Annotated in this window: 50 protein-coding genes and 2 tRNA genes (2 of these 52 cut by a window edge); 3 read left to right on the top strand and 49 right to left on the bottom strand. The window is 66.2% G+C overall.

All coding sequences use genetic code 11. The features are described 5' to 3' along the window. Window positions 1–334, top strand: partial view of a prenyltransferase gene (locus tag NFR41_RS03505; protein WP_251230727.1) — the 3' end only. 617 nt of this gene lie to the left of the window's left edge; only the last 334 of its 951 coding nucleotides appear in the window; its start codon lies beyond the left edge, outside the window; its stop codon occupies window positions 332–334. Between the two features lie 21 nt (window positions 335–355). On the opposite strand, the gene gluQRS is transcribed toward NFR41_RS03505, so the two are convergent. The 47 genes from gluQRS to NFR41_RS03270 form a co-directional block, all read right to left on the bottom strand. Beyond that, on the bottom strand, window positions 356–1,273 hold the full coding sequence (gene gluQRS / locus NFR41_RS03500; protein ID WP_251230726.1) for a tRNA glutamyl-Q(34) synthetase GluQRS: 918 nt from the start codon (window positions 1,271–1,273) through the stop codon (window positions 356–358). Window positions 1,274–1,300: 27 nt separating this feature from the next. Continuing rightward, window positions 1,301–2,665, bottom strand: coding sequence for a phenylacetate--CoA ligase family protein (locus tag NFR41_RS03495; RefSeq protein ID WP_160212476.1), 1,365 nt, complete (start codon window positions 2,663–2,665; stop codon window positions 1,301–1,303). 2 nt (window positions 2,666–2,667) lie between these two features. Further along, entirely contained in the window at window positions 2,668–3,114 is a 447-nt protein-coding gene (locus NFR41_RS03490; protein WP_160212475.1) for an amino acid-binding protein, read from the bottom strand. 66 nt (window positions 3,115–3,180) lie between these two features. Beyond that, the gene (locus tag NFR41_RS03485) at window positions 3,181–3,771 is read right to left on the bottom strand and encodes an indolepyruvate oxidoreductase subunit beta (RefSeq protein WP_160212474.1); all 591 of its coding nucleotides are present in this window, start codon (window positions 3,769–3,771) and stop codon (window positions 3,181–3,183) included. 3 nt (window positions 3,772–3,774) lie between these two features. Continuing rightward, the gene (locus tag NFR41_RS03480) at window positions 3,775–5,508 is read right to left on the bottom strand and encodes a thiamine pyrophosphate-dependent enzyme (RefSeq protein ID WP_251230725.1); all 1,734 of its coding nucleotides are present in this window, start codon (window positions 5,506–5,508) and stop codon (window positions 3,775–3,777) included. 37 nt (window positions 5,509–5,545) lie between these two features. After that, a complete protein-coding gene (locus NFR41_RS03475; protein ID WP_160212472.1) occupies window positions 5,546–5,995 on the bottom strand; it encodes an FHA domain-containing protein in 450 nt (149 codons plus the stop codon). A gap of 24 nt (window positions 5,996–6,019) precedes the next feature. Next, window positions 6,020–7,501 (bottom strand): D-alanyl-D-alanine carboxypeptidase family protein, encoded by a 1,482-nt coding sequence (locus NFR41_RS03470; protein WP_251230724.1) that lies wholly within the window; start codon window positions 7,499–7,501, stop codon window positions 6,020–6,022. Beyond that, window positions 7,494–7,922: an ACT domain-containing protein gene (locus NFR41_RS03465; RefSeq protein WP_285833848.1), complete on the bottom strand. Its 429-nt coding sequence runs from the start codon at window positions 7,920–7,922 to the stop codon at window positions 7,494–7,496. The genes NFR41_RS03470 and NFR41_RS03465 overlap by 8 nt, the downstream gene beginning before the upstream one ends. Beyond that, on the bottom strand, window positions 7,919–9,229 hold the full coding sequence (locus NFR41_RS03460; RefSeq protein ID WP_160212470.1) for a phenylacetate--CoA ligase family protein: 1,311 nt from the start codon (window positions 9,227–9,229) through the stop codon (window positions 7,919–7,921). The genes NFR41_RS03465 and NFR41_RS03460 overlap by 4 nt, the downstream gene beginning before the upstream one ends. Before the next feature lie 9 nt (window positions 9,230–9,238). Continuing rightward, on the bottom strand, window positions 9,239–11,416 hold the full coding sequence (locus NFR41_RS03455) for a VanW family protein (RefSeq protein WP_251230722.1): 2,178 nt from the start codon (window positions 11,414–11,416) through the stop codon (window positions 9,239–9,241). Then, the gene (locus NFR41_RS03450) at window positions 11,409–12,074 is read right to left on the bottom strand and encodes a CDP-alcohol phosphatidyltransferase family protein (RefSeq protein WP_251230721.1); all 666 of its coding nucleotides are present in this window, start codon (window positions 12,072–12,074) and stop codon (window positions 11,409–11,411) included. The genes NFR41_RS03455 and NFR41_RS03450 overlap by 8 nt, the downstream gene beginning before the upstream one ends. Window positions 12,075–12,198: 124 nt before the next feature. Further along, complete coding sequence (locus tag NFR41_RS03445; RefSeq protein ID WP_160212467.1) at window positions 12,199–12,585, bottom strand: 4Fe-4S dicluster domain-containing protein; 387 nt, start codon at window positions 12,583–12,585, stop codon at window positions 12,199–12,201. A gap of 6 nt (window positions 12,586–12,591) precedes the next feature. After that, window positions 12,592–13,680 (bottom strand): hydrogenase large subunit, encoded by a 1,089-nt coding sequence (locus tag NFR41_RS03440; RefSeq protein ID WP_160212466.1) that lies wholly within the window; start codon window positions 13,678–13,680, stop codon window positions 12,592–12,594. A 5-nt stretch (window positions 13,681–13,685) separates the two neighbouring features. Beyond that, a complete protein-coding gene (locus NFR41_RS03435) occupies window positions 13,686–14,252 on the bottom strand; it encodes an NADH-quinone oxidoreductase subunit C (RefSeq protein WP_251230720.1) in 567 nt (188 codons plus the stop codon). After that, a complete protein-coding gene (locus tag NFR41_RS03430) occupies window positions 14,249–14,698 on the bottom strand; it encodes an NADH-quinone oxidoreductase subunit B family protein (protein WP_160212464.1) in 450 nt (149 codons plus the stop codon). Before NFR41_RS03430 ends, NFR41_RS03435 begins: the two co-directional genes overlap by 4 nt. Before the next feature lie 11 nt (window positions 14,699–14,709). Next, the gene (locus NFR41_RS03425) at window positions 14,710–15,597 is read right to left on the bottom strand and encodes an NADH-quinone oxidoreductase subunit H (protein ID WP_160212463.1); all 888 of its coding nucleotides are present in this window, start codon (window positions 15,595–15,597) and stop codon (window positions 14,710–14,712) included. A 16-nt stretch (window positions 15,598–15,613) separates the two neighbouring features. Then, window positions 15,614–17,536 (bottom strand): NADH-quinone oxidoreductase subunit 5 family protein, encoded by a 1,923-nt coding sequence (locus NFR41_RS03420; RefSeq protein WP_251230719.1) that lies wholly within the window; start codon window positions 17,534–17,536, stop codon window positions 15,614–15,616. A gap of 162 nt (window positions 17,537–17,698) precedes the next feature. Continuing rightward, window positions 17,699–19,258: an MATE family efflux transporter gene (locus NFR41_RS03415; RefSeq protein ID WP_251230718.1), complete on the bottom strand. Its 1,560-nt coding sequence runs from the start codon at window positions 19,256–19,258 to the stop codon at window positions 17,699–17,701. Between the two features lie 120 nt (window positions 19,259–19,378). Beyond that, the gene (locus tag NFR41_RS03410; protein ID WP_251230717.1) at window positions 19,379–20,659 is read right to left on the bottom strand and encodes a baeRF3 domain-containing protein; all 1,281 of its coding nucleotides are present in this window, start codon (window positions 20,657–20,659) and stop codon (window positions 19,379–19,381) included. Between the two features lie 235 nt (window positions 20,660–20,894). Beyond that, window positions 20,895–20,971 (bottom strand) — tRNA-Pro (locus tag NFR41_RS03405). 156 nt (window positions 20,972–21,127) lie between these two features. After that, the gene (ribF, locus tag NFR41_RS03400; RefSeq protein ID WP_251230716.1) at window positions 21,128–22,051 is read right to left on the bottom strand and encodes a riboflavin biosynthesis protein RibF; all 924 of its coding nucleotides are present in this window, start codon (window positions 22,049–22,051) and stop codon (window positions 21,128–21,130) included. After that, window positions 22,029–23,057, bottom strand: a complete 1,029-nt coding sequence (gene truB, locus NFR41_RS03395) for a tRNA pseudouridine(55) synthase TruB (RefSeq protein ID WP_251230715.1) — start codon at window positions 23,055–23,057, stop codon at window positions 22,029–22,031. Before truB ends, ribF begins: the two co-directional genes overlap by 23 nt. A gap of 10 nt (window positions 23,058–23,067) precedes the next feature. Continuing rightward, window positions 23,068–24,084 (bottom strand): DHH family phosphoesterase, encoded by a 1,017-nt coding sequence (locus tag NFR41_RS03390; RefSeq protein WP_251230714.1) that lies wholly within the window; start codon window positions 24,082–24,084, stop codon window positions 23,068–23,070. A 60-nt stretch (window positions 24,085–24,144) separates the two neighbouring features. Next, window positions 24,145–24,585 (bottom strand): 30S ribosome-binding factor RbfA, encoded by a 441-nt coding sequence (gene rbfA / locus NFR41_RS03385; RefSeq protein WP_251230713.1) that lies wholly within the window; start codon window positions 24,583–24,585, stop codon window positions 24,145–24,147. Window positions 24,586–24,734: 149 nt separating this feature from the next. Beyond that, the gene (gene infB, locus NFR41_RS03380; RefSeq protein ID WP_251230712.1) at window positions 24,735–27,506 is read right to left on the bottom strand and encodes a translation initiation factor IF-2; all 2,772 of its coding nucleotides are present in this window, start codon (window positions 27,504–27,506) and stop codon (window positions 24,735–24,737) included. Between the two features lie 11 nt (window positions 27,507–27,517). Further along, window positions 27,518–27,826, bottom strand: coding sequence for a YlxR family protein (locus NFR41_RS03375; protein ID WP_160212454.1), 309 nt, complete (start codon window positions 27,824–27,826; stop codon window positions 27,518–27,520). Window positions 27,827–27,828: 2 nt separating this feature from the next. Beyond that, a complete protein-coding gene (gene nusA / locus NFR41_RS03370; protein ID WP_160212453.1) occupies window positions 27,829–29,034 on the bottom strand; it encodes a transcription termination factor NusA in 1,206 nt (401 codons plus the stop codon). Between the two features lie 78 nt (window positions 29,035–29,112). Next, window positions 29,113–29,583, bottom strand: coding sequence for a ribosome maturation factor RimP (rimP, locus tag NFR41_RS03365; RefSeq protein ID WP_160212452.1), 471 nt, complete (start codon window positions 29,581–29,583; stop codon window positions 29,113–29,115). 258 nt (window positions 29,584–29,841) lie between these two features. Next, window positions 29,842–29,915, bottom strand: a tRNA-Gly gene (locus NFR41_RS03360). 105 nt (window positions 29,916–30,020) lie between these two features. Then, a complete protein-coding gene (locus tag NFR41_RS03355) occupies window positions 30,021–30,470 on the bottom strand; it encodes a hypothetical protein (RefSeq protein ID WP_160307534.1) in 450 nt (149 codons plus the stop codon). A 503-nt stretch (window positions 30,471–30,973) separates the two neighbouring features. Next, window positions 30,974–31,969: an NAD(P)H-dependent glycerol-3-phosphate dehydrogenase gene (locus NFR41_RS03350; RefSeq protein ID WP_251230711.1), complete on the bottom strand. Its 996-nt coding sequence runs from the start codon at window positions 31,967–31,969 to the stop codon at window positions 30,974–30,976. A 45-nt stretch (window positions 31,970–32,014) separates the two neighbouring features. Further along, window positions 32,015–32,686: a glycerol-3-phosphate acyltransferase gene (locus tag NFR41_RS03345; protein WP_251230710.1), complete on the bottom strand. Its 672-nt coding sequence runs from the start codon at window positions 32,684–32,686 to the stop codon at window positions 32,015–32,017. Between the two features lie 12 nt (window positions 32,687–32,698). Then, window positions 32,699–34,015 carry a ribosome biogenesis GTPase Der gene (gene der, locus NFR41_RS03340; RefSeq protein ID WP_160212447.1) on the bottom strand — a complete coding sequence of 439 codons (1,317 nt, stop codon included), beginning with the start codon at window positions 34,013–34,015 and terminating at the stop codon, window positions 32,699–32,701. Window positions 34,016–34,028: 13 nt separating this feature from the next. Then, window positions 34,029–35,516 carry a DUF512 domain-containing protein gene (locus tag NFR41_RS03335; protein WP_160212446.1) on the bottom strand — a complete coding sequence of 496 codons (1,488 nt, stop codon included), beginning with the start codon at window positions 35,514–35,516 and terminating at the stop codon, window positions 34,029–34,031. Window positions 35,517–35,519: 3 nt separating this feature from the next. Then, window positions 35,520–36,362 (bottom strand): 4-hydroxy-3-methylbut-2-enyl diphosphate reductase, encoded by an 843-nt coding sequence (gene ispH, locus NFR41_RS03330; protein WP_160212445.1) that lies wholly within the window; start codon window positions 36,360–36,362, stop codon window positions 35,520–35,522. Between the two features lie 14 nt (window positions 36,363–36,376). Then, window positions 36,377–37,213, bottom strand: a complete 837-nt coding sequence (locus tag NFR41_RS03325) for a lysophospholipid acyltransferase family protein (RefSeq protein ID WP_251230709.1) — start codon at window positions 37,211–37,213, stop codon at window positions 36,377–36,379. 1 nt (window position 37,214) lies between these two features. Then, on the bottom strand, window positions 37,215–37,913 hold the full coding sequence (cmk, locus tag NFR41_RS03320) for a (d)CMP kinase (RefSeq protein ID WP_251230708.1): 699 nt from the start codon (window positions 37,911–37,913) through the stop codon (window positions 37,215–37,217). Then, window positions 37,910–39,271, bottom strand: a complete 1,362-nt coding sequence (gene aroA, locus NFR41_RS03315; protein ID WP_160212442.1) for a 3-phosphoshikimate 1-carboxyvinyltransferase — start codon at window positions 39,269–39,271, stop codon at window positions 37,910–37,912. The genes cmk and aroA overlap by 4 nt, the downstream gene beginning before the upstream one ends. Beyond that, window positions 39,261–40,436 (bottom strand): prephenate dehydrogenase/arogenate dehydrogenase family protein, encoded by a 1,176-nt coding sequence (locus NFR41_RS03310; RefSeq protein ID WP_251230707.1) that lies wholly within the window; start codon window positions 40,434–40,436, stop codon window positions 39,261–39,263. Before NFR41_RS03310 ends, aroA begins: the two co-directional genes overlap by 11 nt. Before the next feature lie 69 nt (window positions 40,437–40,505). Continuing rightward, window positions 40,506–41,408, bottom strand: coding sequence for a pseudouridine synthase (locus tag NFR41_RS03305; protein ID WP_251230706.1), 903 nt, complete (start codon window positions 41,406–41,408; stop codon window positions 40,506–40,508). Then, complete coding sequence (scpB, locus tag NFR41_RS03300) at window positions 41,401–42,447, bottom strand: SMC-Scp complex subunit ScpB (RefSeq protein ID WP_251230705.1); 1,047 nt, start codon at window positions 42,445–42,447, stop codon at window positions 41,401–41,403. The genes NFR41_RS03305 and scpB overlap by 8 nt, the downstream gene beginning before the upstream one ends. Next, window positions 42,447–43,241: a segregation and condensation protein A gene (locus NFR41_RS03295; RefSeq protein ID WP_251230704.1), complete on the bottom strand. Its 795-nt coding sequence runs from the start codon at window positions 43,239–43,241 to the stop codon at window positions 42,447–42,449. The genes scpB and NFR41_RS03295 overlap by 1 nt, the downstream gene beginning before the upstream one ends. A gap of 13 nt (window positions 43,242–43,254) precedes the next feature. Next, entirely contained in the window at window positions 43,255–43,938 is a 684-nt protein-coding gene (locus NFR41_RS03290; protein ID WP_251230703.1) for a site-2 protease family protein, read from the bottom strand. Between the two features lie 100 nt (window positions 43,939–44,038). Further along, window positions 44,039–46,627, bottom strand: a complete 2,589-nt coding sequence (locus NFR41_RS03285; protein WP_251230702.1) for an AfsR/SARP family transcriptional regulator — start codon at window positions 46,625–46,627, stop codon at window positions 44,039–44,041. A 136-nt stretch (window positions 46,628–46,763) separates the two neighbouring features. Then, complete coding sequence (locus NFR41_RS03280; protein WP_251230701.1) at window positions 46,764–48,098, bottom strand: lipopolysaccharide biosynthesis protein; 1,335 nt, start codon at window positions 48,096–48,098, stop codon at window positions 46,764–46,766. Beyond that, complete coding sequence (locus NFR41_RS03275) at window positions 48,095–51,016, bottom strand: YfhO family protein (protein WP_285833851.1); 2,922 nt, start codon at window positions 51,014–51,016, stop codon at window positions 48,095–48,097. The genes NFR41_RS03280 and NFR41_RS03275 overlap by 4 nt, the downstream gene beginning before the upstream one ends. Window positions 51,017–51,145: 129 nt before the next feature. Then, a complete protein-coding gene (locus tag NFR41_RS03270) occupies window positions 51,146–51,985 on the bottom strand; it encodes a formate/nitrite transporter family protein (protein ID WP_160212435.1) in 840 nt (279 codons plus the stop codon). Window positions 51,986–52,302: 317 nt separating this feature from the next. On the opposite strand from NFR41_RS03270, the gene pta reads away from it, so the two are divergent. Then, a complete protein-coding gene (gene pta, locus NFR41_RS03265; RefSeq protein WP_251230699.1) occupies window positions 52,303–53,313 on the top strand; it encodes a phosphate acetyltransferase in 1,011 nt (336 codons plus the stop codon). Between the two features lie 23 nt (window positions 53,314–53,336). Here the strand turns inward: pta and NFR41_RS03260 are convergent, their stop codons facing one another. Further along, a complete protein-coding gene (locus NFR41_RS03260) occupies window positions 53,337–54,083 on the bottom strand; it encodes a C40 family peptidase (RefSeq protein WP_251230698.1) in 747 nt (248 codons plus the stop codon). 288 nt (window positions 54,084–54,371) lie between these two features. Beyond that, the gene (locus NFR41_RS03255) at window positions 54,372–56,657 is read right to left on the bottom strand and encodes an oxidoreductase (RefSeq protein ID WP_251230697.1); all 2,286 of its coding nucleotides are present in this window, start codon (window positions 56,655–56,657) and stop codon (window positions 54,372–54,374) included. Window positions 56,658–56,909: 252 nt separating this feature from the next. Between NFR41_RS03255 and NFR41_RS03250 the strand changes: the two genes are divergently transcribed. Next, a protein-coding gene (locus NFR41_RS03250; RefSeq protein ID WP_160212432.1) for a response regulator transcription factor crosses the window boundary here: on the top strand, window positions 56,910–57,671 show its 5' portion. 711 nt of this gene lie beyond the right edge of the window; only the first 762 of its 1,473 coding nucleotides appear in the window; its start codon is at window positions 56,910–56,912; its stop codon lies beyond the right edge, outside the window.

The following is a 57,671-nucleotide window of genomic DNA, read 5'->3' as shown; positions in this document are numbered from 1 at the left end:
CAACACCTGCGACATCGAGAAGGACGTCGAAGCCGGTCGGCGCACGCTTCCCGTAAAGCTCGGGCGCAACCGAGCTCGCACGGCTTACCATGCCGCAGCCCTAGTTTGGACCGCCTCCATCGCCGCAATCGTCGCCGTCTTCTTCACTGGCGGCATACTGGTGCTCCCCTTCATGCTGCTAGCGGTATATCCCCAGATGAAAGCGCTTTTCGGAAATCCCCTTGCGCCGCAGTCTCGTATAGCGGCCATGGGGCAGATCGCCGGTGTCAACATCACGTTGGGCACATTCTACGCCGCGGGGATCTTCGCAAGCGCCCTCCCCTTCTGCTGGTAACCCTCCCCTGCCGCAGCACGCCTACCGAAACGGTATCTGCACCTTGTCGGGAAAGCGCGCAGGCAAATCCTCAACGGAAAAGCCCTTCAGCAGCTGCTCGGGCAAGGCAGGCTCGTCGGCAGGCTGCAGACCCGCAACGTAGGCGATATGCCCCAGCACCGCCTGGGGGCTGCCGTACTTGGCAAGCAGCTCGTCAAGCGACGCGTCTCTGTCGCGCTTGGACAGCCGCCGGTCGCGCTGGGCCACCAGCAAGGGGATATGGGCGTAGCGCGGCTGCGCGAAGCCGAGAAGCCGCTGCAGGTAGACCTGCTGGGGCGTGGAGCAGAGCAGGTCCATCCCCCGCACCACCGAGGTGACGCCGCCGCTCGCATCGTCGACGACCACGGCCAACTGGTAGGCGAAGGCGCCGTCGGAGCGTTTGATAAGGAAATCGCCGCAATCGCGGTCGAGCCGCTGCTCGTAAGGGCCCTGCACCGCGTCGTCGAAACGAATCGTCTCGGACGGAACGGCAACGCGGTACGCAGGCCGCCTGCCCTCCGCCTCGCGAAGCCGCACCTGCGCATCGCTCAAGCCCCTGCACGTGCCGGCGTACACCAGCTTCTCGCCCCGATGGGGAGCGCTAGCGGCATGAAGGTCCGCCCGCGAGCAGAAACAGGGGTACACGAGCCCTTTGCCGCGAAGCGCCTCGAACGCCTGGCGGTAAGCCTCTTCCCTGTCGTGCTGGTAGACGGGCCCCTCGTCCCAAGCAAGCCCCAGCATCTCGTAATCGCGCATAATCTGGTCCGCGAAGGCGGGCTTGGAGCGTTCCCGGTCCAGGTCCTCGATGCGAAGCAGCATGGTCCCGCCCTGGGATTTGGCCACAAGCCACGCCATGAGAGACGCGTAGATGTTGCCCGCATGCATGCGCCCGGTGGGGCTGGGGGCGAACCTGCCCTTCACCGGACCCTTTGCGCAGACGTCGGCCACCTACTTGCGCCGATCGTCCACGTGCTTCGCCTTGCCTGCGGTGCGCTGGATCCCGCCAGGCTCCACCAGCTTCACCTGCACGCCCACAAGAAGCACGCCCTTGAGCTTGTCGGCTATGGCGCGGCGGAAGGCGTCCATCTCGGCGAAGGAATCGCTCATGGCCTCGGGCTTCAGCTCCACCTCCACCGTCATGACGTCGAGCCCCGTAGCGTTGTCCACCACGATGCGGTAATGCGGCGTCACGCCCTCTATGCCTGCCAGCACGTCCTCCACCTGGGAGGGGAACACGTTGGTGCCGCGGATGATGAGCATGTCGTCACTGCGGCTGCGCACCTTCTGCATGCGCGCCGTGGTGCGGCCGCACTCGCACGGCTCGGTGATGACGCGGGTGAGGTCGTGGGTGCGGTAGCGGAGCACGGGGATGGCCTGCTTGCCCAAGGGGGTGAGCACCAGCTCGCCCGGCTGGCCGTCGGGCACCGGCTCGCCGGTTTCGGGGTCGACCACCTCCCACAGGAAATGGTCCTCGGCGATATGCTGCATGTCGCGGCTGGCCAGGCACTCGCCCGAAACGCCAGGACCCATCACCTCGGTCAGACCGTAGTTGTCGGTGCAGATGATGTGCATGCGCGATTCGATCTCGGCCTTCAAGCCGGGAGGGCACGGCTCACCGCCGAAGAGCCCCACGCGCAAGGGGGACTTCTCCCAATCGAATCCCAGCTTCTCCCCCACCTCGCACACGTGCAGCGCGTAGGACGGGGTGGCGATGAGCACCGTGGTGCCGTAATCCTCGATCATGGCGATATGGCGCTCGGTGTTGCCCGAACCTGCGGGGATCATCATGCAGCCGAGCTTCTGAAGCCCGTAATGCAGCCCGAAGCCGCCGGTGAACATGCCGTAGCCGAAGGCCATCTGGGCGCGGTCCGAGGGCACCACGCCGGCCATCTGGACCAGGCGCATGATGCAATCTGCCCACATGTCCATATCGGATCGGTTGTAGCCCACCACGATGGGCTTGCCCGTGGTACCGCTGGACGCATGAAGCTCCACCACCTCGTCGAGCGGCACGGCGAACAGCCCGTAGGGAAACGTCTCCCGCAGGGCGCCCTTGTCAGTGAAGGGAAGCTTGCGCACGTCTTCGAGCGTCCTGATGTCGCCAGGGGCCACGCCGGCGACATCCATCTTCTCGCGGTACCACACAACGCGCTCGTAGGTCCATTTCACCTGTTGGATGAGCTTCTCCAGCTGAATGGCCCGTATCCGCTCGCGGGAAGCGCACTCGATATCGGGGTTGTGGATGGGAAACCTCTCGTAGTCCTTGTTGCGAAGGGCTTCCAGGGCCTCCTGCTTGGTCAACTGAGACGCCATGGCTACTCGGCTCCCTTCGTCCGCAGCTCGCGGACCGGTCTCGCCAAAACCGCCTGGTCCACCAAAACGACCGGCTGCTTCGACAGCAGGCACTCCGCTTCGTCCAAATCCTTCACCGACAGCGCGATGAACGTCGAAATGAGCGAATAGCTGTACAGCACGTTGATGCCTACGTCCGAGACGATGCCCATGACCCGGGCGAGCTCGCCGGGCTTGTCCTCCAGCGCGACGCACAGCACGTCGGTAGCCTTCCAGGCGGTGCCCATGTCGGACAGAACAGCGGCGGCGCGGTCGGGGTCGTCCACGATGAAGCGAACGATTCCGTAATCGCCCGTATCGGAGGCGCTGTAGCCGCGGACCGACACGTGGGCCGATTCGAAGGCATCCAGCACCCGCTTCATATGACCCGGCTTGCTTTCAAGAAACACGCTCATCTGGCGGACGCTCATGGCAACTCCTAAGCAGAAACGACGGAAACGGCGCGGGAAGCGGCGCGCGGAAACGCAGGCGGGACGCTAGCCCACCGCCTGCTGGGCGAACCGGTAGCCCTCGTGGAAGGCGGCGAGGTTGGCATCGACGGTCTTCGCAGGCACGCGCTCCCGGATGACCCGTTCCCATGCGTCGAGCGGGAACTCCAAGCGGGTGGCGAGAGCGCCCAACAGCACCACGTTCACCGACTTGGGGCTTCCGACCCGCTTCGCAAGGGCGTCGGCGTCGATCACGACCGCTCCCGCATCCCGCAGCCGCCCCGACACGTCGCGTGGCATGGCGGCCTTGCCCGTGAGCACCGGCAACGGAGCGATGGAGGTGTCGGACACCAGCAGATAGCCGTCCCGGCTGACGAAGGGAAGGTTGCGCAGTGCCTCGGTCGTCTCGAAGGAGACCACGGCATCGGCCGTGCCGGGGTCGCACACCATGGACGACACGCCGTCCTTGCCAAAGCGCACCACGGTGGTCACGGAGCCGCCGCGCTGGGACATGCCGTGAATCTCGGAGACCTTCGCTTGGAACCCCGAGGCCAGCGCTGCGCGGGCGAGCAGGTCAGCGGCAAGGATGGTTCCCTGCCCGCCAACGCCGCAGAGCAGCACGGTAACGACGCTTCCCATAGCCTACTCCCCTTCCCTCTCGATCGCCTTGAAGGCGCAGTACTGGGTGCACTGGCCGCATCCGATGCATTGATCCTGGTCTATGGACGCCTGGCCCGTCTCCGGAACCTTCTCGATGGCGGGGCATCCCAGCGTCGGGCAGACGCCGCAACCGGTGCACGATGCGCTCACGTAGTAGGGGGCACGGCGAACGCGGCCGATGAGCACGCAGGGGCTGCGGAAGATGACGACGGACACCGAGGGGTTCGCCACGGCCTCCTTCAGCGAACGGCGAACCGCCAGCATGTCGTTGGGGTCGACCACGGCCACATCCTCAATGCCGAGGGCGCGCAGAACGGCTTCCAGGTCGAGCTCGCGGCTCTCGCGGCCCTGCAGCGTCTCCCCGTTGAAGGGGTTGCCCTGCCGGCCGGTCATGGCCGTGGTGCGGTTGTCCAGGATGCACACGGTGGAGCATCCCTGGTTGTACACGGTGGACACCAAGGACGAAAGCCCCGAATGGGCGAAGGTGGAATCGCCGATGACCGCCACCACGGGCTTGTGCTCGCTGCCGGCCAAAGCCAGCTCCATCCCGTGGGCCATGGAGACGGAAGCGCCCATGTCCACGCAGGTGCTCATAGCCGAAAGCGGCGGCAGCGCGCCCAAGGTGTAGCAGCCGATATCCCCGGTGACGATGGCCCGCATGCGGGAGAGCTCCTTGAAGACGAGCCTGTGGGGGCATCCGGCGCAGAGTGCGGGCGGGCGGGCGGGCAGGTCGGCGGGCAGGTCGCGATGGACGGGCTCATCGATCCCGAACGCCGCACGCACCAGCCCCGGCGTCAGCTCGCCGTCGGCGGGAAGAGGCCGGGGCGTATCGCTCACATCGACGCCGCAGGCGCTCACGCCGTCGCGCAGGTAGACGGAGGCTTCCTCGATCACGTACAAACGGTCGACCGACTCCGCGAACCGCCGGAGCTTTCGGGCCGGAAGGGGCCAGGTGCAGCCGAGCTTGAGCACGGAGGCGTCGGGCAGCGCCTCGCGCACGTGCTGGTAGACGGCGCCGGCGCACACGACCCCTACCGACCCGTCTCCCTCCTCCACGCGGTTGCAGGAGCACTCCTCCGCCCACTGCTCCAAGTCGGCGATGCGCTGCAGCTGCGCCTTGCGCCGCGGCTTCGCGAACGCCGGCATCATAACCCACTTCCGCGGATCGTCGAGGGCCGGGCGAAGCTCGCGCTCGGTGCGCTGCCCCACCTCAACGGGGGTCTTGGTATGGGACACGCGCACGGTCGAGCGGATGAAGAACGGCACGTCGAAGCGCTCGGAAAGCTCGAACGCGTTGCGCGTGAAGGCGAGCGCCTCGGCGGAGTCGGACGGGTCCAGCATGGGGATGCACGCGGCTTTGGCGTACCAGTGGGAGTCCTGCTCGTTCTGGGACGAGTACATCCCCGGATCGTCGGCCGCCAGCACCACCATGCCGCCGCCCACGCCCGTATAGGCGGCGGTGAACAGCGGGTCGGCCGCAACGTTCACGCCCACGTGCTTCATTGTGGTCAGCACGCGCGCGCCCGCGGCGGACGCCCCCAGGCACACCTCCGCGGCCACCTTCTCGTTGACCGCCCACTCGGCGTAGACGCCGTCCTTCTTCGCGAAGGCCTCCATGGTCTCCGTCGAAGGCGTGCCCGGGTAAGCAGCTCCTACGTGGGCGCCAGCCTCCCAGGCCCCCTGCGCGACGGCCTCGTTGCCAGACAAAAGCTGCACCGGCAGCTCCTTTCCATCTCTCTCGGCCGAGGGGCGGCTAGCGCGCCGCTTCCTCCTTGAACAGCAGGCAGAACACGCCTACCTGGATGATATCCCCGTCCCGCAGGTGATGGTGCTCGACGGTTTCGTTGTTCACCCACACCCCGTTGAAGGAATGGCTGTCGGTGATGGCGAAACCGTCCCCGTCGGGAGCGACCACCGCATGCTCGCGGGAGACGGTCATGTCGTTGAGGAAGATGGGGCACTTGGGGCTGCGGCCTACGAGCAGCGGCTCGGTGCCCAGCTGGTAGCTCACCCCGGTCTGGGGGCCGCGCACCACGTGAAGCGACGCCGTCGCCGGCGGCGCGGCCACGAACGAGCGCGACTGCTCGGAGATCTCGATGGGGCTGAAGCGCTGGGTGGCCTCGAGCAGCTTGAAGCCGCAGCTGGGGCACACCCTCACCCCCGCTTCGATGGGGTTGTTGCATACGGGGCAGAAGCTGTTCATCTGCTCCCTCCTTTCGCACGCCGCCTAGGAGGCGGTTTTGTCGACGATGAGCGTCGTGGTGTTGAGCACGACGGAGCGCGCATGCTGCTCGGCCCCGGTGAAATTGCGCACCAGCCGGTCGAAGAAGATGCCCACGCGCTCGAAGATGCCCGGCGCGGCGACGCTCTCGCACGCCACCAGGTCTTGGCTGGCGACGATGGTGTTGCGCTGCGTGAAGGTGATATGCCCCACCACGTCCCCGGTTCTCACTTCGCCGGTAGGCTCGTAGAACTCCACGGTCTGGGAGATGTTGCCGTTCAGGTCGAACAGCTCCACGGTAGCCGACGGATCCTCCATGGTGGCAGGCACCGTCTTGTCTATCCAGTCCAAGCATGCGACCTCTGCGACGACCGGCACCTGTGCGCCGTCCATGGCCACCCGGTCGGGACTGTTCGCCAGCGGATAGGTGACCAGATGGTCGTACACCCATTCGGCCAGCGTCGCCGCATCCTGGAAGCGCGTGGACTCGTCTTCGCAGCCGAGCACGACGGAGTACAGCTCCAGCCCGTCCTTGTTGGTGGCCCCGGCAAAGCAAGCGCCCGCCAAGCTGGTGAAACCGGTCTTCACGCCCACGGCGTACTCGGTGTACTGGGGGAACTGGTCGGTAGCCACCAAATGAATGGTGGCGTCGGAGCCGGCGCGGGAGACGGTGATGTCGGTGTCCCCCAGAGCCACGGCATCGCGGAACTGCTGGTAGCCCATGGCCTCCCTGACCACCAGGGCCACGTCGCGGGCGGTGCTGTGCAGGTTGCCCTCGAAGCCGTCGTCGTCGAGCCCGTGAGGGTTCTCGTAGACCGTGTCGGCGCAGCCAAGAGCCAAGGCCTCCTCGTTCATGGCGTCGACGAAGGCCTGCTCGGGATCGGCGGAGCTTGCCGTGCCGGCGTCAATCATGGCCTGCCCCACTGTTTGGGCGATGGCCACCGCGGCATCGTTGCCGGAGGGAACGAGCAGCGCCGCAAGCGCCGTCTGCAGGGGCATGACGTCGCCGTAGAGCAGCCCGGCCGACGACTCGCCCACCGAGGCTGCCTCGGCGGAAACCTCCACGGGCGTATCGAGCGACACGATGCCGTCATCAACCGCCTTGAGCGCCACCAGCCCCGTCATAACCTTCGTAACGGAGGCTATCTGGGATGGCGAGTCGGCATCGCGCTCGTAGTAGACGGTCCCGTCGGAGCCCATGCAGATAGCGTACTTCGCCTCGATGCTGGGGCTCTGGGCGACGGAAAGCCCCCGGGAATCCACCGATGAACCCAGGATGACGTCGCTCTTGCGCACCTCGGCATGGGCGACCGGAACGCCGGCGCCCGCGCCGGAAGGCAGCAGGTCGAAGGCCGCGCCACATACGGGAACGAGGGAAAGCGCCAGCGCCAGCGCGCCGGCAACCACGATGGGCAGCGAGCTGCCGCGCCGAAGCGGCAGACGGCGGCTGCGCAGGAAGGATGAGGGCATGTTCGCTCGCTTAGTCAATGTCGTAGATTTCCTCGGGTCGCGCGATGGCGAAGCCCGCCTCGGCGAGCACGGCCTCAAGAGCCTTGTCCCCATCGGTTTTCAAGATGTTCACGGCGCTGCCGTCCTCCAGGGACACGCAGTAGCCGTATTCCACGTTCACGCCGCGCTCGTCCAGAAACGTGAGGAGCGCCGCCAGCCCGCCTGGCACGTCGTCGACGCGCACGCCGATAACGGGCGTGACCGTGGCGCGCCAACCGGCCTGCTGCATGCGCTCGGCGGCCGTGGCGGGCGTGTCGCACAGGGCGCGCAGAACGCCGAACTGCTCGGTATCGGCCACGAAGAGCGCGTGGATGTCGATGCCGGCGTCGGCTATGGTGCGGCAGGCTTCGGCCATGCGACCCCGCTCGTTCTGCATGAAAACGGATAGCTGCAAGATCATCGGTTGCCTGCCTCTCGGTTGTCTACGACCCGCTTCGCCTTGCCCTCGGAGCGGGCGATGGTCTTCGGCTCGACGATCTTGACGTCCACGGCGATCTGCAGGTTGCCCTTCAGTTCGGCCGCCAGGCGCTTGCGAAGGTCCTCGAGCTTGCGAACCTCGTCGAAGGGGAATTCGGGAACGGTCTCCACCTGCACCTCGATGTGGTCGAGGGGGCCGCGGGTGCTGAGCACAATCTGGTAATGCGGCACGACCTCTTCGAAGGAGGTGATCACCTGCTCTATCTGCGAGGGGAACACGTTCACGCCGCGCAGGATGAGCATGTCGTCGGTGCGGCCGCGCAGCTTGTCGATCTTGCGGTGGGTACGCCCGCACGCGCACGGCTCGCTGATGATGCGCGTGACGTCGCGGGTGCGGTAGCGCACGAGCGGGCAGCACTCGCGGGTCAGCGTGGTGATTACGAGCTCGCCCCATTCCCCGTCGGGCACTGGCGCAAGGGTGTCGGGGTCGAGGATCTCGCAGTAGAAGTGGTCCTCGGCAATATGCAGCCCGTTTCGCTCGGCGCATTCCATGGCCACGCCCGGCCCCATCACCTCGGAGAGCCCGTAGACGTCGCAGTACTGGATCCCCAGCTTCTCGGAGATCTCGTCGCGCATGTTCTGGGAGCAGGGCTCGGCGCCGAAGATGCCGGCCGAGATCTTGAAGTCCTTGGCCGGATCGTAACCCATCTCGATGGCGGTGTCGGCGATGAACAGGGCGTAGGAGGGCGTGCAGGCCAAGATGTCCGTGCCCAGGTCGCGCATCATCTGCACCTGGCGCTTGGTGTTACCCGACGAGGTGGGGATGACCGTGCAGCCCATGGCCTCGCCGCCGGCGTGGGCGCCCAGGCCGCCGGTGAACAGGCCGTAGCCGTAGGACACCTGCAGCGTGGAGTCGGCGCTGCCCCCTACCATGGCGATGCCGCGCGCGAAGCAGTCGCCCCAGTTCCTCAGGTCGGCAGCGGTATGCCCCACTACCGTGGCCTGGCCAGTGGTACCCGACGAGGCATGGATGCGGGCCACGTCCTTGTTGGGCCGCGCGAACAGGCCGTACGGGTAGGCGTCGCGCATGTCCTGCTTCACTAGGAAAGGGAAGCGCTGCAGGTCCTCGAAGGAGCGGAAATCCTCCGGCCTCACCCCCGCCTCGTCGAACTGCTGCCGGTAGAACGGCACGTTCTCGTAGGCGTTGCGAAGCGTCTCGCCGATGCGCTCGAGCTGGAGCTGGAACAGCTCCTCGCGCGGCATGGTCTCTATCTCCGGCTGAAAGTACACCCGTCCTCCTTACCCTGAAACGTTCTGCGCGTCGTCTGGCTGGCTCTGGCCGTCGGACGAAGACGACGAAGGCTGCGCGCCCGAAGCATCGCCGTTCTGGGCGGCTCCCTCGCCCGAGCTCCCGGCGTCCTTCGGCTCGTCGGGAGCGTCGGGGCCCTCGACAACGACCTCGGTAATCGGAGCGTAGCTTGAAACGAAATTGTCCTGCCGGACCATGGAGCCGTCGGCAGCGTAGACGGTCCGAATCACCGACACGCGGCTGCCGTCGCTGCCGTAGGTCTTCACGTAGCTCGTCCCCGGGGCCAGAGTGTCGTCCCGCTCGCGGCGGGTCTCGTGCTTCTGGCCCTCCTGCCAGTCCCCCGTCTCGGTGGACACGCTGTAGCGGGGGCTCACGCCGTAGAGCGACACGGTCAGGTAGCCCGTTCCCGACTCCGCCCGCAGCAGCACGTCGCTGTCGGTATCGTTTGCCCAGACGAAATCAAGATCGGGCCAGCTTACGGCCGCATCGCGCCCAATGGGGTAGCTGGCGATGTAGAGCGAGTGGTTAGAGCGGCTCACCACGGGGTAGCCCGCTTCGTACACCGCGTTGAACACCGTGGTGGCAACCTGGCATATGCCGCCGCCCACTTCGGCGACGTACTCGTTGTCCACGATGGCCCCGGCGTCCAAAAACCCGCGCTCGGCGTTGCAGTTGCCCGCGGTTTCGTTGAACGACCAGCGCCCGCCGTCGGCCTTGGCGACGGAATTGTTCAGAAGCTCGCAGGCCAACGCGATGTTGTGGTTGCGGTTCTCGGTGCCGGGCACAGTGCTGAACTCGGTGGTAAACGTGGAGATGCGCTGCACCAGGCCGGCTGCCACCGCCTCGTCGAACGTGAGGTTCTCGGGGGCGTCCTGCGCTTCGACCTCGACCTGCGCCGGGTCCTCCGCCTGCTGGGACCCGTCGGCGCTGTACGCCTTGCCGTTCTGGCCGAACAGCGTCTCCTGCAAGAGCTCGGCGGCGTGCTGGGCGTTGGGGTAATGGGTGGCTCCCCGCACGGAAACCCCCACCGATCCGTCGTCGGCCACCGAGAAGCTCACCGCGGCCGCCTCGCTTCCGGGAGCCAGGTTCGCGATGAGCGCGGGCGCCATGGCCTCTTCGTCCACGACGGGGCGAAGGTACGCCTTACCCGACGAGTCGGCCGCGAGAACCACGTCGACCCAATCCCCCAGCTGGGATGCGCCGGCCTTCCACGAAGCCCCTTCGCAGGTGAAGACGGCTCCCCCGTGAAGCGCCCGGGTGACCTCGTCGGCAACCTGCTGCGCATCGGCAAGGGAGACGCTCGGCGAAGCGTCCTCGACGGAGACCACGAAGGCGTTGGTTCCGTAGATGTCCAGGAAGGCGAAGCTGAGCTCGAGGGAAAGCATACCGCGGTCGACGCGGGTGCCCGGCGCTCCCTCCACCGCGCGGGCGCCGCCGTCGCTGACCACGACGGAGGTCTCGACGCACCCGGTGCCCAGGCTTTCGTCCAGCGATTCGGCGAACTCTTCCAGCAGCTCGGGATCGAAGGCGCAGTAGGGCTGTAAGACCACCTTGCCGCGGTCGCCGGCATTGGCCACGGCGCTGCTACCCTGCCACGTCCCGGTCGCCTCGTCGGCCGTGTACCCGGACGCGACGAGAGCGTCGCGGGCTAGGGACGCCGCATCGACGCAACCGCCCAGGTCGGCCGGCGTCACCGTCCACGTCAGGTCATCCGGGCTGCCGGAAGACGACGCCTCCATCTGCTCGGCGGCGATGCTCCCCTGGGCAGGCTGGCCTTCGCCGGAAGCGGGCAGCACAGCGTCGAGGGCTTCCTCGCTGCCGCAGACAACGGCGCTCGCCGACTTCAGCGACGGACCGTAGGCGGCCTCGATGGCCGACACGGCCTCCGCCTCGCTCTTCCCGGAAAGGTCGACGCTTCCAACGAACACGCCTTGGGCGATGCGCGGCTGCCCGCTGATGGAGGCAGCCGGCGAATCGGCTCCGTTCGACAGGAGCACCGCAGCCACCGCTACGAGCAGAAGGCAGGCCGCCGCGCCGGCAAGCGCGAACCACCTGCCGCGATGGGCAGGCGACAAGGCCGAACCGCTGCGCGACCGCGGGGTCGCCTGCTTGCGGACCGTCGGACGCGACCGGGGGGCCTGGGGGGTCTTTCCCGAAGCGTCAGCCATGGCGCTCCTCCGAAGGACGCGACTTCGCCTGCGCTATCGCGCGAAGCATGGCCCGAACGTAATAGGCAGTGGTCGCCACCCCCAAAACCAGGCCCGCGTAGATGAACCAGATGCCCCATGACACGCTCTGGACGCCGAATCCGGGGAGCCAGGATGCGTCGACAAGGCCGAGCCCCGGAAGCAGGGGCATGTTGAGCAGCAGGCCTGCGAAGCCGACGAACAGAAGCGTCGTGCACACCTTGCCGGCGAAGATGACGTCGACCCGCGCGCCCCAGCGCCGCAGGCAGTAGGCGGCGCCCACGAGCAGGGCCAGATCGCGCCCCAGAACCAGCAGGACGATCCACAGCGGCAAGCGCCCGACGATAAGCAGCCCCACCACGCCCGCGATCATGAGCAGCCGGTCCACGGCGGGGTCGAGCAGGCGGCCCAAACGCGAAACGGTATGGGTCCTGCGGGCCACCTGACCGTCGAGGAAGTCCGTGGAGGCGGCCAGGGCGAACACGACCGTAGCCGCGATGCCGTGGCCCTGGAGCAGCAGAACGAGAAAAAGGGGTACCATGCACAGACGAACGAACGAGATGACGTTGGCAGCGGTGAAAACGCGGTCCACCACCTCGTTCCCGTCCGTCGTATCTTCGGTCTGCCCTTGGAGTTCCATGAAAAAAGAAGCCTTCCGCTCGTATGATTGCGATGAGCCATTGTACCAGCTCCACCGCCCTCACCGCCGCAAGGAAGGCTCCTTCACGCCATTTTCGTCAAAGGGAAAGCATTCTGAACCGCGGTCAGGACTGCGCGCTCTCCTTCGCCGCCGATGCCTTCGTCTTCTGCCGCTCGGGCACCTCGAAGCTGTCGAGATGCTTCTTGGCCGCCACAGCAGGTCGGGCGGGATCCATGGTCAGGCAATGCTTCGGACACTCCCGCACGCAGCTTCCGCATTGGACGCAGCGGAAGCGGTCTATGGTCCAGCTGCGGGATGCCTTGTCCACCGCGATGGCGCCGCAGGGGCAGCGCTTCTGGCAGATGCCGCACAGGATGCACTGGGCGACGTCTACGGTCACCCGACCCTTATGCCCCGGGATCGCAGGCTTCTCCTCGGCCGGGTACTGGATGGTCTCGGGCTGCTTTACAAGCCCGGCAAGCGTCATGCCGGCCAGCTTCATAACTCCCATCGGTGCCTACCTTTCCGTGCAGCTGATGCACGGGTCGATGGTCAGAATGATCGTGTTCACGTCGGCCAAATCGCAGCCGGCCAGGGCCACGGTCATGCCGGCCAGGTTCTGCGACGTGGGCGTGCGCATGCGCATGCGGTCCAGGTACTTCGTGCCGTTGCCCCGCGCGTAGTAGTAGCACTCGCCGCGCGGCTGCTCCACCACCATGGAGGACTCGGCGCCATCGGCCGGGGCGCCCTTCACGTCCACGGCGATGGGGCCCTGGGGCATGCGAAGGATCATCTCCTTGATGATCTCGATGGACTGAACCACCTCGCGGGTGCGCACCTCCATGCGCGCGTAGCAGTCGCCGTCGGACGAGACGATGGGCTGGAAGTCGGAGAGCTGCCCGTAGGCACCGATGCCGAGGCTGCGCACGTCGTAGTCGACGTTGCTCGCTCGGGCGAAGGGACCCACCATGGACAGGCCGAGCGCATCCTCGGTGCTGATGTAGCCCACGCCCACGGTGCGGTTCTTGACCGAGGTATCCTTCAGGAAAGCGCGGCAGATTTGCTCGTACTCCGCGCGCAGGCCCTCGAGCACGTCCAGGATGTGCTTGAGCTGCGCCACGTCGATGTCGCGCACCACGCCGCCCACCTTCACGACGGACAGGATGACGCGCCCGCCGCAGGTCTTCTGGAAGATGTCGAGCACCCGCTCGCGCAGACGCCAGCAGTGCATGAACAGGCTCTCGTAGCCGAAGGCGTCGGCCGCCAAGCCCAGCCACAGGATATGGCTGTGGATACGGGAGAGCTCGTGCCAGATGACGCGCAGGTACTGGGCGCGCTCGGGCACCTCGACGCCCATGAGCCGCTCCACCGTCTCGGCGTAGCCCATGGAGTGCCCGAAGGCGCAGATGCCGCAGATGCGCTCGGCCACGTAGACGAACTGCTGGTAGTCGCGGGTCTCCACCAGCTTCTCCAGGCCGCGGTGCACGAACCCGATCTGCGGGATGGCTTCGATGACCTTCTCGTCCTCAACCACCAGGTCCAGGTGGAGCGGCTCGGGCAGCACGGGATGCTGCGGGCCGAAGGGGATGATAGTCTGCTTGCCCATGTCGCTTAGGCCTCCTTCCCTTCCGCCTTCGCGGCCTTGGCGGCCATGGCCGCGCGCACTTTCGCCGCCTTCTCGGGGTCCATGGCCGCTAGCTTGGCCTCCAGCTCGGCATCCTCCCCGTCCTGAGCCTTGGCCTCGCTGCCTTCCTTCGCCGCCTTGGCCTCCTTGGCCGCCTTGGCGGGGGGAAGCTTCCTCGCCTTCTCCCGCGCCTCTTTCTGAGCGGGGCTTATCACCGTCATGGGCGAGGTTTGGGACACGGCGTAGAAATGGCCGCCGAAATCGATGGCGATGTTGTCGATCTGAACGCCGAACAGGTCGTGGGCCTCGTTCTCGAACACGAAGGCGGCAAGGAACGTATCGGTGATGCTGGGCACGTGGTCTTCCGGTTTGACAGAGGCGATCTCGTGGTTGACCAGGACTCCGTCCTTCATGAAGGAGTAGACCAGGTTCACGCCGTCCTCCACCGCCACTGCCAGCATCTGCACGAAGCGCCATCCGTCGTCTTTGCAGCGGACGGCCAGCGCGGGCAGCTCCTCGATGCTCAGCGGTACGAACTGGCTCTGAAACGTCATAGCGCCGCCTCCTTCCTCTTCTTCTTGAGTGCCTTGGACTTCTCGTCCAGCACGGCCACGCCCTGCACCACCGCATCGATGATGGTCTCGGGGCGGACCGCGCATCCCGGCGCGTACACGTCTACGGGGATGACGGAGTCGACGCCGCCCAGCACGTTGTAGCAATCGTGGAAGATGCCGCCGGTGCAGGCGCAGATGCCGCAGGCCACAACCACCTTGGGCTCCACCATCTGGTCGTAGATCTCCCTGATGACCGCCTTGTTCTGCTCGTTGACGCTACCGGTCACCAGGAAGATGTCGGCATGCTTGGGGTTGCCCGTGTTGATGATGCCAAAGCGCTCCACGTCGTAGCCCGGGCACAGAGCGGCGAGCACCTCGATGTCGCAGCCGTTGCAGCTCGAGCCGTCGTAGTGGATCACCCACGGTGATTTCGATGCGAATGCCATTGCCACGCTCCTTACAGAACCACGAACGCGCCGATATTGACCACGCCGGCAACCAAGGCGACCACCCATGCCCCCTTGAGCATGGCCTGCCACTTCACGCGGGCGAAGTTGTTGTCAATCCAGATCTCCAGAAAGTACACCGCCGCAACCACGGCCAGGGCGAGCAGGATGGACGCTGCGCTGTTCCAGATGAAGAACAGGCCCACCCAGCCCAAGAACAGGACGTTCTCGCACCAGTGCATGATCTCGACCATGGCCAGGGTGCGCCCGCTCATCTCGGTGGTGACGCCCTTCACCAGCTCCTGGTGGGCGTGGTGGGAGTAGGACAGGTCGAAGGGGGACTTGCGCAGCTTGATGGTGAGCACGAACAGCAGCCCGGCGAAGACAAGCACGTTGCTCAAGATCACGGGGGCCGGCATGTAGAATGCGGCCCTCACGTCGAAGGAGAGGAATCCCGTCATGGAGGCAATGCCCAAGGCGTAGCCGATGGCCATGAACAGCACCATGGGCTCGTAGGCCATCACCTGCAGCGTCTCGCGGGATGCGCCCACCTCGGCGTAGGGGCTTCGCGTGCACCAAGCGGCCACGATGAAGAACAGCGCAGACAGCGTGACGACGAAGACGCACAGCAGCAGGTTGCCGCCGCTGAAGAAGATGCCGCCGGCGAGAAGCGTGAACACGAGCGCCGTCGCCACGTAGACCTCCTCGGAGGAGTTCACGGCCACGCGGTCCTTCTCCAGCAGCTTGCGAACGTCGTAGTACGGCTGCAGAAGGGACGGGCCCACCCTGCCCTGCATGCGGGCGGTGACCTTGCGGTCTATGCCGGCGAGCAGGCAGCCGAGCACCGGGCCGCCCACGGCGAAAACGACGGTGCCGACGAGTACGTAGAACAGATCCATGGAGCACACGTCCTTTCTAGAACAGGATGGGCATGCCGGCAAGGCACCCGACGAAGGCGACGCAGATCAGAAGCGCGCATACCGCCTCGCCCACCCGGCGTATGCGGCCCTCGCCGAACAGCTCGTCCAGGTAGAGGTTGCGCGAGGCGGCCTCGGTCTGGCCGGACAGCGAGTTTCTGAAAACGCGCTGCCCGTTGTCCGCGGAAACGCCGGCCAAATACACCGGCGCCTGCTTCGCGGTTCCCTTGCGGCCGACCCCGGCGAACAGCACCACGATGACGGCAATCGAGCACAGCGACGCCAGCCACAGGTTCGTCTCGGCTATGTCCTGGCCGAAGGCGCCGTAAACGCCCAAAAGGTAGGGCTCCACGTAGAACGTCGAGATGGCCGGCATGGCCACGCAGGCGGCCACGCCCAGCGCCACCATGAGCCACAGCGCGAACCACTCGCTGCGGTGCACCGTGCGCTCCACGTTCTGCGGCGACCCGGCGATGCCGGAGAGCTTGCCCAGCCACTTGGCCCAGAACATGAAGGTTGCCGCCGAGCCGAAGGCCAGCAGCACGATGAGCGCGATCTGCCCCGCGTAGATGAACGACACGAGGGTGGCCCACTTGGCCATCAGCATGCCGAAGGGGGCGATGAACATGACCATGATGCCGAACATCATGAAGCGCGCCAGTCGGGGCATCCGCTGGAACAGCAGGTCCATATCCTCGATGTCACGGCTGCCGATATGGTGCTCGGCGGTGCCCACGCACAGGAACAGCAGGCTCTTGGCGATGGCGTGGAACAGGATGAGGAACACCGCGGCCCACACCGCCTGGGGCGTCCCCACCCCGGCGCAGGCCACGATGAGCCCCAGGTTGGCGATGGTGGAATAGGCGAGCACGCGCTTGGCGTTGCTCTGGGAGATGGCCATGAACGAGCACAGCACGAAGGTAAACCCGCCCACCAGCACCGTCATGATGGAGGGAACCGGGCACACGGCGAACAAGGGCGCCAGCTTCACCAGCAGAAACACGCCCGCCTTCACCATGGTGGACGAGTGGAGCAGAGCGCTTGTGGGCGTGGGAGCCACCATGGCTCCCAGAAGCCAGGTATGGAAGGGCATCTGCGCGGCCTTGGTGATGCCGGCGATGGCTAGGGCGCATACCGGCAGGCTGACCAGGGCCGGATAGGCCTGACCCACGGCGATGAGCTCGTTTAAGGACAGCGTTCCGAAGGTGATGGCCATGGCGTAGAGCGCCACCAGGAACGCGATGCCGCCGATGAGGTTCATGATTATCTGGCGAAACGCATTCCTGATCGCCTCGTCGGTACGGGTGTAGCCGATGAGCAGAAACGAGCACAGCGTGGTGATCTCCCAGCCGGTGAAGAACCACAGCATGTTGTTGGAGAACACGATGAGGTACATCGCCGAGAGGAACGCGAACATGAGCGCGAAGAACAGCGGCCGGCGGTCGGGCGCCCCTTCGGGCTCGTGGGCCTGGAAGTCGTCCATGTACCCGAGGGCGTACACGCAGATACCCGTGCCGATGACGCCGATGATGAACGTCATGACCAGGGACAGCGAGTCGACGTACAGACACTCGGTGATCACGATGCTGTGGGCGAAGGCGATCTCGAACACGAGCGAGCCGATCACCTGCACAAGCGCCAGCACGATGGCCGCCACGTTCTTGTAGCGGAAGCCGAACACCAGGATGCAGACGGCGATGAGCACGCTCAAGGCCATGCAGACGTAGTCCACCACAGGCGAGTAGAACGTGAACATGATTCCGCGCGTTCCCGTGCCCAAGCACACCAGCACCAGCGAACCTGCGGCAACGAGCGCGGCCCCGGCGCACACGATAACCTTGCGGGCCTTGTTGTTTCGCACCGCCAGGAGAAGCGCGGCGAAGACAAGCGGGGCCAGAATGAGAAACCCGATGAGTACCACGAAGGCTCCCTTCCTGCGAGTCGATAGCCTAAAAAGCGAAGGGGCCGAGCGGCTCCTTTTCTTCAGGCTACTTTACTAAAGAGAGCGCTTCGTTCGCAGGAAAGCCGTGATTCAAGGGGCCATTGCTCGGTAAAAGGGAGCCGGGCATCCCTTTCGCCGCCCCTAGACGCCCGCTTGCCGCTCGAGCTTGCGCAGGCGCCTAAACTCCACGAGAAGGAACGCGCCTACGACGATCGTGGACGTGAGGTCGGATATGGAGGGCGCGAACCACACGGATTCGACCGGGGTGAGCGGCGTGAAGGAGGGAAGCACCTGCGGGCAGACGATCAGAAGCGGTATGAGGAAGAGGATCTGGCGCGTCAGCGTGAGGACGGTGGCCTTCACCGCCTGGCCCGTCGCGTCGAAGTAGTTCGACCCGATGATGGGAATGGCTAGCACCGGCGTGAACATCAGGTACAGGATGAGCGCCCACCCCGTCTCGGCCATGTACTCCTGGGGCAGCCCGAACAGACCTGCATAGGCGTTCGGGAAGAAAATGACGGATAGCCACAGGGGCGTGGAGATGGCCGCCCCCAGACCGATGGCCTGGAAGAGAGCCCGCTTCATGCGGGCGTAGTTCTTCGCCCCGTAGTTGTAGCCGATAAGCGGCTGCACGCCGGTGGCGATGCCCATGGAGGGCATGAAGGTGATCATGCCCACGGAGGCGAGCACGCGCATGACCGCCAAGGCGCCGTCCACGCCCAGAGGGTCGGCGGCTCCGTAAAAGGACAGCAAGTTGTTCTCCAGGGCGGCGGACACGGCGAAACCCAGCTCGGTGACAGCCGGCGCGATGCCCAGCACCACGACCTTGAGCCCTATGCGCCAGGAAACGGCGAGGTTGCGGCGACGCAAGGGCATGGGAGACCCCTTGCGCAGGAAGAACTCCATGACGAACACCGCCGACACCAGCCACGACAGCGCCGTAGCAAGGCCCGCTCCGCGCATGCCCCACTGGAACACGACGATGAACAGGTAGCCCAGCACCACGTTGCAGGCGGTACCGATGAGCATGCTGCCCAGCGCCCGGTTGGGATGCCCCGCCGTGCGGATGAAGTTGTTCATGCCGAAGGCGATGCTCTGCAGCGGGCAGGCCGCCACTAGCACCACCACGAAATCCACCGCATAGGGCATGATGACGTCATCGGCTCCGGTCAGGCGCAGAATAGGCTCCAGCGCAAGGGCGGTGATGGCCCAGATGAGAAACGATGCGGCGAGCAGCAGGGTGAAGGAGTTGCCCATAACACGCTCCGCCTCGCCCTTGCGGGCCTCCCCCAAGCGAATGGCGCACAGCGCGTTGCCGCCCACGCCCACCAGCATGGCGATGGCCACCATGGCCATCATGAACGGGTTTGCCACCGTGGTTGCCGCCAAGCCGTTGGCGCCCACGGCATGCCCCACGAACACCGCGTCGATGATGTTGTAGAGCATCTGCACGGCCACGCCGGCCAAAGCGGGGATGGAGAACTCCAGCAGCAGCTTGAAGGTGTTCTCGGTGCCCATGCGGGCGATCTTCGCCTCAGCCGCGTCGCGCGCCGCGTCGGCTTCGGGCGCCAGCGGTCCGGCCGGGTTCGCTTCGTCGATGGCGTCGACGATGGCCGCCTGCTCGGCTTGGTCGCATGACGAGGCGTCCACGGCGGCGACGGGCGCTTCGGCATGCGGTTTCGTATGTTCGATGCGTTTCATGATTCCCCAGCATAGAGATGCGCCCGAAAGCAGTCAACAGGCTTTCGGGCGCATCGTCATCGGTTCGGCGAGCCTCCACAACCGGGCGACGCTCGTCCGGCCGCGCATGGCCGCGACAGCCTAGTAGCGGTAGATCGCCGCCACCGAGGACTCGGCCGGCATCTGATCGGGCGGCAGCACGACCACTTCCCCGCCCTGCTTGAGCACGGCCTGGGCCAGGGAGTCGGCAACGTCGGGGGCGGCGGTGTCGTAGAGCTTGTCGTCGGCGACGTCGGGGTCGGCATCGAAGCGCACCGATCCGTCGGCGAAATCGTAGGAGCCGGGCAGCGACTTGCCGCGCGCCACCATGAGCACTGCCACCTTCTTGTCGAAGACGGCCTGAGCCACCGACACCGGGTCGGCCGACGCCTTGCCCTTGGACTCCTCGTAGTCGAAGCGCTCCTTCATCTGCGAGAGCCTCTGATCGCGAAGCCCTTCCATGATTCCCACGGCGTCGGCCAGCAGCGTCGGGTAGTCCAGTCCCGCCGGATCCTTCTCGATGCCCTGCTCCACCACGTCGTGGATGGTGCAGATACGCCGGAACTCGGACTGCTGCTTGGGAAGGCCCGCGATGATGACCGGCGTAGGGTCGTGCAGCTTGAAGGAGTTGCTCACCGCCCAGTTCACGTAGCGGAAGAACTTCTCGCCCTCTTCCTGCTTCACCTCGTTGCTGGAGAGCCATCCATGGTAGGCGCTCATATGGCCTTCCAACGTGGCGTAGTCCAGCGCCCCGGCTTCCGCATGCGGGTCGTCGGCCTTCTCCTCGGAATTGGCGAAGGGCTCGGAGAAGTCGGCCTCCACCTGGTGGGGTATGCCGTTCTCGTCGATGACGGGCATGGGCAGCCGGCGCAGGGAGTCCTTGCTGCCCTCCACGAAGCCGAAGCGGTCGTTGGAGAGCATGAGCACGTAGTAGTGAAGGTCGTGCTCGTAGCGACGAACCAGCGGCTTGATGTAGTACTCGTCGCCCACCACCACCAGCGGCTTGTCGGTTTGGATGCTGAGCATGTATACGTACACGTCGGTGTTGCTCACCAGAAACGCGATGGTCCCCTGGGTGTTCTCCCAGGTGAAATAGTTGGGATGATGCTCCAGGTAGTCCAAGCGCGCCGCAATGCCCTTGTACTGCTCGCGGGCGTAATCGCGCCCAAGGTCGGCCATCGCCAGCTTGACGGCATCCTTGTAGGCTATCTCGTCCCACCAGGTACGCCCCCCGGCGCGGGTATCATGATGCACGGGCAGGTAGATGGACACGTAGGGCGGTTCGGCCGCCTCGTACAGATCCTTGCCGATTCCGCTGGCGATATGGATGGTCTGCGGTACGTGCTCGTCTTCCAGCCGCTCTTTCTTCGCATCAGGATTCATGATGAGAACCTCCTATCGATAAAAGCCCATGGCGCGGAAGCCCCTCGCTCACCCTGGGTTCCGCTGATAAGAGGATATACCTGGACAAACGACTCATGTTTTTCACCGCGATTTCGATTGCCCCTCGTCAGCATTCCGTTGCCGGGACGCAATCCGAAAACGGGCCGACACCCCGAAGATGCCGGCCCGTGCAAAGGAACGGACCGGAGGCTTTCGCCTCCGGTCCGATGCAAGCTGGTCGGGTTGACAGGATTTGAACCTGCGGCCCCTTGACCCCCAGTCAAGTGCGCTACCAAACTGCGCCACAACCCGTTGTGCGATTTCGGACTGCCCCGAAACAGCTTGACTATAGTACCCGTAGTCACCCGGTCATGCAAGCGGAAAATACCGGCATTTGTAATATCTTCACGCCGCCCTACCCGTCCGACGATGAAGCAGCCCTCGCCGGAACCGGGGCGCTGGGAAAGCCTATAGGTTCTCGCGCACCCAGGCGATATTGCCCTTCACCGTGGCGATGAGCTCCTCCATGGAGTCGAAGGGGCGGTTCTCCCGCAACCAGTTCGCGAACTCCACCTTGATGGTGCGCCCGTAGATGTCGCCCTCGAAATCCAGAAGGTGCGCCTCGACGGTGGCCGTGGCGACGTCGGCGAAGGTGGCGGCCACCCCTACGTTGACCGCAGCCTTGTAGCGGCACCCGTCCACCCAGGCATAGGCCGCGTACACCCCCTCCCCTAAAACGCGAAGGCTCTCGGGGACCAGCAGGTTCGCTGTGCGAAACCCCATGTCGGCCCCTTCGCCGCGACCGGATTGCACCTCGCCGGTTACGAAGTACAGCCGGTCGAGCAGGCGGTTGGCGTCCTCGATGGCGCCGGCTGCGAGCAGTCCCCGGATGCGCGTGGCCGACACAGGCGCCCCGTCCTCGCTCTTCAGCTCATGGGCGACGATCTGGGTCCCGGCGGCCTGTCCCCACGCCTGCAGGTCGGCAACGGTCCCCGACGCATGGAACCCGAACCGGAAGTCATAGCCCACGTGAAGGTAGGCCGGATAGCGGTCGCCGAAGGTGCGCGCAAGGAAGGCCGTGGGCGACGAGGAGGCGAAGCGGCTGGTGAAGGGAAGCACCACCACCGCATTGACCCCCGTAGAGGCCAGCATGGCGATGCGCTGCTCGTTGGTCATGAGTTTCTTCAGGCTGTCCGGCCGAAACACCTCGTCGGGATCGATGTCGAACGTCAGGACCAAGCTGGCGCCGCCAGAGTTTGACGCCGTGTCCTTGGTGGCGTTGATGAGGAACCGATGGCCCACGTGCACTCCGTCGAACACCCCGAACGCGCAGGATGCGCCCTCGAAGATGCCCGGGTCGAAGGATTCGTCAACGGTGTATATCGCAGCCACGGCTCACTCCTATCTGAAACACGCATTCGGGAAGGTAGGCGCCCCGCCCCTCGTCGTAGGCGTAGATCGCCTGGAGCTTGTTGTCCGAAACGACCGAGAAGAGCTCCCCGTCGGAAGGCGGCGCGCAGCTTTCGCGTACGCCAGACGTGCAGGCGCACAGCTGCTCCGAGGCGCTGCGCCGCAGGTAATCGAACAGCTGGACGTCACCGGCGCGCACTGGCGACCCATGGGAGATACGCTCGGCGATGCCGTCGGCACCGTAGAAGAACCGGTGCCCCAGCTTACGCACCGGGTCGATCGCCGCCCCCTCTCCCAAACGCTCGAGCGCTTCCAGGGAAACGCAGTCGTCCAAGGTGATACCGCCGGCCGCCATGCGCCTAAGCTGGGCCACATGGGTCGGACAGTCCACCTTCAGCCCGATATCCCGCGCCAGGCTGCGGATGTAGGTGCCCTTCGACACGTGGAAGAGCACGCGCCAGGACAGGTATTCGTGGTCCTGCGCCCCCGCCACCAGGCCGATACCCAGAAGCTGGGCCGACATAACCTCTATGGGACGCGGCTGCAAGTCGATGACCTGGCCTTTCCGTGCTGCTTCGTAGGACTTGGTGCCGTTGACCTTGATGGCGCTGTACACCGGAGGCAGCTGCATCGAGCGGCCGAGCAGCCCGTGAAGCAGCGTTTGGGCGAACCCCTCGTCCTCCAGAAGCTCCGGAACGCTGCCGCGATGGAGCACCGCGCCCTGGGCGTCGTCGGTGTCCGTCGAGGCGCCGAAAGCGATGGCCACCTCGTAGAGCTTGTCGTCGGCGGTCAGATAGGCTGCCAGACGCGTTGCCGGACCCACGCACACCGGAAGCACGCCGGAGGCCAGGGGGTCCAGGGTTCCCGTGTGCCCCACCCGCTTCTCGCCGAAGATACGACGGCAGCGGGCCACAACGTCGTGGGAGGTGAGGCCCAAGGGCTTGTCCACGGCGGCGACCAGGGAAAGGCCGGAGCTTCCGCGCTTCATGCCGCCCTCCTTAAGCCCGGGGCTCAGAGCCTGGCGAGCCGACGGCCAGGATGCCCTCCAAAGCCGCAGCCACCTTCCCCACCGCCTCGTCCATGGCGCAGGTCAGGGTGAAACCCGCCGCCGCCTTATGGCCGCCGCCGCCCAGAGCGCGGGCGATGACGGATACGTCGGTGTCGTCCTTGGCGCGCAGGCTGCCGCGAATACCGTCGGCCTGCTCCCTCAGCATGCAGGCGATGCGCACGCCGGAGAGCATGCGAAGCGAGTTCACGAGCGGCTCAGCGTCGGCCTTTACCGCTCCGACCGTCTCGAAATCCTGCAACGTAAGCCAGCTGAGCACCAGCTGGCCGTCGGCGCCGAACAGCATGCGGTCGAGCACCAGGGCTTCCAAGCGCATAGAGGCATGAGAGCGGTTCTGGAACACCGCCGTGGCCACCGCCGAAGGGTCGGCGCCGGCAAGAACCATCTCGGCCGCGGCTTCGAAGGCGCCGACGCGGGTGTTCTGGTACTGGAATCGCCCGGTGTCGGTAACGAGCCCCGTGTAGCAGCACGTTGCAACCAAGCAGTCGGCGCAGCCGAGCTCGCGGGCGAGCTCCCACACGAGCATGGTGGTGGAAGGGCTGTCCGGGTCGACGTAGGCCAGCTCGGTCATGCGCTGCGGCGCGGCATGGTGGTCGATGGTCACGCTCGCAGGGCTGCACTTCAGGATGGATGCGGCGGCCTCGCCCAACCGATCGGCGTTGGGAACGTCCACGGCCACGAACACGTCGGGTGCGCCCTCGTAGGAAGATGCGGGCGCAAGCTCGGCCGCCCCGGGGAGAAACCGCAGGTTGGCGTCGATTGGCTCGTCCTTCGCGAGAACGCAGACCGCACGCTTGCCCATGGACCGCAAGACCGCCGCCAAAGCCAGCTGCGACCCCAGGCAGTCCCCGTCCGGACTCACATGACCCGCAAGAACCACCTCGTCGGCCCCGCGAAGAACGTCGGCGATGGCTTGCAGGGTCGTGTTCGATTGAGGCGTCAGGGCCATAGAGGGGCGCTCCTTGTCGCTTGTGGCGGATCGGTTGGTTCTGGGGCGCAGGCGAAAGAGCTAAGCCTGCGCGTCGCCCGCTTCGAAAGCCTCCGCCCGCTCGTCGGCGGCCGGGTCGGCATCGGCGGGCACGTCGCTTTCCGTCGGGTCGTCCGCCTTGCCGTGCAGCGGGTCGTTGATAAGCGCCTGGGCGATGCGCTCGGCGTTGTCCACGCTCTTGTCCAACAGGAAGCGCAGCTCGGGGGCCACGCGCCACTCCAGGTCCTTGGCCATGAGCGAGCGGATGGCGCCGGACGCCCCCTTGAACGCCGCAGCCACCTCGTCGTAGCGCTCGGGCTCGGTGGTGTAGAAGACGTTGCATACGCTGCGGTCGTAGCTTACCTCGCAGCCGGTGACGGTGACCAGGTCGAGCCGGGGGTCGGATATCTCGAACAGAAGGATGTGGGCGATGATCTCGCGAGCCCGCTCGTTCACCTTGCGGTTGGCAGCGCTCTGCTTCATGGTGATGCCTCCTTGCCTCTAGGGCGCTTCGAAAACGCGCCTGACGAAAGCCTACAGCGCAAGCTTAAGCGCTTTAGGTTTCATCAGGCGCAACAAGGGCCAAGAGCAACCGAACAGTAACGCAGCGATTACCCTCGGCCCCGCACATGCTACTCGGTGCGCTCCACCTCGACCTTGCGGTAGCCCTCGATGGTGTCGCCCACCTTGAGGTCCTGGTAGCCGTTGATGCCGATGCCGCACTCGTAGCCCTGCTTGACGGACTTGACGTCGTCCTTGAAGCGGCGCAGCGACGCGATGGTGCCGTCGAAGATGATGGTGCCGTCGCGCACGATGCGCACCTTGTCGTCGCGGTGGATCTCGCCTTCGGTGATGTAGCAGCCGGCGATGGTGCCCACCTTGGGAACCTTGAACGTCTCGCGCACCTCGGCGATGCCGGTGTCCTCTTCCACGATGTCCGGGGACAGCAGGCCCACGCGCGCGGCGTTGATGTCCTCGAGGGCCTGGTAGATGACCCGGTACAGGCGGATGTCCACCTTCTCCTTCTCGGCCTGCTGGCGCGACTTGCCCGTGGGGCGCACGTTGAAGCCGATGATGATGGCGTCGGAGGCGGCCGCCAGGGTGACGTCGGTCTCGGTGATACCGCCCACGGCGGAGTGCACAACGTTGATGCGCACCTCGGACTGGTCCATCTTGTCGAAGGCGTCGCGCAGCGCCTCGATGGAGCCCTGCACGTCGGCCTTGACGATGAGGTTCAGGTCGGTCTGCTTGCCGTCCTCGATGCGGCTGAACAGGTCGTCCAGGCTCATATGGGCCTTGGTCTCGCGCTCGGCGATGCGGGCGCGCAGGGCGCGCTCCTCGGCGAGCTTGCGGGCGTCGCGCTCGTCCTCGAACACGCGGAACTCGTCGCCGGCGGTGGGGACGCTGTTCAGGCCCAGAACCTCCACCGGGTCGGAGGGGCCGGCCTCGGACACATGGGTGCCGTGGGGATCGACCAGGGCGCGCACGCGGCCGTAGGAGGTGCCGGCCAGCACCACGTCGCCGGGGTGCAGGGTGCCGCGCTGCACGAGCACCGTGGCCACCGGGCCGCGGCCCTTGTCCAGGTTCGCCTCGATGACAAAACCGGAGGCCTCGGCGTTGGGGTTGGCGCGAAGCTCCAGCACGTCGGCCTGCAGCAGAATGGTCTCCAGCAAGTCGTCGATATGCAGGTTCTTCTTCGCGGACACCTCCACGAACATGTTCTTGCCGCCCCATTCCTCGGGGATAACGCCGCGCTCGGTGAGCTCCTGGCGCACGCGATCGGGGTTGGCGCCCGGCTTGTCGATCTTGTTAACGGCCACCACGATGGGCACGTTGGCCGCGTTGGCGTGGTTGATAGCCTCCACGGTTTGAGGCATCACGCCGTCGTCGGCGGCTACCACCAGCACGATGACGTCGGTCACCTGGGCGCCGCGGGCGCGCATGGCGGTGAAGGCCTCGTGGCCCGGGGTGTCGATGAAGGTGATCTGGCGGCCGTCGATCTCGACCACGGAGGCGCCGATGTGCTGGGTGATGCCGCCGGCCTCGCTGGCCACCACGCCGGTGTGGCGGATGGCGTCGAGCAGCGACGTCTTGCCGTGGTCGACGTGCCCCATGACGGTGACCACGGGGGGACGGGGCAGCAGGTCGGAGTCGGAGTCGTGGTAGACGACGGCGTACTCCTCCTCCGGAGACACCACGCGCACCTTGCGGCCCATGTCGTCTGCGATGAGCTCGATCAGCTCGTCGGACATGGACTGGGTAAGCGTGAGCACCTGGCCCAGCATGAACAGGCGCTTGACGATGTCGTTGGGGGCCACGCCGAGAAGCTCGGCGAACTGGGCCACCGTGGCGCCCTGGGGAATCTCCACGACGGAATCGTCAAGCACAAGCGTGGGATCGAGCCCGCGCTCGATGGCCTCCAGCTCCATGCGCTCGCGGGCCTCGGCCTCGCGCTTCTCCTTGCGCTTCTTGCGGCGCCCCTCCCCCTCGTGGGACGAGGCGGCGGCCACGGCGGCGCGGGCCTCGGCCAGCACCTTGTCGCGCTGGAGCTTCTCGGCCTGCACGGCCATCTGCGCGTAGCGGTCGTCGGAGGACGACGCCTGCATCTGCGCCTCAAGCTCGGGGACGTACTGCTCCACATGGCGCTTGCCGTGCTTCTTGGCGCCCTTGCCCGCGCCCCTGCCGGCCGCATCGGCGGCACGCTGCTGCTTCTGCTGCTCGAGGGCGATCCTCTGCTGCTCGATCTGGGCCAGAAGCGAGTCGTAGCCGCTCTTGCGGGCCCCGAGCACGGGCGCCGCCTTCTTGGGCTCCGAAGACGCCTCGGCCTCGGAATGGGCCACCGACTTGCCGGAGCGGCCGCGGTTGCGCAGCGCCTCCTCGACGGCGCGGGTGCGCTCGGCCTCGCGCTGGCGCTCGGCCACCTTCTTGGCCAGGGCCGCCTGTCGCTGGCGCGCCTTGGCCTCGGCGCGCTCGCGGGCCTGGCGCTCCTTCTCGCTCTCTATCTGGTTGGCCAGGCTCTGGAAATGGGAGGGCTTGGGAGCCGGGGCCGCCGCCTCGGCCTCGGCTGCCGCGGCGGCCTTCTCCTCGGCGCGCTGGGCGCGCTCGGCTTCGCGGGCCGCGCGCTCCTGCTCCACCGCCTCGCGGCGGGCGCGCTCCTCCTCGGCCTTGCGCTCGGCCTCGGCCGCCTGCTCCTCGGCCAGCTGCTTGGCCTCCTCGTCCTCCAGCTTCCCCGCACGCTGCTTGATTTCGGGCTCGAGGTTCTTGCGGATCTTGGTGACGTAGGCGTCGGCGAGCATGCTGGCATGGCTCTTCGCGGGAATCTTCATCTCGCGGAGCTTGTCGAGCAGCTCCTTGCTGGACATGTCGAACTCTTTGGCAAGTTCGTGGACTCGCATGCTGGGCATGGGCATCTCCTCTACTTACGGGCATCGAGCCCAAGGGCTTCGACGCTGGCCGCGATCGTGGCTATCTGGTCGCTTGCGAGCGTCGTTCTGAGCGCCCGGTCGAGCTTTCTCTTCTTGACGGCGCCGGCAAGGCATCGGGAGCTGCACACGTAAGCGCCCCTCCCGGCCGCCTTCTGGCCGGCGTCGCAGTACACGGCGCCCTCGGGAGTGCGCACGATGCGCGCAAGCGACGAGCGCTGCGCGACCGCTCCGCATCCGATGCAGGTGCGCTGGCGGATGGCCCGCTCAGCGCCCTTGGTCTCCCGAGCCGCCGAATCCATGGTTACTCGCCGCCCATCTCCGCATGGATGCCGCAGAAGCGGCTCCCGGGGCGGGCATGGTTGCGGCAGCGCACCCCGTCGGGACCGACGTAGGCGCAGGTGTCGGCATCGTCGTCCTCCTCGTCGATGAGGATGTTCTCCGTCTGGAGGGGCTCCCCGGCGAAGCTGGTGGACTTGATGTCGATATGCCAGCCGGTCAGGCGGGCCGCCAGGCGGGCGTTCTGGCCCTCCTTGCCGATGGCAAGCGACAGCTGGTCGTCGGGCACCACCACGGTGGCGTAGTGGTTCTCCTCGTCCACGATCACGCGGTTGACCTTGGCCGGCGAAAGCGCGTTGGCCACGTAGACGGCGGGGTCGTCGGCCCACTGGATCACGTCGACGCGCTCGTTGCGCAGCTCCTCGACCACCATGCGCACGCGGCTGCCCTTGGGGCCCACGCAGGCGCCCACCGGATCGAGGTTCGGCTCGCGGGAGGCCACGGCGATCTTGGAGCGGGCGCCGGGCTCGCGGGCGATGGACTTGACCTCCACCAGGCCGTCGTAGATCTCGGGAACCTCGATCTCGAAGAGCCGGCGGATGAGGTCGGGGTGCGTGCGGGACACCACGATGGCCGGGCGGGCCTGCTCGCCGCGCATGCGGGGCGCGTCGGAGTTGGGGTCGCGCACCTCGATGATCAGCACCTTCAGGCGCTGGTTATGACGGTAGTGCTCGCCCGCCGGACGCTCGTTGCGCTCGCCCGGGTAGTGCTTCACGTCGTAGTGGGGAAGCTCGGCCTCCACGCCGTCGCGGATCTTGATGATGGTGAAATCGGGCGTGCCCTGCAGCACGGTGCCGGTGACCAGATCGCCCACGCGGTCGGAGAACTCCTGGTAGATGGACTGGCGGCCGGCATCGCGCACAATGGAGGAGATGACCGACTTGGCGTTCTGGGCGGCGATGCGGGACACGTCGGCCGGAGTGACGTCGCGCTCCTCGTAGGACTCGTACTCGCCGGTCTCCTCGTCGTACTCGCCCTGGGGAACCAGCTCGTAGACGTAGATCTTGCCGCTCTGGCGGTCAATGGTCACGCGAGCGTCCCATTCCAGGTCCAGGATGCGCTCGTAGCTCTTCGCCAAGGATTGCTCCAGGCGCTCGATGAGGTAGAACTCGTCGATCTTGCGCTCATGGGCAAGGGCCTGCAAAGCCTCAATCAGTTCCGATGTTGCCACGATGTCTTTTCCTTTCCTTGCGAACATGCCGTCCGTCCGGTTTCCGCTTCCGTTCGCGCCGCGCCGGGCGCAAGTATGCTAGCCGCTAAAGTCCACGATCCCCTTCACATGCGCCTTCTTGACGTTGTCGAAGGGGATCTGCACAAGGGCGTCGTCCACCTGCAGCACCACCACGTCCCCCTCGACGGCGGACACGGTGCCGGTCCAGGAGCTGCGCCCGTCGATGGGGCCGACGGTCTTCACCGCCACCGCCTGGCCGACGGCGGCCGCGAAGTGCTCGGAGGTGCGCAGCGGCCGGTCGATGCCCGGCGAGGACACCTCCAGCGTGTAGGCCCCCGGGAAAGGGTCGAGCCGGTCCATGATCTGGTTGATCCACGCCTGGGCGCTGGCCAGCTGGTCGAAGCTCACGCCCTCCTCGGTGTCGATGTACACGCGGATGATGGGCGCGTGCTTGGAGCCCACGACCTCCACCGTGACGACCTCGACGCCTTCCTGCTGCGCGCGGCCTTCCAGAGCGTCCAAGATCTGCTGCTCCTTCGCTGTGAGCACCGCGCCTCCTTTCGTCGTCATGGCGGCTGTCATCTTCGAGCCGCGCCTGCGAGCCTCTTTCGCCCTACATAAAAAGAAAGCGGGATGAACCCACTTTCCGGAAGTCGAAAGTATGGCGCGCAGCGCATGCCGTGCTCGCATTGCTAAATGCTGAGTGGAATTATACGCAACGCCGCCGCGCGTGTCCACCACGTTTGGCCAGCAGCGCTCATATAAAACACAAAGAAGCCGACCGAAGGCCGACTTCCCGAGGATTCATGGAGCGGGCGACGGGAATCGAACCCGCCTCATCAGCTTGGAAGGCTGAGGTTCTACCAATGAACTACGCCCGCGATGCGTTGGGATTATAGCCAAACTTACCGCACGCCGCCCCAAACCCGATGAATTATCCACTAAGCAGCGCCCGGAAGCGCGAAGACGCCGTTTTGCCGGGCCGGCTAGGACATGAACAGAAGGGCGGCCAGCTTGCCGTCCTCGAAGTAGCTGGCGCGAATCTGGGCGGTGCCGTTCTCGTAGGCCAAGTCCCACACCACGCAGGTGTAGGGGCGGGCGTTGCTCTGGCCATGGACGAACATGCTGTCGGTCACGCCCTCGTAGGCCCCCAGCGCATCCAGGGGTCCGTCGAACTGCTCGGCCAGGTACTCGGCCGTCACGTCGCCGGTGGCGTAGGCGGCAGCCAGCGCATCGTAGTCGCGCCCGTTCAGCTCGTCCAGCGTGGTCTGGGTCCACCGCTCCAGCGTCTCGGCGTCGGCCCAGGGAGACATCCCCTCCTCCACCGCCGGATCGCCCTTCGAGCAGCTGCTCGTGGCCAGAAAGCCGACGACGATGATCGCCGCCAGGAATCCGACGACGATAAGCGCCACGCGAATATGAGCCTTGTCCTTCATAGCGAACCTCCTTGAGAAGCATCGGTGCCGCGCCGCGAACGCTCCTTTGCCGAAGCGCAAAGCCCGACCCCGTCGCCACCATGGTCTCACAAGCACCGGGAGCGGCCGCCGCGAACGCCCGGCTGTGGCAGGAACGTTTCCCGAACGGCACCGTCGCGCAGGACCCGGACCCGAAAAAGCAGCAACCCCCGGTGGGGAGCCGGGGGCTGCTGCAAAGCAGTACGCATAGAGGAGAAGGGGAAGATGCGCATGCTGTACGGCCCGTTGAAGGTTTTGAGAGAGAGGGGGGGGTCACACGAGAGACGCAAGAACGGGCCAGGGTGTATGGGGTTTTCCAGGTACCGCCGGAAGGTCTTCTTCTCTTCGCTTGCCCTTCCGACAACAAGCACTATACGCAACCCGGACCCGCCTTTCCAGCGCAGCGGGGCATCGGTAACGGGAGCGAAAGGCGTCCGTCACTTCGCCGTTACGAGGGCCGCCCTCCCCGCCGGCCTGCGGAAGCCCTACCAGAACTCGGGCTTGAGCGGGCGCGCCGAAAGCTCCTGGGCCAAAAGCCTGGGATCTGCCCCGTCCCACACCACGCTGCGAATGACGTCGGTGATGGGCAGCTCCACGCCGAAGGCGGCCGAGAGCACGCCCAGGCTCTGGCATGCGTAGGCGCCCTCGGCCACCATATGGGTCTCGTCGCTGAACGCCTGCAGAGACCCGCCGCGGGCCAGCATCTCGCCGAAGCGCCGGTTGCGCGAATGCCGGGACATGCAGGTGACCATAAGGTCGCCCGCGCCGGCCAGCCCCAGGCACGTGAGCGCCTGGCCGCCGCAGCTCTCCACCAGGCGGCTCATCTCGGCCAGACCGCGGGTCATGAGCATGGCAGCGGTATTGTCTCCGTAGCCGAGCCCGTAGGACAGGCCCACGGCGATGGCTATCACGTTCTTGAAGGCGGCGCACAGCTCCACCCCGGTCACGTCGTCGCTGGTGTACACCCGGAAGGCGTCGTTGGCGAAAAGCGTCTGGAAGAGGGCGGCCGTCTGCGCGTCCTCGCTTGCCACCACCGTGGCCGACGGAGTGCCCTTGACGACCTCCTCGGCGTGGTTGGGTCCCGACAGCACGGCCACGGAGCAGGCGTCCCCCAGCTCGTCATGGAAGATCTGCGCAGGCAGAAGACCGCTTCCCTCTTCAACGCCCTTGGAGCAGATGACCACGGGAAAGCCGCCCTCCACTACCCCGTCGAGGGCCTGGGCTACCCCCCGCAGCAGCTTCGACGGCGTGACCACGACCGCGGCCTGGGCGTTGCGCAGGGCATCGCGGTAGGAGGTGGTGGCTACGATGGACGCTGGCAGCACCGAATCGCTCAGATAGCGGGGGTTCACGTGGTCTTTGTTGATGGACGAGACCACCTGCGGCTTGCGCGCCCACAGGCTCACGTTGTGCCCGTTTGCGGCAAGCACGCCTGACAGGGCCGTCCCCCACGACCCGGCTCCGATAACGGCGATTTTCATGGTCACACCCCTTTCGGGTACGCAAGCAGGACGGACGAGCGCCGGCTACGACGAGGGCTTGCTCTTCTTGGAGCCGATGCGCGACTCGCACCCTCGGCGCAGGCGCACGATGTTGGCCCTGTGGGCCCAGATGACTGTGACGCCCACCAGCAGGCAGCACGCCCAGGCGAAGGGGCAGCCGTGGAAGGGCACGGTGGCGATGATGGGACAGGCGGCGGCGGCGGCGATGGAGCCCACCGAGACGTAGCGCGTGGTCAGCACCAGGATGGCGAACACCAAAATCTCCAGCAGCGAGCCCACGGCGCCGAAGGTCACGAACAGGCAGCCTATGGCCACCGCGATTCCCTTGCCGCCCTTGAAGCCCAGCCACGGGCTGAAGATATGGCCGAAGGTGCAGCCGAGGAACGCCGTGGCGGTCATCACAGACACCGTCTGGTAGGCGCTCAGCGGCTCGGGACCCGACAGCAGCCATTGGGCGATGCCCCACCCGATGAGCCCGGCGCCCACCCCCTTGCCGAAATCGAGCACGAACACCGCCGCGCCGCCCACCTTGCCCAGCGTGCGCATGGCGTTGGTGGTGCCGATGTTGCCGCTGCCGAAGTCGCGCAGGTCGCGCTTGTAGAACAGCTTCGAGACGATGACGCCCCAGGGCACGGACCCCAAGAGAAACGCCAGCGCGAACACGCCGGCCGCGGTGCACCAGGCAAAACCCGTCATAGATACAGCTCCTTAATCCTTCTTCTTGAAACGCAGCTCGATAGGGGTGCCCGTCAGGTCGAACTGCTGCCGCATGCGGTTCTCCAGGAAGCGCTCGAAGTTGTCGGTCACCAAGTCGGGCCGGTTCACGAAGAAGGTGAAGCGCGGCGGGCAGGAGGCGGTCTGCGTGACGTACTTCATGCGCAGGATGGCCTTGCCCTGGCTGACCGTATGCCCGCTCTCCCGGATCTGGGCGAGCCAACCGTTCAGAGCCGAGGTGGGAATGGTCTTGGAATAGCTTGCGTAGGCCGCGTCCACAGCCTCCCAGATGCGGTGGACGTTCTTGCCCGTGAGCGCCGATATGGCGATTACCGGCGCATAGCCGACGAACGTCATGCGATCGGCTATGCGCTCGCGGATCTGGGCCTTGCGCTCGGGACCGTCAACCGCGTCCCACTTGTTCAGCACGATGACCATGGCGCAGCCCCGCTCGTGGGCGTAGCCGGCGACGCGCTGGTCCTCGTTGGTCATTCCCAAGGTGCCGTCGATGACCAGCAGCGCCACGTCGGCGCGGTCGATGGCCCGCATGGCGCGCACGAACCCGTAGTACTCCACGTCCTGGTCGATCTGGCTCTTGCGGCGAAGCCCAGCGGTGTCCACGATGGTGTAGGGCACGCCGTCGTGGACCACATGGGTGTCGATGGCATCGCGGGTGGTTCCCGCCACGTCGGAGACGATGGAGCGCTCGCCCGAGGTCAGCTGGTTGGTAAGCGAGCTCTTGCCGGCGTTGGGGCGGCCGATGATGGCGACGTTGATGCCCTCTTCCTCGTCGGCGCCGGCCGGCAGCTCCACGGTGCGCAGAACCGCCACCAGCTCGTCGAGCAAGTCCCCCGTGCCGTGGCCGTGCAGGGCCGATATGGGCCAGGGATCGCCCAGGCCCAGCTGGTAGAACTCCCACATCTCGTCGGAGCGTCCCGGGTGGTCGAGCTTGTTCACAACCAGAAAGACCGGCTTGTTGGTCTTTCGCAGGATGCGGGCCACTTCCTCGTCGTCGGCGTTGATGCCCGTGCGCCCATCGACCAGAAACACGATGGCGTCGGCCTCGTTGGCGCCGGCGAAGGCCTGGCTGCGGATGGACCCTTGGAAAGCGTCGTCGTCGCCCATCTCGATACCGCCGGTGTCGACGAGCTTGAATTCCAGGCCGTTCCAGTCGGCGTTGTGGTAGGAGCGGTCTCGGGTGACGCCGCGCATTTCGTGGACGATGGCGTCGTCGACTTGGGCGATGCGGTTCACGAACGTGGACTTGCCGACGTTCGGACGCCCCACCACCGCTACGATGGGCATGGTCATGGGCTACCTCTTTCTAGGAAGCCGCAGTCGAGAGGCGCCCGATTGCGGCGATGATGTCCGGGAAGAACTCCGTCGGCGAACAGGATACCATGACAAGGTGAATCCCCGATTCGCCCGCAGCCTTCTCCATATCCGCAAGCGTGCGGCCGTCCAGGGTGAGGCCCTGGTCGTTGAACATGACGGAGGGGACGGCCACGATCGTCCGACCCGAATCAGGCCCCTCGCAACCGCCGGACGAAGCGAGCGCGGTCACGGCATCCACGACGTCGCAGGCGCACAGCAGCCCCGTGACGTCGACGTTTCCTCCGAAGTAGCGGTTCTCGACGTAAAGCGGCGCCAGGCGCTCGGCGGCGCGGGAGCCGGCGATAAGGTCGCCGAAGTAGGGCGCCATGGCGAAGCCGGCCACGAGACGCACCGAAACGCCGGCAGCGTCGGCCTTCCGGGAGAGGAGGTCGTCAAGCCCCTGCGCGCAGGCCTCTTCCCAGCCGTCGACGCAGGTGCGCACAATGCCCACGCCGTCCTCGAACATCTCGAAGTCGCCGTAGAAGGTGGCGGGGGGCAGCGCTTGCAGCACATGGCGGCCATAAGCGTTCAGGTAGAACTCGTCGGCGGCGAACACCCAGCCCTGCCCGCGCTCGGCCAAGGCCCGCCGCTGGAAGGGGGCGAGCTGCTCGAGCACGGCGAGCGCGGCATCGGGCCGGTCGAAGCTCTCGGCGAAGAAGCCCTGGTGCTTCGTGTACCCCAAGGGCACCACGCACACGTCCAGGATGCCCTCGCGCTCGTAGGCCCATTCCAGCGTGCGCCCCAGCACCTCCCCGTCGTTTTCGCCGGGCACCAGCACGATCTGCGCGTGCACCTGGATGCCCTGGGCCAGAAGCCGTTCCAGCACCTCGATGCCGTGCTGGGCATGGCGCCCTATCATGGCGCGACGAACATCGGGGTCGGACACGTGCAGCGAGAAGCGCAGCGGGGATATGGCCTGCTCCACGATGCGCCGCTCGTCCTCGGGGCGAACGTTGGTGAAGGTGACGAAGGTCCCGCACAGAAAGCTCAGGCGGTAGTCGTCGTCGCGCAGGGTAAGGGAAGCGCGCGCATCGGCGGGAAGCTGGCGCATGAAGCAGAAGGAGCAGGCGTTGCGACACTGGCGCACCGAGTCGAACACCACCCCGTCGAATTCGAATCCCCAGCTCTCCCCCGGCTCGCGCCACAGCTCGCAGACGCCTTCCTCACCGTCGCCGTCGATGTATCCCACGGCGATCTCGTCTTCCGCCGAAAGCCACCGCCAGTCGATGAGGTCCCGAAGCGGCTGGCCGTCGACGGAGGTCAGGAAGCACCCGGGCGTGAAGCCGGCGTCGTCGGCGGGCGAACCGGGAGCCACGGCGACGACGCGCGCCCGCGCAGGTCGCGGCACCCGGCAAGCAGGCCGCCCTTCCTGCGACCGGACGACTTGTCCGTCGGCGACGGCCTGCCGCTCGATGTCCCTGCCCGGGTAGACTGCCATAACCTAGAAGCCCTCCAGGCGACCGCATACGGCGGCGATCTGGGACTCCGGCGTGGAGGCACCGGCGGTCACGCCCACGGTGGCGCATCCGGAGAACCAAGCCGGGTCCAGCTCGTCGGCCGATTCCACATGGAAGCTGCGAGGGCATGCCGCCTCGCAGATCTCGAACAGGCGCGTGGTGTTCGACGAATTGCGCCCGCCGATGACCACCATGGCATCCACGGTGCTGCCGAGGGCGGCCGCATAGTCCTGCCGCGAACGGGTAGCGGAGCAGATAGTGTTCTTGACCTGCGGATCGAGCCCGCGCCTTTTCAGCTCCTCCACCACGGAGGAAAGGTTTTCCTTCATCTGGGTGGTCTGGGACACCACCCCCACCGGATCGCTTACGTCATCGGGGATGCTGCGGGCGTCGGCCACCACGTCCACGCGGCCGCCGGCCTCCTGGGCGTAGGCCACCAGGCTCTCCACTTCGGGATGGCCCGCCTCCCCTACCACGACCACGCGGCAACCCTGGGAGGCCAGCTCGGCGGCGGCGTTCTGGGCCCGCGACACGTGGGGGCAGGTAGCGTCCACCACCGCAAAGTCGAGCCGCTCGAGCGAGCGGCGCGTAGCCGGGGTGACCCCGTGGCTGCGGATGACAACGGTGCCGGCCCTCCCTGCAAGCTCGTCGACGCCGGCCACGACGCGCGCCCCGCGCGCCTCGAGCTCCGACACTACCTGGGGGTTGTGGATGAGCGGACCTAGGGTGTAGACGCACCCGCCCTCCTCGACGACGTGCTGCGCCAGGTCGAGCGCCCGCTGCACGCCGTAGCAGGCCCCTGCCTTCTCGGCTCGTACAACCTTCATGGTCGGCCCCTCCCTTAGGCTGCGTCGACTTCCAGCAAGGCCAGCACCTCGGCCGTGGTCCTGCGCGGGATCGGATGCTCGGCGAACAGCGGCGCGTAATCCCGGGTATCGGGGAACAGCTCGGCCATGTCAACCTGTTCCGGAGCCGTGCGGTAAAACAGCGCGAAGCATTCCCGCATGACGTACCACGAGCAAGCCTCCAGACGGTCGGCCTTCTCGACGAAGTCGAAGTCCGACAGAAGCACCGGGCTGCCGTACTCCACGGTCACTTTCGGAAAGCGCAGGCGCTGGCCCTTCTGCTTCACCTTCTCGGCATCGCGCACGGTCATGGGCAGCAGCGGCGCATTGCCCCTCTTGGCCACCAGGGCCGCGCCGGCATGCAGCTCGGGAGCCTTGCCGCTCTTGCCGCGGCGCGTGCCCTCGGGCATGATGCCCACCACCTCGTCGTCCTTCAGCATGCGGGCCGCCCGTTTGATGGCGGTCCGGTCGGCGCTGTCGCGGCGAACGGGGAAGGCCCCCACCCGCGAGATGATCCAGCCGAGCAAGCCGTGGGCCTTCCCGAACAGGCTGTCGCGGCCCATGAAGCGGGTCCATTGGCCGGGCATGCCCGCGATGAACATGAACACCACGTCCAGAAACGAGGTGTGGTTGCCCACCACCACCACGCCGTGCCTCCCCTTGAAGCCCCTCAGACTCTCCCGGTTGTCCACGCGGTAGCGGAACAGCACCTTGCACAGAAACGCCAGCACGCCGAACAGGATGAGCCCAGCCCAATGGGGTATCTGCCCCTTCTTCTGGGCGCCCCCAAGCGGGCGGTCCCACATCTGCTGCTGCGAGAGGAACAGGCCCATGCTATGCCTCCGTCGCGAAGCGCTCTCGCTCCTGCGCTTGGCGCGCCAGGTCGCAGATACGGTCGATGATGTCTTCGATGTAGGTGCCCGTCGAGTTGATCTCGACGGCATCGTCAGCCTTGACCAGCGGAGAGGTGGCCCGCGACGAATCAGCCTCGTCGCGGCGCACGATGTCGGCGAGCACTTCCTCGTAGTCGATGGACCCCACGCCGCGGTCGACGTTCTGGCGCACGCGGCGGTGCGCCCGCTCCTCGGCCGAGGCGGTCAGAAACACCTTGGCCGGCGACTCGGGGAACACGCAGGTGCCGATGTCCCTTCCCTCCACCACGTAATCGCCGCCGCGCCCGATGCGCTGCTGCTGGGCCACCATGGCCTCGCGGACGGAAGGAGCTGCCGACACGGGGCTTACCGCCTTGTCGATCTGGGCCGTTCGAATGGCGTCGGTCACATCGACGCCGTCGACGAGCACCCGTCGCGGCAGCGGGTCGCCCGGCTCGTGGCCGAACTCGATGGTGCAGCGGCGCGCCAGCTGCCCCAAGGACCCCTCGTCGGCCAGGTCGACCCCTTCCTGCAGCGCCAGCCACGCCACGGCGCGGTACATCGCGCCGGTGTCGAGGCAGGAATAGCCGAGATTTCGGGCGACCGCCTTGGCGACGGTGGATTTTCCGGCCCCGGACGGGCCGTCGATGGCTACGATCATGACGCCAACCTTTCGATGTCGTTGATGAACCCGGGGTAGCTGACCGACACGCAGCCGAAATCCCTCACGCTCACGGGCTCGTTGCCGCACAAACCGGCAAGGGCCCAGGTCATGGCGAGGCGATGGTCGCCTCCCGTGTCGAAGGAAAGGCCTGCGGGCGGATGCAGGCCCGGCTGCCCCTCTATGAACAGGTCGTCGCCTTCCTCCCAGGCGTCCACGCCCATGAGCGCAAGCCCCTCGATCACGGCGCGAAGCCGGTCGGTCTCTTTCACGCGAAGCTCTCCCACCTGGCGAAACACCGTGATTCCCGCAGCATGGGCAGCCACGAGGGACAGCACCGGAATCTCGTCGACGATGGAGGCGATCTTGCTCGCGGGCACCTCGCAACCCCGCAAGCGCGCCGTGAAGCGGGCGGTTATCGTGCCCACCGGCTCCTTGCCCACATGCTTGACCACGCTGACGGAAACGTCGGCACCCATGCGCTCCAAGGTGCGGACGAACCCTATGCGCGTGGGATTGAGGCTGACGTCGGTGATCTCCACCGCGCTTTCCGGCTTGAGCAGGGCCGCGCAGACGAGAAAGGCCGCGGACGAGGGGTCGCCCGGTACGTCCAAGGCGCACGCCCTGGGCGTGGCGGGCCCGGTGACGGCCGCCTCGCGCTCGCCGGCCATGGTAGGCACGCCGAACTGAGGCAGCATCAGCTCCGTATGGTTGCGCGAGGGAGCCGGCTCCACCACCGACGTCTCGCCGTGCGCGTAGATTCCGGCCAGAAGGATCGCGGACTTCAACTGCGCCGAGGCCATGGGCGACTCGTAGTGCAGCGGCGCAAGCGACGCGCATCCGCGCTCGGTCAGCGGCAGGTGCTCCCGACCGGCCGGGAAGAACTCGGCCCCCATCTTCATGAGCGGGGCCGTTATCCGGCGCATGGGCCTGCTCTGCAGCGAGCTGTCGCCGGTGAGGGTGACCTCTACATCCCACGGGGCGATCACCCCCATGAGCAGACGGGCGGTGGTGCCGGAATTGCCGCAGTCTATGGGGCCGTCGGGCTGGCGGGGCCCGGCGCTTCCCCACCCCTCCACGGTGCCGGCCAGGCTGCCGTCGGGCTGGACGGCTAGGTCCGCCTTCGCGCCCAACGCCGTTACGGCTGCCACCGACGAGCGCACGTCCTGGGAGTCCAGCACGCCGCTTACCCGCGTGGTCCCCTCGGCCATGGCGCCGAAGAGCACGGCGCGATGCGACAGGGACTTGTCGCCCGGAACCCGGATCGAACCTTGCAGCGGGCGCCCGAGCGGACGTATGGTGCGCACCGATCCAGCCTGGTCGGCGGGGTCTTCGCGAACAGAGGCATCAACCGACATGGACATGCTCCTTTGCGGAAAGCGGCGAGAACGACACGGCGAAGCCCGCGTCGATGAGCTTGAAGGACAGCTGCCCCACGTCCCCTTCGTCGGTGAGCACCAGCGACAGCACGGCGCTCGACTCGGTGACGTGGTCGATCTCGATGGACTGGATGTTGCAGCCGACGGAGCTGGCGATGGTAGTGACCTCGGCCACCACGCCCGGACGGTCGGTCATGGGAATGCGCACCTCCAGCAGCCGCTCCGTGGACGGGACCCAGGTGGCGGGAAGCGAGCGCCTCACCGAGGCCGCCTCGGCCAGAAGCGAGGTGAGCCCGGCTCGGTCGCCGGCGTCAAGAGAGTCCTTGAACTGCTGGATGATCTGCTGCATCTCGGAAAGGCCCTGGGACAGCGCCTGGCAATTATCGAAGGAGATGCCGCACCACAGCTCCGGAGAGCCTGCGGCGATGCGGGTGGAGTCCTTGAATCCGCCGGCGGCCAGGCGCATGAGGGAGCGCTGCTCGTCGGCATGGCGGCTGGCAAGCTGCACCAGGGACGAGGCGACGATGTGGGGCACATGGCTCACCACCGCGATTGCGTTGTCGTGGTCGGCGCGGGGCAGCGAGACCACGCGAGCGCCCAGCCCCGTCACCAGCTCGTGAAGCGATGCGAACAGGTCGGGGTCGGTGGCCTCGTCGGGGCATAGGATCCAGTGTGCCCCCTCGAACAGATCGGCGCGCGAGCCCTCGATGCCGTTCACCTCGGAACCGGCCATGGGATGCCCCGGGATGTAGCGCTCGGGATAGGGCAGCACCTCGTCGGCAAGCTTCGAGATGCTGGTCTTCGTCGAAAGGGTGTCGGTGATAAGCCCCTGAAAGGACCATTGTGCGAGCAAGCCCAGGTAGGTGCGCGCCTCGTCCACGGGGACCGCCAGAATCACCAAGTCGGCCTCGTCCTCCACGAACGCACGGAACGCCGGGTCGCCCGGCAGCACCGCGATTTGCGCGATTTCCAGCTCCCGAGCCTTGCGGCAGGCGTCGGCGCTGGCGTCCACGGCGAGGATGCGCACATCGGGGTCGGCCTTCAGGACGGCGCGGGCGATGGAGGCGCCGATAAGCCCGAAGCCCACGATGGCTATGGACCCGAATCGACGTTTTCCCGATTCGGGGAGAGCAGATGGTTCCATGGGTGTTCCGATTTCCTTCGTGCTAAACGCAAGCAGGTGTTCCAAGCTGAGCGGATATTCTAGCACGCCCTATCGGGAAGGCGCCCCGTGGGCCAGGGCACCTTCCAATTCGCACAGCTCGTCGGCTGAAAGCTCTCGCCAGTCGCCCTGGGCGAGGCTCCCCAGCCCCAGCGGGCCGAACCGCTCGCGATGCAGCGCGAGCACCGGGTGCCCGACCGCAGCAAGCATGCGCTTGACCTGGTGCTTTCTGCCTTCGCTCAGCACCAGGCGCACGACCGAGCGATTCTTGCGGCGCGCCTCCGCCAGCATCCTGCGCCGCTCGCCGGTGCCGGAGGGGGCGCCATCTTCGGGCACGGCCAGCAACGCTAGGGCCGCCTCGGCCTCCTGTCCCGCCAGCAGCTCCGCCCGGGCGGGCGCCGTCATGCCGTCGTCCAGCAGCACCCCTTCGCGCAAACGCTCGAGCGCGCCTTCGGAGGGCGCGCCGTCCACGCAGGCAAGATAGCTTTTCGACACATGATGGCTCGGATGCAGAAGCCCATGGCCCAACCGCCCGTCGGTGGAGAAGAGCAGAAGCCCCGTGGTGTCGCCGTCCAACCGGCCGATCGGGTACAGCCCGGGATAGCGGTCCACGGGGACCAGCTGGGCCACGGTGGGGCGCCCCCGGGGGTCGTCCATGGTGGTGAGCACCCCGGCGGGCTTGTGCAGCATCAGCGTGACAGGGGCCGATCCCCACTTGACCGGCAGCCCGTCCACCGCAACCTCGTCGCAGCGCGGGTCCACCTTGCTGCCCAGCTCGGTGACCACGGCGCCGTTGACCGTCACGCGCCCTGCCGTCATCAGGTTCTCGGACCCCCGCCGGGAGGCGACGCCGGCGCGGGCGAGGAACCGCTGCAGGCGCATGGGGTACACCGTCTCCGCCTCCCCGCAAAAGCCTGCCGCAGCCTGCGCGGGAAGATCGACCTCGCTACTCATCGCCGCCGTCCCCATCGGCCTCGTCGAAGATACCGCGCATTTCCCGGGGAAGCGTATCGACCGACACTTTCTCGGTCAGCCCGAGGCCCGAGGTAAGGGCCTCTACCAGCAACGAGCCCGGCACGCCGTCGGCCAAGGCCACCTCGAAGCCCTCGTCGTCTTCGGAGAACACGAAGCCCGCCAGCGGGTCGGCGCCCGGTTCGGACGCCGAGGCAAGGTCGGGAAGCTCCAGGGGTTCCGCCGGCCGCTCCGGAACAGCCGCAGCTCGCACGCCCTCTGCAGAAGCGGCGACGGACGTCTCCGGAAGCCCGAGGTCGGCGTCGGCAGGCGCACCCTCTTCGACGACGGGAGCCGGGGAGGCAGCGGAGAGCCGCTCGCGGATAAGCTTCCTCGTCTCCTCGTCGGGGGCGTACAGCTCAAGCGGCGGAAGGTCTGCGGCGCTCGCGAGGCCGAAACGTTCCAGGAACGCCTTCGTGGTCCCGTACAGGCCGGGGTTGCCCGGCGCATCGGCCACGCCCACCTCGCGCACGAGCCCTTTCTCCACCAGCGAGCTTACGGGGCTGTCGGAGTTCACGCCGCGCACCGATGCTACCTGGGCCCTGGTAACCGGCTGCAGGTAGGCGACCACGGCCAGCGTTTCCAGGGCAGCCTGGGAGAGCTTGCGCGTATCCCACGACACCACGTAGCGCTCGACCAGATGATGGTAGACGGGACTCGTGAACAGGCGCCAGCCGCCGGCCACCTCGCGCAGCACCACCCCGCTGCCGTCGAGCCGCCGACGCTGCTGAAGCGTCTCCAGGGCAAACGCGACGGCATCGCCTTCCGCGCCCGTCATCTCGCGCAAAGTCGCAGCGCGCACGGGCGCATCCGACACGAACAGCAGCGCCTCCACGGCGCCCATCAGGTCCTCGAGCGACGACAGCTCGCCGAAGCGGCCTTCCGCCCCGCCGCACCCGTCACCGGCCGCGGCAAGCTCGGCAGCCTCGGCCGGCGCACCGTCCGCATCCTGCCAAACCTCTCCCCGCAAAGGCTCGTCCATCACGATTCCTCTCCCGCAGAGGTGAACCCGCCTTCGAACGCCAGGTCGACGGGCCCGTCATGCTCCACGTAGGTAACGGTTATGTCCCCGAAGGGATGACGCTGCGCCACGTTGACCAGGTCGCGCTTGAAGAGCTCCAGCACCGCCAGAAACGACACCACGACGATGGCCGTGGGCGCATCGGGCCCCACCAGCTGGCTGAAGCTGGCGTGCTTCTCCTGCGCGATTCTGCCATAGAGGGAGCGCACGTACTTCTCCAGGGGAATGGGCTTTGCGGCGATATGCTCCGATTCCAGCAGAAACACCTCGCGCCGGGCCAGGCAGGCCGCCGCCCGCATGCCAAGATCGTCGAGCGTGGTCTGGCGCAGGAAGTCCGGCAGCACCGCCAGGAACTGCGGGTCGGGCCCGAAGGGGCGCGGATGCAGCTTGAGCGCATCGTCGAGCATCCCGTCCATGGCGGCGGCGGCGTTCTTGAACTGCTTGTAGCGAACCAGCCGCTCGGCGAGCACCTCCCTGGCCTGTTCGTCAGTAAGCTCCTCGAGCTCCCGCATATCGGCGGAGACGGGCTTGGGCAGCAGGCTTTCCGCCTTGATCTGCAGAAGCGTTGATGCCACCAGCAGAAAGTCGCTGGCCACGTCCAGGTCGAGCCGCTCCATGCGCCCGAGCTCCTCCAGGAACTGGTCGGCGATCTGGGATATGGACACCGATCCGATGGCCACCTTCTGGCGGCTCACCAGCCGCAGCAGCAGGTCGAAGGGACCCTCGAAGCTGTCGATGGAAACCTTGAAGGCCATGACCGTCCCACGCTCAGCGAGCCGCGGAGAACAGCAGGTCGAAGAGGTTGCCCGCCGTGGCGTCCAGGTAGATGCCGAAGGGGTTCACGTGCAGGACGTAGGGCAGCAGGATGGCCACCACCATGAAGATGGGGAACGCGTAGCGCTGCACCTGGTAGTACTTGGGCAGGTACTTCACCGGAAGGAAGAACGCGAAGATGGAGGAGCCGTCCAGGGGCGGTATGGGCAGCAGATTGAAGAACATGAGGTAGAGGTTTATCAGGCTGAACATGGGCAGGAACATGGTGAAGAAGTAGAACAGGACCGTGTTAGACACCAGCACGGAGGACGGAACCAGGTAGGATATGGCCGTGTAGACGACGGCGCCGAGGATCGCCATGACGAGGTTGGCCGAAGGACCGGCAAGCCCCACGATGAGGTCGCCCTTGCGCGGATCCTTGAAGTAGGACGGGTTGTAGGGAACCGGCTTCGCGTAACCGAAAACCGGCATGTTCATGATCATGAGCATAAGCGGCATGAGCACGGTGCCGAACGGGTCGATGTGCTTGAGGGGATTGAGGGAGAGCCTGCCGGCGCGCTTGGCCGTGGGGTCGCCCAGCCGATAGGCCGCATAGCCGTGCATGACCTCGTGAAACACGATGGCTGGCACGAAGCTTAGGATGGAGCAGGCGTAGTATGCTATCTCGTTTTCGCTCATAGGGTGCAGTCTATCCTATCCCGCCGCAGACGCAGGGCTGGGCGCTTTCGTTTCCACAATACTGCGAAACGGCTGCGGCGGGCGAAGGCGGCTGCAGCGATCAGAAGCCGTAGGGCTCCTCGGAGAGGATGACCGAGTTGTACAGGTTGATGGTCTCCAGCGACGGGTTGATGCCCAGGTTGTCGGCAAGGTAGCGCCGGCAGGAGAAATAGGTATCCATGGCGGGCTTGCGCTGCCCGGCGCCTATCTGGGCACGCATGAGGGCTACGTAGGCATCCTCGCGGCTGGCGTCCCGGGACACAGCCATGCGCCCGAACCAAAGCGCCTCGGCGAAGCTGCCGGAATCCACCAGCCGGTTCGTCGCGCACACCAGCGCGTCCACCAGACGGTCGCGGTACTGGGATCGCAGGCGCAGGATGACGAGGTTGCTCTCCTCGCTGGGGAGCAGCTCCCCCGACAGGGCCGTGCTCAGCTGGCCGTGAAGCCCCGCCCATCCTCCGTAGCCAGGCTTCTCGAACAGCAGCGCATGGCACACGTCGTCGAACAGCTCCAGGTCGGTGGCTATAAGGCTGCTGTCCACGCTGAGGGCCTGCTGCTGGCGGACGAGGTACGGGCAGCCTCCCCCTTCCAAGGACAGCGCTTTTTTCAGCGAGCTCCAGTTGCAGTACAGGTTGCGCCTGCCCGATTCCACGGAGGATTCCGGCCACAGAAGCTCCACCAGCTTGTCCCGCGTAAGCTCGTGCCCACGATTGAGCACCAGAAGAGCCAGCAGCGTCTTGGTCTTCTGGCGCGCGAAGCGCTGAGGAGACACCTTCTGCGAGCCGATGCTCACGTCCAGGCCACCGAAGAGGTTGACGGTGAGGACCGGAGCCCATGGCTTGGCCGAGGCGGCGTCGATCCGCTCCCGCGTCCCCTCGGCCGCCCCGCCGCGCCTCTGCCGCCGCGGGGCATCCCGCCGCTCCTCTGCCCGTGCCGCCAAAGCGCGCCTGCGCTGATCGTACAGGCCCAGCTCCACCCCGTGGCAGCCCTGGGCGATACCGGGAGGCACGCGCACCGGGGAAAGCCCGCTTTCCAACGTCAGGCCCAGCGCTCGGCATGCCATGGCCTCGGGAAACGGGGCCGACCCCGAACCGTCGCAGAGCAGGCCGACCATGCCGGCGCACATGTCGTCGAGCGGGCGCCCGACTCCGATGCCGAACGGCTCGGCCTGTGCGGCTGCTTCCTCCCCCTTCCGCTCGGCCGCCGCCTCCAGCACCCAGGCGCCCAGCAGAAGCAGCGACGAGCGTCCCGCCTTCTCCCGGAGCGAGAGCCACTCGGACGCCGCGCAGGCGCAGCCCTGCGAAGCGGCAGCGATGACGCGATAGGCGCGGGCCAAATCGCCGTGCTGCCGAGAGGCCCTCGATCCGGACCCGTCGCAGCGCGCGTCCTCGAGCGCCTCCGCAGCGCGCTCGAACGCCTCGGGCATCCAACGGCCGTGGAAGCGTGCGACCTGCGCGAGCAGCCGGGCCACGGCGTCGCAAGAGCCCCTGAAGGGCGGCGCGTCGGGCGGCTCCTCGGCGGTATCCGGCGGAAACTCCAGGTAGGCGCTGCGCACCTCCTGGTCGACCAGCAGCTCCTTGCGGGACGCGCGCGCGGCGCGCGTCAAGGATCCGAACAGGTCCGATGCCGGCAGCAGGCACCCCCGGTCGAGCAGCTCCGAGGCGTTGCGGGCAAGCCATTCGGCGCGCTTGACCTGCGCCAGGAACGCTTGGGCGACCCCGCAGGCGCGCTCGCAGCGTCCCTGCGCCATCAGGCGGTCGGCCACGCGCTCCGCCAACCCGTCGATGCTCTTCCCCTCGCAGCAGAAGGCCAGCTCGGCGAGGTGCGACCTGAAGGCCCGATGCACCTCGGCGGGCGCGAACGGCGCAGACTCGAAGCTTCCCAGATCCTCTTCGACGCCCAGAAGAGGATAGCGTTTGCGCAGGCGGGAGGCCAGAGGCTCTCCGTCGAGAGTGATGTCGCCCCATTCGTCGAGGCCTCCCTCACCCAGAAGGAGCATGGCCAGCACCGACAGCCGTTCGCGAGGGTCGGACACCTCGGCGGCCAGCAGCTCCAGCCGCAGCACGGCCTGCGACGGCGCGCCCCAGGCGAAGCCCGCCACCCGGCGAGAGCCGCGGGGCATCTGGGCCAAGGCCATCTGCGCCGCCGGCGCCAGCGCGTCGAACTCGTCGTCGGAAAGCAGCAGATCGGACGCGTCCAGCAGCACCCGGTCGGTCTGGCGGGCGAACACGTCCGCATCGGGGGCGCAGGCCACCACCATCTCCCCTCCCGCATCGATGACCGCGTCTATAGCCGCTTCGAAGCGCTCGGCCCTGTCGGAATCCAGCACGGGCACGTCGTCGACCACCAGCAGGAAGGGCTTCTCGGAAATCGACCCCACCTTGCGCGCGATGGTGCCGTTGTCGAGATCCCTCAGAAAGCACGGGCTCTTCCCGTCGAGCCAGAACACGTTGCGAAGCGAGAACACCGTCTCGGCGTAGTCCAAGGCAAGCGACGTCTTGCCCGACCCGGCAGGCGCCACGATGAAGCGCGGAACCCGCCGCTCGCGCAGAAGGCGCGAGACATGGGCCGGCCTCGACAGCAGGCTCAGCGAGACCAGATGCGGCGGACGAACTCCGGCGCACGCCGATTGGGAAACGTAGGTCGGCATAGCGATCACCCCCGTTGAATAAGCTACCCATCACCTCGATGGAGGGCATAAGCTAGCAGCGATGAGACCGCCGAACAACGGGGAACAGGAGTTCTATAAGCGCGAAGAATATATTAGCGAGCAGCTTCCCTATCGCCTATCGGCTGCAATGCCGACCCCGCTTACGAGAGGCGCGGGCAAACCCGACGGCGAAGATGATGCCGAAGCATAGCGACAGGGCCGCCATGAGGACGAAATATTCCCAGGAAGCGCCGGCGATGCCCCACCGAGACGCCACGGGGTTCGATACGACCATGGCCGCCATGGCCACCAGCACGTAGCCCCATACCAGCTGGCGCTGATTCCTCATGATGGTGATTCCCAGCGTGAAGAGCGTGGTCAGAGCGTAAAGGCCGCCGCCGGAGACCAGCACCAAGAGCTCGACGAGGTACGGGCTCAGATCGGCGTTGTACAGCCACCCGAGAACGGGAAGCCCTATGAGGTAGGCTCCCAGGTCGCACACAGCGGTGATGGCAATCACCACCCCCACCTGCACGAGGAACATGCGGAGGAACTCGCCTGCGCGCCCTTCATCCCAGAAGCGGGACATGGGAGTGATGATGGGGTTGTAGACGAAGCTCGCAAGCAGGCCAACGATGAACACCGGCATGGCGATGAACCCGTAGTAGGCCTGCTCGACATCGCCGAGACAGGCATCGATGGCGTACTTCGGCGCATTGCCGATGTAGAACAGCAGAAAGGCCGCCAAAAACAGCGGGAAGCAGGTCTTAAGCAGGTCGGCCACCGAGCCAGGAGCGATGCGGCGGTCTCCCCGCGGCAGGTCGTAGCGCCGGCGGGCGTAGGCCAAGGCGGCAACCAGGAACAGGGCCGTGTAGACGGTGGCGATCGCAAGGGGCGCCAGCAGATCGCCGCTCAACACGACGCTGACGCCGAACACGACGATGGAGGACGCAACGCGTGCCGTGACGAGCCGACCCGCCACGTCCAGGCGCCCCACCTGCTGAAAATTGCCGAAGTACACGTCCTCAACCGCATCGACGGCCTTGAACAGGCCCATGACGAGGACGACGAGCACCTTGTCGACGGAATAGTCCAAGGTGACGGCCGAGAACGCCAGGTACGCGCAGGAGACGACCACCATGGCCGCCGTGGTGAAGACGCGGGAGCGCAGATAGGCCCCGAAGGTGTAGGCTTGGCGCACGTCGGACACCTGGAAGCTGCGCATGCCGTACTTCCCCAGGTTGAGGAAGAGGTTCGCGTTGGCGTAGGCGATGGTGAACACCCCGGCCACCGCCGGCGTGCTCACGCGCATAAGCACCATGAGCATGATCACCGACTGAAAGGCGTTGACGAGCCCTCCCAGCGTGTTCCAGACATAGGAGGCGCGCTCTATCTTGGCGACCTGGCGCGCATCGAAGCCCCGAAGCGCGTCCTCGCAGGCTAGCGCGCGTTCTACCGAAGAGCCGCTCATCGCGGGCGCCTCCTGCGGCGAATCAAGAGCACGACAAGCACCGCAAGGGAGATGCCCGACACGATTGCCCCCTCGAAGGCGTAGGGCGTGGTGTAGCGCAGCTCGAAGCTATGGGCGCCGGCGGCCATGGGGACGGCCATGAACGCCACATCGGCCTTCAGCACGTCGGCAGGCTGCCCGTCAACCGTGCACGACCAGCCATCGCTGTAGGAAACGGACAGGAAAAGCAGGCCGTCCTCCTCCATGTCGATGTTCCCGGAGATGACCCCGTTGCCGTAGTGCAGGTCGCTTGCCTGCTGGCGCTGCAGCTCCTCGACGGCGGAATCGAAGCGGTCCATGGGCTGGGCCCACACCGTCATGGAGTCGTACGTGTAGACGCCGGCCGCGGAGAACTCCAGCACCGCGCCGGTCAACGGCTCCTCGGAAACGCCCAAGTTGAGCGCGAAGTCGTGATGTCCGGCGTACATGAAGTAGTCGGTCGTGTAAACCTGCCCCTGCGACCAGGCGCTCCTGTCGATGCCGCGGGCCCACACGGAAGCGCGCTGCGTCGTCTCGGAGGTAGCGGAATCCCACAGCACGCTGCCGCGCACAAGGGCCGAAGCGTTCTCCCACTCCTCGTCGGTGTAGGTGTCAAGCCTGCTGAAAGGAGTGAAGCGAAGGTTCTCAAAGACGACGTAGACCTCGCTGTTTGCCGGCGCGTCGAAGTCGAGGTGCACTCTGCTCGACCCGCTGCGCACAACAAAGCCCTGGCCATCCTCGGCGCGGACAACGTAACCGGACGCCTCGCCCGCGGCGAGCTTCTGGGGATATTCCAGCTCCTTGCCAGTCCGGGCCGCCCGCTCTGCGTCCTCGGGCGTGGGCACGTCGACAGCGCTCGTCACCTCGTAGGGAACCTCGTCCGGAGCGCCTAGCGACGCCATAGCGCCGACGGGGTCGAGGGATACAGGGGCCAGCCCGGACTGCGCGAGGACGGGCAAGTCGGCATCTTCGACAACGACGGACCCCATCAGGCAGGATTGACGCTCGACAGGCGACAGGGAATCCCATTGGGAGCGGGTCAGCATCCCGTTCTGGACGAAAGCGAGAGCCAAACTTTGGCGAGTGGTCAGAACGTCCCAGTTAAAGTAGCGATAGGAGACCTCGTCGAACTGAAAGGGCACGATGGTCCCCTCGTCGTCGCGCGGGGCGATGAAATAGCGCACGCCGAGCAGCGCCTCCAACGAGCTGCGCCCGTTCAAGCCGAGATAGTACACGGCTGACGGATTGTTCAACGCCAGGTCGCTATGGAACTGGTCGACGTCGTTGCTGTAGAGAGAGGAGTAGAAGTCGATGCCCAAGCGCTCGTTGAACAGATTGGCGTTGTTCGCGTGATCGACCGCATCGTCGTAGCGCCACAGATCGCCCTCCTCGAGCTGCAGCCCGTGATAGTCCTCGTTGAGCCTATCCAGAGCGGCGGTCGAGCCGTAGGCCATATCCGCATAGGCGCCGCCCGCATCGTTGAGACCGGAGATATTGCCATCGTAGGCAGGGGAAACATAGGTAGCCAGATTAACAGCGCCTCCGAAGGCGGCCACCGCGACAAGCAGCGCGAAGGTGCGCGTGGCATCGATCAGGCGCGCAGTCGAAGCGACGAGAGCGCCCACGACGACAAGGGAGCAGCCGTAGGCTATCCAGAACGACGCCGTAGCCTCCCCTCCCGGCAGCAGAAGAGCGACGATTCCGTACAGCGCGCAAACCGTCACCAGCACCTTCGCCTCCGCGGCTCTCAGGCCCCCGAAGCAGCCGAGCATGCGCATGGTTGCCCACGCGCCGACGAACGCAGGCATCCAGAACCAGCGAACATTGGGATATTGGAACGCATTGAGCGCGCTGGAGAAGAAGGGCACCCCTACGAGCAGGACCACAACGGCAACGAGCAGGGTCAGGGCCTTGTGCTCGCGCCAACGAAGGCACAGAAGCACCAAGGCGCACAGGAACAGGGGGCCGAACCCCCAGTAGCCATCCGCGTTCAGCACTTCCCTGCCCACCAGGCCCAGATAAAGAGAGATGTAGGTTTGTCCCGAATAGGCAAGCGGAACATCCCGCTCTACCTGCAGCCGATCCATCCCCAGCATGGTATCCAGAAGCAGGGGCGCCAGAAAGACCATCTGCAACCCCATCGAAAGCGCTGCATAACCGACAAGTCGCCTCACCGCGCGCGCACGATCTTCTCGCGGCAGGGAGTCGGGGGCGAAGACAATCCGGTAGACAATGTATACCAGCAAGAACACGCAGAATGGAAGGGCGGACTGAGGGGAGCGGCACGCGAGGCACAAGGCGTAGACGAACAGCAGCGGGTTTCGCCCGGCGAGCAAGAGCTCCACGCCAGAAAGCAGCAATGGGAAAACAACGAGGTTATCAAGAAACGAAGGATGCAGGAACATGACCACGGACGTCCCCGCGAAGACGTAGCACACCGCTCCGAGCAAGCACTCTGGCCGTCCTATGTTGCGCAAACGCGCATAGAGGATGAACGCAAGCCCCGCTGCGTACAGCCGTAAGACAATCACCGCGTTGTAAGCGGCCTCGGCGTTCTCGGCGGAAAACAGAATCGCCGTCAAGGAGAAGGGGCTGAGGAGGTATGGCAGATAGCTGGTATAAAGGTCATCACCGTATCCCCAGAACGGAGACCATGTCGACACCGGACCATGGGCGACGAAAATCTGGTAGAGCGCATCGCGCACCCAATGCCCGAAGTAGGCGTAGTAGGCATACTCCTGCACCGTGGCATCCATATACCACAAAAGACTTTTTCCATTAACGACCAAGGGAAACAGCGTCACCAGGAGAGCAGCGAGGAAAACCGCCGTGTAGGCAAGAACGCACGATCTCGTAGATGCAGTCAGCCTTCCAGCACATCTCGCTAAGAAGGAGCCCATACGGTCAGCCACCGACAACCTTCCCATCACGCCGCCGGCTTTCTGCCGCGCCGGCAATCAAACACAAACGTACGAATTCTATCTGAAGAGCGGCGGTCTCGGCCGCCCCTCCACCTATCCGACGCAACCTCACGACTGGCGGGCGCGGTAGACGCACCAGTAGGCAAGGCCCACAAGAACGCCTCCCACGATGTTGCCGGCCGTGGAGAGCACCAGGTTGTACGCGATGCCCGCAACCTCGACAGCCCCCGGGGCTCCGAAGCCCGCAGCGTTTGCCACCAGGCCGTTCACCAGAAAGAACATGTTCGCTACGCAGTGCTCGAACCCGCAGGCCACGAAGGCGGAGATGGGCAGCAGGATGCCGATCACCTTGTCGGTCACCGTGCGAGCAGCAAAGCCGATCCATACCGCCAGGCACACGAACACGTTGCACAGCACCGCCTTGAAGAACAGGGGCACCGGGTCGAGCACCACCTTGCCGGCGGCCACGGACACCATGGCCTGCCCTACCTCGCCGCCGTTCATGAGGCCTATCTGGGCAAGCTGCACCAGCGCGACGGCCACCAAGGCCCCCGCCAGGTTGCCGAGCCACACCAAACCCCAATTGCGAAGCACCCCCGACCAGGGAACCTTCCCGGAGGCCTTCGCGCACACGAGCAGGATGTTTCCCGTGAACAGCTCGGCGCCACAGCAGAGCACGAGCACAAGCCCCAGGCAGAAGCAGATGCCGCCCAAAATCCTCTGGGCGGCGAAGGGCAGGTCAGCGTCGGCCATCACCATACAGAAGTAGAGGGCGCCGAAGGCAATGAAGGCACCGGCTAGCATGGCAGAAAGAAAGCAGCGGCCCGAAGCCATGGCCGCCTTGGAGACGCCAAGTGCCTCGGCTTTCGCCAACGTCTCGGCAGGGGTCAGCGCATCGGGCCTGACAGCCCTCACATCCGCCGCCCGAACAGGTTCCACCTCGCCCATCGGCAGCCCATCCTTTCCAGTCCGCTCCTTTGCATGACTGCTCATGGTATCGAAAATGCCCGCGCCGCGCCCCCTCGGCAGCCCATTCCCTAGGACATAACTACAATCGAAGGCAAAAAACAGAGTTTCAAGCATATATAAGCGCAGAGCATATGTTTATGGCATTCAAAGCGATCGCCTGTTCGGTTTCACCCATCATCCCAGACCACAGACCGTTTATGGACTTCTCCGCCCCCGGGCGGCTTCCCTCGGTTATTATGAAGGAATTGTGACGACATGCTCCGACGGCATTGCCGGGGAACGAAAGGAGACCGACCGTGGGCAGCTTCCTCAACTCCATGATAGACCTTGCCAAAGCCGACAGGCAGACCATCGTGCTCGCAGAGGGCGACGACCCCCGAACCCTGCAGGCGGCGGAGCGGATACTGGCCGACGGGGTTGCCGACCTGATCATCCTGGGAGATGTCGACGCCATGACGGCAAGCTCCCGAAACCTTGCGGGCGCGAGGCTTATGGACCCGGCAACCTCCGAGCTTCGCGAGCGCTTCGCCGAGGAACTCTTCGAGCTGCGCCGGGCCAAGGGCATGACGGCCGAGAAGGCCTACGAGACCGTGGCCGACCCGCTCTACTTCGGGGTCATGCTGGTGAAGGACGGCCTGGCCGACGGCATGGTGGCCGGCGCCTGCCACTCCACCGGGGACGTGCTGCGCCCCAGCCTGCAGATCCTCAAGACCGCACCTGGCGTCAAGCTGGTGAGCTCGTTCTTCATCATGGTGGTGCCCGACTGCGATCTGGGGGAGAGCGGCACCTTCCTGTTCAGCGACTGCGGCCTGGAGGTGCAGCCCGACGCCGAGAAGCTCGCCCATATCGCCGCCATGTCCGCCCGATCCTGGAAGGCGCTCATCGGCACCGAGCCGAAGGTGGCGATGCTCGCCCATTCCACCTTCGGCTCGGCGAGAAACGACGACGCCAACAAGGTGGTGGAGGCCACGGCGCTGGCCCGCGAGCTGGCTCCGGGCGTGCTTCTGGACGGAGAGCTGCAGCTCGACGCAGCCATCATCCCCGAAGTGGGCGCGTCGAAGGCGCCCGGCTCCCCCGTCGCCGGCAAGGCCAACGTGCTCGTCTTCCCCGACCTGGACGCGGGCAACATCGGGTACAAGCTGGTGCAGCGCCTGGCCAAGGCCGAAGCCTACGGCCCCATCACCCAGGGCATCGCCTCGCCGGTAAACGATCTGTCCCGCGGCTGCTCGGCCGACGACATCTACGGCGTGGCGGCTATCACGGCCGTGCAGGCGCAGAACAAGAAGCGCTCGGCTGACGGGAACTAGTCAGCGCAGCTTCTAGCGAATCCCTAGAAGCTCAACCGGCGGGCGAAGCTGGGCGTGAAATACTGGAAGGTGCCCACACTCACCGACTGGCCGGGCGCCGGCGCATGGACGTAGGAGTCGCCGCCCAGGGAGATGGCCACATGCCACGCCCCGGCGGCGTCGCCCCAGAACAGCAAATCGCCCGGCTGCAGCTCCGAGAACGAGACGCTGTGGCCCATGGCGGACTGACCGGCGGCGGTGCGGGGCAGCTCCCAGCCGCACGCCTGCAACACGCAGTAGCGCACCAGCCCCGAGCAATCGAAGCCTGCCGGGGTGGCGCCGCCGCTCACGTAGGGAACGCCCAGGAGCCCCAGGGCAATGTCGGCCACCGAGGCGCGCACGTTCTCCTCGCGCGCAGCCTCCTCGGCTGCAGCTCGCGCCTCCTCCTCCAGCCGCTGCTGCTCGCGCTGCTCCTGGGCGGCCTCGGCCTGCTGCTCGTAGACGGTATCGGAGCTCTTGGCGATCTCGCCCAGGATGGCGCCCAGCAGCTGCGCGTTGCCGCTGGCGCTGGAGCGGCGATGCTCCCTGGCGGCCTCGTGGGCCCCTTCGTCGGCGAAAAGGCTCGAAGTGCCGTAGGACCCGTTGGCTCCCGGCACCGCCGCGCCCGACTCTTCATCGGCTGCAAAGGCCATCCGGGGCGATGCGATCAGAAAGATCAGGGCGGACAGGGCAAGCGCAAGGGCGATAAGCCCAGAACGCAATCGACGGTGCCGAAGTTCGTTGGTCTGCAAAGCGGCCTCCTCGCAATCGGTAAGCGGTTGTCTTTCGCTGGCAAACGAGCAAAAGCAACCGCGATGCTACCGAGCTGTTATGGAGACGTTACGTACAGGGGCCGTTTTCACCGAATGGCGCCGGATAAACCACCTCCCCTCCCGATTACCTACCGAAACCCCACGCATCACATTCACGGCCCCTCCATCGAAATGCTGTCCCCTCAACAATGGAAAAGCAGGCCGCCCCGTGCGCCTTGCGACGCCGGAGCGGCCTGCTTTACGGAACCTGCCTGGCGAAACACTCGGCTAGATGGCCCTCGCCGCCAAGTGGCCGGCCTTGATGGCCATGGCGATGTCGCAGGGGGCCTCGCAGTCGCCGATGCACTTCACCTCGGCAGCAGAGCCGATGGCATCGGCCAGCTCGGTGTTCGGCACCATGTCGTAGCATTCCAGCACGGTGTCGCAGGCGAGCACCTTCTGCTCGCCGGTGGCGATGGTGATGGAAAGCCCCTCGTCGGTCACCTTGCCTACCTGGGCGTTGTTCCAGATCTTGACGCCTTGGGCGTACAGGTGCGGGATGACGAAGGCGCGCACCCACATGGACTGCTCCTTGTCGATGAGCTCCTTGGGCTGGTCGTGCACCAGCTGCACCTTCTTGCCCTGGGCCAAGAGGTACAGCGCGATGTCCACTGCCTGCAGCCCGGCGCCGCAGATGACCACGCGCTGGCCCAGGTCGGCGCCGGCCACGTCGGCGATACCGGCCACCTTCACCGGGCCCGCGCCCGAAAGCTTCGTCTCGCGCTTGCCTCCCGTAGCCACCAGCACCACGTCGGGCGATTCGGCCTTCACGGTCTCGGCGGTCACCTCGGTGCCGGTCACCACCGAAACCCCGCACACGTCCTGCTGATGCGCCAGGTAGTCCACCAGATCTCCCAAGCGCTCGTGGTCGCCCTTGAACGCATGGGCGGTGTTGACCAGGCCGCCCAAAGACGAGCTCTTCTCGTAGAGGGTGACGTCGTGGCCGCGCAGGGCTGCGATGCGGGCCGCCTCCATGCCGGCAGGACCGCCGCCCACCACCATGACCTTCTTCTTGGTCTCGGCGGGGAGCAGCTCGTAGCCCTCGGGGATGTCCTCGGTGTAGGCGCGCTGGGTGACGGCGTTTACGCGGCAGTACTCGGTGCCGTCGTTGGCGTACTCGGCCGGGCCGCCCTTGGAATGGCAGTGCAGGCATCGGCAGCAAGGGGCGATCTCGTCTCGCTTGCCGGCGGCCAGCTTGTTGGGCATCTCCGGGTCAACGGTCAGCGGGCGCGTGATCATGAGGTAGTCCACCTTGCCGTCGGCAACGGCGCCCACGATGAGGTCGGGGGCCGTGCGCGGGTCCATGTAGCCAGCCGCCGACACGCTCGCCTTCGACAGGCCCTTCTTGTAGGCTTCGCAGGCGGAGATGAGCATGCCCGCACCGGAGTGCTCGCCGTCGACGATACCGCCGAAATGCTGGGAGAAGTCGGCCCGGGTGCCGAAGCCGGTCATGCCCTCGGACCGATAGCCCGAGAACATAAGGTCGGGCGCGAACTGGGCGATGTGGCGTCCAGGGACCGACACGCGCAGGTAGAAGGAGTCGGCGCCGGCCTTCTCCAGCATCTGGGCGTTGGCGACGGACTCCTCCAGGGTGAGGAACCCGTCGTTGTTGCCCAGGGCGGCGTCGTTCTCCTCCACCGCGTCAATGAGCACCTGCACCGGGTAGTCCTGGCCGCAGGCCTCCTTGATGCCCGCGATGACCTCGCAAAGGAAGCGGGTTCGGTTCTCCAGGTTCTGCGCACCGTACTCGTCCTCGCGCTTGTTGACGCGCGCCATCATGAAGTACTTCAGGATCTGGGTGGCGGCGCAGTGCAGCTCCATCACGTCGAAGCCGGCGGCCTTCAGCTGCACGGCCAGCTCCACGATGGTGTCCTTGAGCCACTGGATGTTCTCGGGCGTCATGTCGGTGATGACCGTGGTCTCCTCGTTGAGCATGCCCATGCCAAGCTGGAAGCCCGCCAGCGAATCGTGCTTGTGGATGCGCTCGCACACAGGCGCCATGAGGTCGGGAATCTTCGTCATGTCGGACACGAGCCAGCCGGAAGCGGTCTGCTCCAGGGGCTTGAATCCCATGAGCTTGCCGATGGAGCTCTCCACGAACACCAGCGACGCGCCGCCCTTGGCGAAGTTCTCGTAGTAGTCCAGGAAGTTGTCGTTGAGCGCATCCCCTTCGGGCGCCCAGGTGTCGGATCCGGCAGGGCTCTTCACGATGCGGTTCTTCAGTGTCACGCCGCCCATGGTCAGCGGCTCGAACAGCGGCTTGAAGTCGGTGGTGCAGGCGGTGTAGTCGCTCTGGGGGTTCAGCCCCTCCCCCACCGCCGGCGCCGGCTCGGCAGCACCCGCCTCGACGCCGTCGTCGGCCGCCTTAGGCTCGTCTCCTTTCGGCGCATCCTGCTTGGGCGCATCCTGCTTGGGCGCGGCGCAGCCCGCCAGGCCGCCAGCCACGGCCAGCGATCCGAAGCCGGCGGCGGTAAACGCCGCGGCTCCGAGAAAATCACGACGCGATAGTTCCATAGCTCTCCCCTCCTCTGCCCGAAGGCATCTTGTTGGCAACCCGCCCCTTCCCGTGGGCGGCTTCTGCTATGGTATGGGGAGATGCGTTGCCCCCGCATCACATCATTGCGGGGAAAACGAGGGCGGGACGGAGCGAATCACATCATTGATGCGATGCGGGCGAACCAGCGCAGGGATTCAATGGAGGGCACGCCGAGCGCCGTGGACCGCCCGTGCAAAGCAGCGACAGAGCAGGAAGTAGGAAACGCAGCCATGCCCCTGGTAGCTTCGGAGAGAAAACCCATAGGAGCCCTCGCCAAGGTAGCCTCGTTGCCCTTCCTGGCGGCCTTCGCGCTCGCCTCGTTCCGTATAGGTGCCTGGACCATGTTCCGCAACGGTCCGGGGCTTGCCGACGGCGCCATACCGTTTACCGCCTACGTCGTGCAGGCGTTGGTCATGGCGGCCATCATAGCGGCCGACCGGAAAATCGACTACTCGGAGCACGCATTTGTGCGCTTGATCGGAGTGGCAGCCGCCGGCGGAACAGTTGCCACGGCCCTCATCATCTCGTCGCTGCCGCCGCTCGTGTTCATCGGCAGCGTAATCCACGGAGCCGCCAGCGGCTTCTGCGTCGTGGCGCTAGGCGTGCACTTCTGCAGTATCGATCCGGTTCGCTCCTGCTTCGGGCTGTCGCTGGCCTTCGCTCTCTACGGCATCGCAACCTGGATGTTCTCATTCATGCCTGCCCAGGCCATAGCCGTGGCATCCCTGCTATCCTACCCGCTCACCTACGCCTGCTACCTCATGGCTATGGAAACCGATCGCGAGGGTTCGCCGCGCAAGCCCGCAAGCAAGCCTGGCGCGGGTGTTCGCCAGCGCATCCCCTGGAGCATGATCTTCCTGCTCGGTCTGTGCACGCTGGCAAGCTTCATCACCCAGGTGCTCGTCCCCACCACCGAACGCTTGCTCAGCTCCTCCTACAAGCTCTACTGGCCCGTGCTGCTCATCGTAGTGTTCGCGTTCTGCTGCCTGTGG

Origin of the sequence: Adlercreutzia aquisgranensis, assembly GCF_943193145.1 — a bacterium.
In the GTDB taxonomy this organism is placed as follows: domain Bacteria; phylum Actinomycetota; class Coriobacteriia; order Coriobacteriales; family Eggerthellaceae; genus Xiamenia; species Xiamenia aquisgranensis.
The sequence above is the reverse complement of the archived record's forward strand: the minus strand, read 5'-3'. Positions and strand labels throughout refer to the sequence as shown.

Coding starts and splice junctions, on each gene's coding strand:
- NFR41_RS03270 (WP_160212435.1), bottom strand. CDS start 51,985: ATGGGCGAGGTGGAACCTGTTCGGGCGGCGGATGTGAGGGCTGTCAGG.
- NFR41_RS03465 (WP_285833848.1), bottom strand. CDS start 7,922: ATGATCTTGCAGCTATCCGTTTTCATGCAGAACGAGCGGGGTCGCATG.
- NFR41_RS03350 (WP_251230711.1), bottom strand. CDS start 31,969: ATGAAAATCGCCGTTATCGGAGCCGGGTCGTGGGGGACGGCCCTGTCA.
- NFR41_RS03435 (WP_251230720.1), bottom strand. CDS start 14,252: ATGACGTTTCAGAGCCAGTTCGTACCGCTGAGCATCGAGGAGCTGCCC.
- NFR41_RS03325 (WP_251230709.1), bottom strand. CDS start 37,213: ATGGGCCTGTTCCTCTCGCAGCAGCAGATGTGGGACCGCCCGCTTGGG.
- NFR41_RS03490 (WP_160212475.1), bottom strand. CDS start 3,114: ATGAGCGTCCGCCAGATGAGCGTGTTTCTTGAAAGCAAGCCGGGTCAT.
- scpB (WP_251230705.1), bottom strand. CDS start 42,447: ATGGACGAGCCTTTGCGGGGAGAGGTTTGGCAGGATGCGGACGGTGCG.
- NFR41_RS03285 (WP_251230702.1), bottom strand. CDS start 46,627: ATGCCGACCTACGTTTCCCAATCGGCGTGCGCCGGAGTTCGTCCGCCG.
- NFR41_RS03275 (WP_285833851.1), bottom strand. CDS start 51,016: ATGGGCTCCTTCTTAGCGAGATGTGCTGGAAGGCTGACTGCATCTACG.
- NFR41_RS03290 (WP_251230703.1), bottom strand. CDS start 43,938: ATGAGCGAAAACGAGATAGCATACTACGCCTGCTCCATCCTAAGCTTC.
- NFR41_RS03450 (WP_251230721.1), bottom strand. CDS start 12,074: ATGGAACTCCAAGGGCAGACCGAAGATACGACGGACGGGAACGAGGTG.
- NFR41_RS03305 (WP_251230706.1), bottom strand. CDS start 41,408: ATGAGTAGCGAGGTCGATCTTCCCGCGCAGGCTGCGGCAGGCTTTTGC.
- NFR41_RS03410 (WP_251230717.1), bottom strand. CDS start 20,659: ATGAATCCTGATGCGAAGAAAGAGCGGCTGGAAGACGAGCACGTACCG.
- NFR41_RS03415 (WP_251230718.1), bottom strand. CDS start 19,258: ATGAAACGCATCGAACATACGAAACCGCATGCCGAAGCGCCCGTCGCC.
- NFR41_RS03445 (WP_160212467.1), bottom strand. CDS start 12,585: ATGGGAGTTATGAAGCTGGCCGGCATGACGCTTGCCGGGCTTGTAAAG.
- rbfA (WP_251230713.1), bottom strand. CDS start 24,585: ATGAAGCAGAGCGCTGCCAACCGCAAGGTGAACGAGCGGGCTCGCGAG.
- NFR41_RS03375 (WP_160212454.1), bottom strand. CDS start 27,826: ATGGATTCGGCGGCTCGGGAGACCAAGGGCGCTGAGCGGGCCATCCGC.
- NFR41_RS03295 (WP_251230704.1), bottom strand. CDS start 43,241: ATGGCCTTCAAGGTTTCCATCGACAGCTTCGAGGGTCCCTTCGACCTG.
- NFR41_RS03475 (WP_160212472.1), bottom strand. CDS start 5,995: ATGAACAGCTTCTGCCCCGTATGCAACAACCCCATCGAAGCGGGGGTG.
- NFR41_RS03335 (WP_160212446.1), bottom strand. CDS start 35,516: ATGGCAGTCTACCCGGGCAGGGACATCGAGCGGCAGGCCGTCGCCGAC.
- NFR41_RS03355 (WP_160307534.1), bottom strand. CDS start 30,470: ATGAAGGACAAGGCTCATATTCGCGTGGCGCTTATCGTCGTCGGATTC.
- NFR41_RS03495 (WP_160212476.1), bottom strand. CDS start 2,665: ATGGCGTCTCAGTTGACCAAGCAGGAGGCCCTGGAAGCCCTTCGCAAC.
- NFR41_RS03310 (WP_251230707.1), bottom strand. CDS start 40,436: ATGGAACCATCTGCTCTCCCCGAATCGGGAAAACGTCGATTCGGGTCC.
- NFR41_RS03440 (WP_160212466.1), bottom strand. CDS start 13,680: ATGGGCAAGCAGACTATCATCCCCTTCGGCCCGCAGCATCCCGTGCTG.
- NFR41_RS03455 (WP_251230722.1), bottom strand. CDS start 11,416: ATGGCTGACGCTTCGGGAAAGACCCCCCAGGCCCCCCGGTCGCGTCCG.
- NFR41_RS03390 (WP_251230714.1), bottom strand. CDS start 24,084: ATGGCCCTGACGCCTCAATCGAACACGACCCTGCAAGCCATCGCCGAC.
- NFR41_RS03425 (WP_160212463.1), bottom strand. CDS start 15,597: ATGGATCTGTTCTACGTACTCGTCGGCACCGTCGTTTTCGCCGTGGGC.
- infB (WP_251230712.1), bottom strand. CDS start 27,506: ATGCCCAGCATGCGAGTCCACGAACTTGCCAAAGAGTTCGACATGTCC.
- der (WP_160212447.1), bottom strand. CDS start 34,015: ATGACCATGCCCATCGTAGCGGTGGTGGGGCGTCCGAACGTCGGCAAG.
- truB (WP_251230715.1), bottom strand. CDS start 23,057: ATGAAGCGCGGAAGCTCCGGCCTTTCCCTGGTCGCCGCCGTGGACAAG.
- cmk (WP_251230708.1), bottom strand. CDS start 37,913: ATGATCGTAGCCATCGACGGCCCGTCCGGGGCCGGAAAATCCACCGTC.
- ispH (WP_160212445.1), bottom strand. CDS start 36,362: ATGAAGGTTGTACGAGCCGAGAAGGCAGGGGCCTGCTACGGCGTGCAG.
- aroA (WP_160212442.1), bottom strand. CDS start 39,271: ATGTCGGTTGATGCCTCTGTTCGCGAAGACCCCGCCGACCAGGCTGGA.
- NFR41_RS03345 (WP_251230710.1), bottom strand. CDS start 32,686: ATGACGGGTTTTGCCTGGTGCACCGCGGCCGGCGTGTTCGCGCTGGCG.
- NFR41_RS03430 (WP_160212464.1), bottom strand. CDS start 14,698: ATGGCATTCGCATCGAAATCACCGTGGGTGATCCACTACGACGGCTCG.
- NFR41_RS03485 (WP_160212474.1), bottom strand. CDS start 3,771: ATGGGAAGCGTCGTTACCGTGCTGCTCTGCGGCGTTGGCGGGCAGGGA.
- NFR41_RS03280 (WP_251230701.1), bottom strand. CDS start 48,098: ATGAGCGGCTCTTCGGTAGAACGCGCGCTAGCCTGCGAGGACGCGCTT.
- NFR41_RS03255 (WP_251230697.1), bottom strand. CDS start 56,657: ATGGAACTATCGCGTCGTGATTTTCTCGGAGCCGCGGCGTTTACCGCC.